General features: G+C 45.3%; 39 protein-coding genes, 1 rRNA gene and 1 riboswitch (1 of these 41 running past the window's edge). Of the genes, 28 read left to right on the top strand and 12 right to left on the bottom strand.

Annotation, left to right across the window (positions count from 1 at the left end; genetic code table 11):
• The 3 genes in view from AC1VOR_RS21485 to AC1VOR_RS21475 are tightly spaced (each overlapping or abutting the next) and all read left to right on the top strand, a layout consistent with a single transcriptional unit that may run on beyond the window.
• A protein-coding gene (locus AC1VOR_RS21485; protein ID WP_482620928.1) for a glycosyltransferase crosses the window boundary here: on the top strand, positions 1-592 show its 3' portion. The gene continues 590 nt to the left of window position 1, outside the view; the window shows 592 of its 1,182 coding nt (coding positions 591-1,182); its start codon lies beyond the left edge, outside the window; its stop codon occupies positions 590-592.
• Positions 589-1,821, top strand: a complete 1,233-nt coding sequence (locus AC1VOR_RS21480) for a glycosyltransferase family 4 protein (RefSeq protein WP_482620926.1) — start codon at positions 589-591, stop codon at positions 1,819-1,821. The genes AC1VOR_RS21485 and AC1VOR_RS21480 overlap by 4 nt, the downstream gene beginning before the upstream one ends.
• Positions 1,799-3,283: a sugar transferase gene (locus AC1VOR_RS21475; protein ID WP_482620924.1), complete on the top strand. Its 1,485-nt coding sequence runs from the start codon at positions 1,799-1,801 to the stop codon at positions 3,281-3,283. Before AC1VOR_RS21480 ends, AC1VOR_RS21475 begins: the two co-directional genes overlap by 23 nt.
• A gap of 14 nt (positions 3,284-3,297) precedes the next feature.
• Here AC1VOR_RS21475 and AC1VOR_RS21470 read toward each other — a convergent pair whose 3' ends face one another.
• Positions 3,298-4,545 carry a right-handed parallel beta-helix repeat-containing protein gene (locus AC1VOR_RS21470; protein WP_482620923.1) on the bottom strand — a complete coding sequence of 416 codons (1,248 nt, stop codon included), beginning with the start codon at positions 4,543-4,545 and terminating at the stop codon, positions 3,298-3,300.
• Positions 4,538-5,614, bottom strand: coding sequence for an LCP family protein (locus AC1VOR_RS21465; RefSeq protein ID WP_482620922.1), 1,077 nt, complete (start codon positions 5,612-5,614; stop codon positions 4,538-4,540). The genes AC1VOR_RS21470 and AC1VOR_RS21465 overlap by 8 nt, the downstream gene beginning before the upstream one ends.
• Positions 5,615-5,800: 186 nt before the next feature.
• Between AC1VOR_RS21465 and AC1VOR_RS21460 the strand changes: the two genes are divergently transcribed.
• Entirely contained in the window at positions 5,801-6,784 is a 984-nt protein-coding gene (locus AC1VOR_RS21460) for an NAD-dependent epimerase/dehydratase family protein (protein WP_482620921.1), read from the top strand.
• Between the two features lie 160 nt (positions 6,785-6,944).
• A complete protein-coding gene (locus AC1VOR_RS21455) occupies positions 6,945-8,450 on the top strand; it encodes a hypothetical protein (RefSeq protein WP_482620920.1) in 1,506 nt (501 codons plus the stop codon).
• An 82-nt stretch (positions 8,451-8,532) separates the two neighbouring features.
• Here AC1VOR_RS21455 and AC1VOR_RS21450 read toward each other — a convergent pair whose 3' ends face one another.
• The gene (locus tag AC1VOR_RS21450) at positions 8,533-9,840 is read right to left on the bottom strand and encodes a hemolysin family protein (protein WP_482620918.1); all 1,308 of its coding nucleotides are present in this window, start codon (positions 9,838-9,840) and stop codon (positions 8,533-8,535) included.
• 259 nt (positions 9,841-10,099) lie between these two features.
• Positions 10,100-10,199, top strand: a riboswitch (purine riboswitch).
• Between the two features lie 236 nt (positions 10,200-10,435).
• Between AC1VOR_RS21450 and AC1VOR_RS21445 the strand changes: the two genes are divergently transcribed.
• The 6 genes from AC1VOR_RS21445 (at position 10,436) to galU (ending at position 21,435) form a co-directional block, all read left to right on the top strand.
• A complete protein-coding gene (locus tag AC1VOR_RS21445; RefSeq protein WP_482620916.1) occupies positions 10,436-11,881 on the top strand; it encodes an NAD(P)/FAD-dependent oxidoreductase in 1,446 nt (481 codons plus the stop codon).
• 714 nt (positions 11,882-12,595) lie between these two features.
• Complete coding sequence (locus tag AC1VOR_RS21440; RefSeq protein WP_482620915.1) at positions 12,596-13,549, top strand: copper amine oxidase N-terminal domain-containing protein; 954 nt, start codon at positions 12,596-12,598, stop codon at positions 13,547-13,549.
• Positions 13,550-13,923: 374 nt separating this feature from the next.
• Positions 13,924-16,848 carry a DUF5704 domain-containing protein gene (locus AC1VOR_RS21435; protein ID WP_482620913.1) on the top strand — a complete coding sequence of 975 codons (2,925 nt, stop codon included), beginning with the start codon at positions 13,924-13,926 and terminating at the stop codon, positions 16,846-16,848.
• Positions 16,849-17,283: 435 nt separating this feature from the next.
• Positions 17,284-19,851 (top strand): U32 family peptidase, encoded by a 2,568-nt coding sequence (locus AC1VOR_RS21430; RefSeq protein WP_482620911.1) that lies wholly within the window; start codon positions 17,284-17,286, stop codon positions 19,849-19,851.
• Between the two features lie 351 nt (positions 19,852-20,202).
• Complete coding sequence (locus AC1VOR_RS21425) at positions 20,203-20,406, top strand: hypothetical protein (protein WP_482620909.1); 204 nt, start codon at positions 20,203-20,205, stop codon at positions 20,404-20,406.
• A 153-nt stretch (positions 20,407-20,559) separates the two neighbouring features.
• Complete coding sequence (galU, locus tag AC1VOR_RS21420) at positions 20,560-21,435, top strand: UTP--glucose-1-phosphate uridylyltransferase GalU (protein ID WP_482620908.1); 876 nt, start codon at positions 20,560-20,562, stop codon at positions 21,433-21,435.
• A 52-nt stretch (positions 21,436-21,487) separates the two neighbouring features.
• Here galU and AC1VOR_RS21415 read toward each other — a convergent pair whose 3' ends face one another.
• The 7 genes from AC1VOR_RS21415 to AC1VOR_RS21385 form a co-directional block, all read right to left on the bottom strand.
• Positions 21,488-23,944 carry an O-antigen ligase family protein gene (locus AC1VOR_RS21415; RefSeq protein WP_482620906.1) on the bottom strand — a complete coding sequence of 819 codons (2,457 nt, stop codon included), beginning with the start codon at positions 23,942-23,944 and terminating at the stop codon, positions 21,488-21,490.
• Between the two features lie 116 nt (positions 23,945-24,060).
• Positions 24,061-24,792, bottom strand: coding sequence for an ABC transporter ATP-binding protein (locus AC1VOR_RS21410; protein WP_482620904.1), 732 nt, complete (start codon positions 24,790-24,792; stop codon positions 24,061-24,063).
• Positions 24,793-24,813: 21 nt separating this feature from the next.
• Complete coding sequence (locus tag AC1VOR_RS21405) at positions 24,814-25,590, bottom strand: ABC transporter permease (protein WP_482620902.1); 777 nt, start codon at positions 25,588-25,590, stop codon at positions 24,814-24,816.
• 219 nt (positions 25,591-25,809) lie between these two features.
• A complete protein-coding gene (locus AC1VOR_RS21400) occupies positions 25,810-27,780 on the bottom strand; it encodes a glycosyltransferase (protein ID WP_482620901.1) in 1,971 nt (656 codons plus the stop codon).
• 24 nt (positions 27,781-27,804) lie between these two features.
• Positions 27,805-29,904 (bottom strand): CgeB family protein, encoded by a 2,100-nt coding sequence (locus AC1VOR_RS21395; protein WP_482620900.1) that lies wholly within the window; start codon positions 29,902-29,904, stop codon positions 27,805-27,807.
• A gap of 12 nt (positions 29,905-29,916) precedes the next feature.
• A complete protein-coding gene (locus AC1VOR_RS21390) occupies positions 29,917-31,158 on the bottom strand; it encodes an FkbM family methyltransferase (RefSeq protein WP_482620898.1) in 1,242 nt (413 codons plus the stop codon).
• A gap of 38 nt (positions 31,159-31,196) precedes the next feature.
• Positions 31,197-32,477 (bottom strand): nucleotide sugar dehydrogenase, encoded by a 1,281-nt coding sequence (locus tag AC1VOR_RS21385; protein ID WP_482620896.1) that lies wholly within the window; start codon positions 32,475-32,477, stop codon positions 31,197-31,199.
• Between the two features lie 198 nt (positions 32,478-32,675).
• On the opposite strand from AC1VOR_RS21385, the gene AC1VOR_RS21380 reads away from it, so the two are divergent.
• The 7 genes from AC1VOR_RS21380 (at position 32,676) to rfbD (ending at position 40,613) form a co-directional block, all read left to right on the top strand.
• Complete coding sequence (locus AC1VOR_RS21380) at positions 32,676-33,299, top strand: hypothetical protein (protein WP_482620894.1); 624 nt, start codon at positions 32,676-32,678, stop codon at positions 33,297-33,299.
• Positions 33,300-33,320: 21 nt separating this feature from the next.
• Positions 33,321-36,239 (top strand): glycosyltransferase family protein, encoded by a 2,919-nt coding sequence (locus tag AC1VOR_RS21375; protein ID WP_482620892.1) that lies wholly within the window; start codon positions 33,321-33,323, stop codon positions 36,237-36,239.
• A 274-nt stretch (positions 36,240-36,513) separates the two neighbouring features.
• Positions 36,514-37,401, top strand: coding sequence for a glycosyltransferase family protein (locus AC1VOR_RS21370; protein WP_482620891.1), 888 nt, complete (start codon positions 36,514-36,516; stop codon positions 37,399-37,401).
• Positions 37,398-38,141: a sugar phosphate nucleotidyltransferase gene (locus AC1VOR_RS21365; RefSeq protein WP_482620890.1), complete on the top strand. Its 744-nt coding sequence runs from the start codon at positions 37,398-37,400 to the stop codon at positions 38,139-38,141. Before AC1VOR_RS21370 ends, AC1VOR_RS21365 begins: the two co-directional genes overlap by 4 nt.
• Before the next feature lie 18 nt (positions 38,142-38,159).
• Entirely contained in the window at positions 38,160-38,708 is a 549-nt protein-coding gene (gene rfbC, locus AC1VOR_RS21360) for a dTDP-4-dehydrorhamnose 3,5-epimerase (protein ID WP_482620888.1), read from the top strand.
• Positions 38,709-38,721: 13 nt separating this feature from the next.
• The gene (gene rfbB / locus AC1VOR_RS21355; RefSeq protein WP_482620887.1) at positions 38,722-39,744 is read left to right on the top strand and encodes a dTDP-glucose 4,6-dehydratase; all 1,023 of its coding nucleotides are present in this window, start codon (positions 38,722-38,724) and stop codon (positions 39,742-39,744) included.
• Positions 39,741-40,613 (top strand): dTDP-4-dehydrorhamnose reductase, encoded by an 873-nt coding sequence (gene rfbD, locus AC1VOR_RS21350; protein WP_482620885.1) that lies wholly within the window; start codon positions 39,741-39,743, stop codon positions 40,611-40,613. Before rfbB ends, rfbD begins: the two co-directional genes overlap by 4 nt.
• Before the next feature lie 34 nt (positions 40,614-40,647).
• Here rfbD and AC1VOR_RS21345 read toward each other — a convergent pair whose 3' ends face one another.
• Positions 40,648-41,595, bottom strand: a complete 948-nt coding sequence (locus AC1VOR_RS21345) for a glycosyltransferase family 2 protein (RefSeq protein ID WP_482620883.1) — start codon at positions 41,593-41,595, stop codon at positions 40,648-40,650.
• 139 nt (positions 41,596-41,734) lie between these two features.
• Positions 41,735-42,865, bottom strand: coding sequence for an acyltransferase (locus tag AC1VOR_RS21340; RefSeq protein WP_482620882.1), 1,131 nt, complete (start codon positions 42,863-42,865; stop codon positions 41,735-41,737).
• A 238-nt stretch (positions 42,866-43,103) separates the two neighbouring features.
• On the opposite strand from AC1VOR_RS21340, the gene AC1VOR_RS21335 reads away from it, so the two are divergent.
• The 10 genes from AC1VOR_RS21335 to AC1VOR_RS21290 form a co-directional block, all read left to right on the top strand.
• Positions 43,104-44,030, top strand: coding sequence for a glycosyltransferase family 2 protein (locus tag AC1VOR_RS21335; RefSeq protein ID WP_482620880.1), 927 nt, complete (start codon positions 43,104-43,106; stop codon positions 44,028-44,030).
• Entirely contained in the window at positions 44,027-45,433 is a 1,407-nt protein-coding gene (locus AC1VOR_RS21330; protein ID WP_482620878.1) for an undecaprenyl-phosphate glucose phosphotransferase, read from the top strand. The genes AC1VOR_RS21335 and AC1VOR_RS21330 overlap by 4 nt, the downstream gene beginning before the upstream one ends.
• A 30-nt stretch (positions 45,434-45,463) precedes the next feature.
• Complete coding sequence (locus AC1VOR_RS21325; RefSeq protein ID WP_482620876.1) at positions 45,464-46,351, top strand: phosphatidylinositol-specific phospholipase C/glycerophosphodiester phosphodiesterase family protein; 888 nt, start codon at positions 45,464-45,466, stop codon at positions 46,349-46,351.
• Positions 46,352-46,676: 325 nt separating this feature from the next.
• Positions 46,677-47,390 (top strand): heptaprenylglyceryl phosphate synthase, encoded by a 714-nt coding sequence (gene pcrB / locus AC1VOR_RS21320; RefSeq protein WP_482620874.1) that lies wholly within the window; start codon positions 46,677-46,679, stop codon positions 47,388-47,390.
• A gap of 338 nt (positions 47,391-47,728) precedes the next feature.
• The gene (gene pcrA / locus AC1VOR_RS21315) at positions 47,729-50,113 is read left to right on the top strand and encodes a DNA helicase PcrA (RefSeq protein WP_482620952.1); all 2,385 of its coding nucleotides are present in this window, start codon (positions 47,729-47,731) and stop codon (positions 50,111-50,113) included.
• Positions 50,114-50,282: 169 nt separating this feature from the next.
• Positions 50,283-52,304 (top strand): NAD-dependent DNA ligase LigA, encoded by a 2,022-nt coding sequence (gene ligA, locus AC1VOR_RS21310; RefSeq protein WP_482620872.1) that lies wholly within the window; start codon positions 50,283-50,285, stop codon positions 52,302-52,304.
• 188 nt (positions 52,305-52,492) lie between these two features.
• Positions 52,493-53,848, top strand: coding sequence for a radical SAM protein (locus tag AC1VOR_RS21305; protein WP_482620871.1), 1,356 nt, complete (start codon positions 52,493-52,495; stop codon positions 53,846-53,848).
• A gap of 297 nt (positions 53,849-54,145) precedes the next feature.
• A complete protein-coding gene (locus AC1VOR_RS21300) occupies positions 54,146-55,630 on the top strand; it encodes an ABC transporter substrate-binding protein (protein ID WP_482620870.1) in 1,485 nt (494 codons plus the stop codon).
• 291 nt (positions 55,631-55,921) lie between these two features.
• Positions 55,922-57,106, top strand: coding sequence for an MFS transporter (locus AC1VOR_RS21295; protein WP_482620868.1), 1,185 nt, complete (start codon positions 55,922-55,924; stop codon positions 57,104-57,106).
• 427 nt (positions 57,107-57,533) lie between these two features.
• Positions 57,534-57,671 (top strand): 16S ribosomal RNA (locus AC1VOR_RS21290); the annotation flags it as partial.

The following is a 57,671-nucleotide window of genomic DNA, read 5'->3' as shown; positions in this document are numbered from 1 at the left end:
CTGGCTGGCGGTAGGCCGTCTGGTTCCAGCGAAGGATTATCCGCTGATGTTGCGGGCCTTCGCGGCTGCCAGGAGCCAAGGCTTCCCGGCAAGCCAGTTGTGGATTGCCGGGATTGGCCCGGAGCGGGAGCGGGTGGAGCAGGAGGTGGCTGCATTGGGGCTGGCAGATAGCGTAGTGTTCCTGGGAATCAGGCAGGATATCCCCAGCCTGATGACTTCCGCCGATGGCTACGTCATGTCCTCCCGCTGGGAGGGGTTGCCGATTGTGCTGCTAGAGGCTTGCGCCGCCCGGCTGCCCATCGTGGCTACGGCGGTGGGCGGCAATGCCGAAGTAGTGCTGGACGGCAAAAACGGCTACGTCGTGCCCCCCATGGAGGAAGCATTGCTTGCGGCAGCCATGGAGCGGCTGATGACAGAGCCTGTAGAGAAGCGGCGGGAACTGGGACAATGCGGACGTGAGCATGTGGAAGCTCATTACGCCATGTCACGGGTGGCTGAGCGATGGGTTGCCCTGTACGAGCAGCTATCTGGCTGTAAGATGGCCGGAGAGAAGGCGAGGTACTACAACGGAAAGGAGGTGTCCGAAGGATGAACCGAAAAGCAGCGTATATCGCCACCGTCTATTCCCATCTGGCGGCGTTCCATCTCCCCTTCATGGCGGATTTACGCCAGGATGGAATTGAGGTCCACGTCTACGCGGCGCCAGATCACTGCCGCGAGGAAGTGGTGGCGGCTGGCTTTGACTGCCGTGACCTTCCCTTCAGCCGCCACCCGCTAGCTCCCGGCAACTGGCGAGCGCTGGGGCAACTCATTCGCTGGCTGCGGCAGGAGCCTTATGAATTTGTTCATGTACATACTCCCAATGCCGCGGTGATTGTGCGCCTGGCCGTCTGGCTGGCCGGTTGGTTCAGACCCGCGGGGGCTAAGCGGATTCAGTTGGTATATACGGCCCATGGGTTCCATTTCTATCGCGGTGCGCCTTGGCGTAACTGGCTGTTCTATCTGCTGGAGCGGGGGCTGGCCCGGTTGACCGATGTATTGATTACGATTAATCGGGAGGATGAACAGCGGGCGCAGTCTTTTCCGGTTCGAGGGCATGTGGCCTATATCTCCGGCGTGGGCGTGGAGATGAAGCGATATGCCTCTCCCCAGGCAGATGAAGCTGACCGCTATCGTCAGGAGCTTAACTTGGCCCCGGAGGATTTTGTGATTTTGTGTATGGCCGAATTCAATGGGAACAAAAATCAGGGCCAGTTGCTGGCGGCGGTCCGCGAGCTTCGACGAAGCGGAGTTCCCGCTCTACTGCTGCTGGCGGGAACCGGCCGTAGTGAAGCGTCCTATCGCAAGCTGGCCGCCGAATATGGCTTAACGCGGGCGGTCCGCTTGCTGGGATTCCGCCGCGATATCCCCCGGCTGCTGCATGCAGCCGACGTAGTGGCCTTGCTGTCGCGGCGCGAGGGACTGCCGAAGGCGCTGCTGGAGGGGATGGCTGCTGGCAAGCCATTGGTAGCGACCGATGTGCGAGGCAGTCGCGATCTGGTAGCTCCTGGACGGAACGGATACCTTGTTCCATTCGGAGATGTGTCTGCTACGGCTGCTGCGTTTGCCCGATTGCATCAAGATCCGCTACTACGGCGCCGGATGGGAGAGTACAGCCGCAAGCTCGCGGCGCTCTATGATCTTAGCGAGATACGTGGGGAGCTCGCCGCTATTTATGCCAGGCTGCTGGACTCAGCGGATCGACCTCAGCAGGACGCGTTAATTCAGGGCATGAATCATCAAGGAGAGGAGGAACAGTATGATCAGGTTATTTCGCAATAAACGAGCCAAGCTGCTGTTGCTGTTGCTCGATGGCCTACTCATTTATGATAGCTATGGCTTGGCGAAGCTGGTATTGGCTCCGAGCGAACAATCGCTATGGGCGGCGGATAGCTCGGGCTACGGACTGATCTGGGGGATGCTCTGGATGACTCTCTTTACGGTGACGACGTACTATTTTTACAACTTATATGATCTGGCAGGGCGCCGGAAGCCGGCACAAATGCTGTGGAATTTGTTGCTGGCCCATTTGTTCATTGGTGCAGAGTTCATTGTGCTCAGCTATCTCATGGGAGGCATGGTGATGCCCTCTTACGTTCTACTGGCGGGTTTTGCCGTTCAGTTGGGATTGTCGTTCAGCCTGCGGCTCCTGGTGTTCCTCATCCAGCGTCAGGGATTTGGCCGCAAAAGAACGATTGCTGTTGTTGGCCGAACACCTGGTGGCCATGGGGAGTTGACACTGAGCAGCCTGATGCGTAAGGGTGAGCCTTGGTTCCTCATTGAACGCATTGTTCGAGAGGATGAACTTCAGGGGACGCTACGCGAGGAGGAATGGAGTGGCATGGAGGCCCTGCTCCTTGGACCGGGATTGTCCGTGCAGAGGAAGGAGCAGTGGTCGGCAATAGCTGGAGAGCGCAATATGGAAGTCGTGATTATTCCAGACTTCTATGAGCTGTACATGGCCGATGCGGAGCCCCAGCAGCTTGATGATCTATTGGTATATTCGCTGTTACCGCCCAGGTTATCGTTGCCGGAACGCTGCTCCAAGCGTTTGTTCGATCTGGTTGTCTCCAGCCTGTTACTGCTGCTGGCATCTCCTGTGCTGCTGGTCCTGTTCCTGGTGATCCCACTGTCGTCGCGAGGCAAGGCGCTGTATGTTCAGGAGCGAATTGGCTTCAAGGAGCAGCCGTTCCGGCTGTTCAAATTCCGTAGTATGGTGGAAGGGGCGGAGGATGCCACGGGACCGGTGCTGGCGGGACGCGGGGATGCGCGGATTACGCCGCTGGGTCAATTCATACGGGCTACGCGTCTGGATGAGCTACCTCAGTTGTTCAATGTGCTGCTTGGACATATGAGCCTGGTAGGCCCTCGGCCGGAGCGGGCTTTCTTCATCTCCCGCTTCAAGGAGGAGCTGCCACACTATGGCTATCGACTTATGGTCAAGCCCGGGCTGACGGGTTACGCTCAAGTCATGGCGGGTTATGCTACCACGCCGTCTGATAAGCTGCGTTATGATTTAATGTACATCAAGCAATATTCGTTGCTGCTAGACATGAAAATTTTGTTCCAAACCGTTAGGGTCATGCTCCAGCGGCAACAAGCCGAAGGTGTAGAGACAGCTAGTCCGGTGGAAGAGAAGGCAGAGAATCTAATCACGGAAAGCAATGCAGGCGTTGCTGGACTTGAGGTGAATGCGGAGACTCTCGAAGCTGTGCCGGAAATGAGAGCGGTGAAGATGATGTGAAGGGGAATTTCCCCTTATGGTTGATCGAGATATCCCTTTGCCCCGGCACGAATAGCTTTACGTGCTTCTTCTGATAGCCGGATGGCGGTTTCGGTTCCGCTAATCCGGTTACCTTCTATGCGAAATTCACGTACCGCGCCAAGTCGAATCCCGCTGGTATTACGCACAGGCTTGGGTTCACTGCCACCGCTATAAATGGTGTTGTCCGTGATAACGATGCCACTCAAATATCCGCTGCTTACGCCAATATCGGCTTCTATCGCGTTATAATAGCTGCCTGCTCCACTGATCAGGTTATCCGTAACTGTTACTTTATCCGCATAGATGGAAATGGCGGCATACATATCCTGTGGTAAAGGCTCATCCTGCGGAGTTATATATCGGTTGTTGCCTTGATACGTATTGTAAATCCGGTTACCCTGCACCTCTACTCCAGGCGTGGCGATTTTGATGCCCCGTTTGGCGACATGGTGAATGATATTCCCGGCAATAACCGATTGCGATAAGGGAGAAGCCACCGGGGCTTTATCGAAAAAGATACCATCGGCATCCTCTCGGGGTGTGATATGGGTAATGCGGTTGTTCAGAATATGGACACGGCGAGCTATCGTCTGTCCTGGCTCACTCCAGACCATAATTCCTCGGGCTACAGGGGTTCCCGAGCGGGCGGAAATCCTCGTAATCTCGGAATTCTGAATGAGGATATCTGTGGTATCGCCATAAATCATAATTCCAGCAACGACGGTGGAATGCAGAGGGTCCCGTTGGTTCGCGGGCTGGCCAAGCTGCCGAATTTGACTGTTCGTGATTCGTACATCCGAGGAACCGGTATGAATGCCTATACCTCGATTGAGGCGATTTCCGCCATCCACGGTAACCCCCTCTACCCGAATCCCCCGCCCATGAATGGACATGCCCTCGAAGCCATGTCCGGCTCCTGCGCTCTCCCGGAATAAGAGGATGGGCTGGCCGTCCCCACGCAGGGTAACACCGCTGGCGAGCGGAAGAGGCTTGCTCACCTCAAGCAGGTAAGTGCCCGGCGGTACGATGATGGTCGCGCCGCGCCGGGTAGTAGCTCGCTCTAACACCCGCTGAAAAGCACGGGTGTCATTAGTGATGCCGTCGCCCTTGGCGCCGGCTTCTTTGACGTTGTAGACGGGCGGGGGGAGCAGGAGAGAAGCGGCTAACAGCAGCAAGCCTGACCCGATCGTCAGAGGGAGCCCCCACCTGATGATTTGACGCAGAGTCGTGAATTTACTCATATGAACTGGCTCCCAGCACTTTTTCGGCTATTTCATCCCAAGCCTCCATATCAGGAAGCCAGTAATACAGCTCGGTCTGGACGAGTGGGTCATAAGCTCTCCCACTACGGCCAGGGAACTGCACATATTCCATCTCATCTGTATCCGTCTGGCTCGCAAGCCAGGCCAGGCTGAGGATGTCGGCATCGGTAAGATTGGTGTCGAGAATATCCTCTTTGACCTGGGCCAGAAGCGTAGGAAGCTGTCGCAGGTTAGCAGGTGTAAGTATTTTTTTGGCCATGGCCTTGAGCACCTGCACTTGATTCTGCTGCCGGGCATGGTCACCGTCCTCCAGTGATTTGCGCTCGCGTACGAATTGGAGCGCAGTCGTCCCATCCCAGTGCTGTGGTCCTTTGGGCAATGTCTTGTGATAGTAGGTTAGCTTGACGGGAGCGTCCAGGTTCATGTCCAACCCCCCGATGGTATTGACGAAATGCTCAAAGCCTTCAAAGTTCGTTTTGACATAGTAGTTAATCGTACACCGGCAGAGATTGCTTACCGCCTGAATGGCCGATTCGCTCCCTGCGTGGCTGTTCTTGTCTTTATTTTCCGCAAGAGCGTGAGCGTGATTGATTTTGGTCCATCCGATATTGGGCAAATGCACCCGGGTATCGCGAGGGATGGAAATCAGCTTAATGCCGTTATGGTCTGTATCGACATGAACGAGAATTAAGACGTCGGTACGCGAGGCTTCCCCCGCTCTGGCATCCGTAGCCAGCAGCAACAGGTTAAAGCTGCCCTTGGCAGAGTCAGGGTCTGTGGACAGCCACGGAGGTCCGTTCTTGGTTTTCTCGGTGCTACTAAGGCTTGCGGAACTTTGAGAGGAAGGCGGAACCCTCTGACCTCCAGCCTGGTCCTGTTGTGAGTCACTGGGCAGCTTGACAGGCTGTGGGGTAGCGAGTACGGGAAGCGCGGTGCTCTGGAAATGTCGCGACGGCTCATATTTCAACCCGGCCCAGAGCAAACCTCCCGCTAGAACGAGCAGTAAACAGACCGGAAGCGCAATCTTTTTAACTGTTTTTATTTTCATAGGTTCATTCGTCTCCATCCTGGAAATAGGAATAGTGCAGCCTAGCTATTTCATAGAATTATATTAAAGTCCGGCCTTTTTTATTCGCCCGATGGGCATTGAAATAGTATATTCTCATCCAAGCTTACATATGGTGTTGAAGCGGCAGTTAACGCCATTATATTGGGGAATGGGAGAGTCGGAAGGATGAAGGTGCTAGTTACAGGGGGAGCCGGGTTCATTGGTGGTGAAACGGTAAAGCGGCTCAGGGAGCAAAATGAGCAGGTGGTCATCGTAGATCATGGGAATGTGCGGGCAGGAAGTCACCAACCGGAAGGGGAGCAGGCAGTAGCCTATTATGCTGTGGATGTTGCCTCCAAAGAGTTGGAGGATGTTTTTGCACAGGAGCGTCCGGATCGGGTCATTCATCTGGCGGCACAGACCAGCGTTCGGCGTTCTATAAATCGCCCGCTTGAGGATGCTCAGACGAATATTATGGGGACAGTAAATGTGCTTGAGCAATGTGTCCGTTACGGAGTGCAAAAGTTTGTATTTGCTTCCTCGGCTGCTGTCTATGGCAATCCGGTGCATCTCCCAATCGCCGAGTCGCATGCAGCGGAGCCATTATCTTTTTATGGAATGTCCAAATGGGTAGGTGAAAAATACATACAGGCATTCGGTGAACGTTATGGGCTGGGCTATACGATTTTGCGATACGCCAATGTCTATGGCATTCGGGAGCGCCGGACGGGGGAAGACGGAGTGCTAACGGCCTTTGTGGAGCGGCTGCTGGCTGGACTGCCTTTGGATATTTTCGGAGATGGCAAACAGACACGTGATTTTATTTATGTAAAAGATGTAGCAGATGCGACGGTACATGCGCTGAGGAAGGATCAGAACCAGGTCATGAATATTGGCAGCGGCAAGGGGACCTCGCTCCTGGAAGTGGTGGAATTGCTCAAGGAGCTTTCGGGGCGTCAGTTGCAGCCACAGTTTCATCCGGTCTCGTCAGGAGATATCGGGCATAGCGTGCTGGATAGCGGCAAAGTCCGTGATGTGCTGTGGTGGGAGCCAAGGTATACGTTGTACGAGGGCCTTCGGGAAATGGTAGAGTTCGAAATGGAGGCTCGCAAAAATCCCCTATTGGTGGAACGCTCGGGTTATAGCGAAGCATCTACTTCGGTAATTTAACCTATATTTATGATCCCTGTGTCCTTAACAAAGGCACGGGGATTTTTTGTGCCAGATACGTGCTTGGCCGGACGATATGGTATGATCGAAGCAGATCATTGATGTACATACGCACAATGTAAATAAGGTTGAATTCACAATAGACGAGGGAGGGGACAAGGTGACGCTCGATCAGGAGAAGGAAACAAGCCGGGAATCGGGGCTTCAAGCGGATCATCATATAAATCAAAAGGGTGTGGCCTATCTGCGGCAGTCCGTTCGCTTATGGCTGTCCTGCCTGATGGAGCATGCTTTGCTCCTTCCGGTTTGGATTTTGTTCGTCGTTTATGCTTGGCCCGAAGCGCTATCCTTCGTCTGGCTGGGAGGGTTGTTGCTCCTGTCACTGGCTGGAACGCTGCTGTCCTTTCGCTTGCGCAAGTTATGGCAGCGAGGGGCTGTGGCTATATGCCTGGGGATGGGATATGCGTCATTGCCGTTAATTCTGCTGCCTCGTCTGGGATTGTCCGGCAGCGATATTATGGCGGAGCCTGCCCGAGTCTTTGTTATAGTTCAAGCCGCTGCCTTCCTTGTGGCTGGCGTTGTGTGTACCCTGCAAGGGCTGACTGCTGTAGCCCGCGAGGGGCAATACCGTCTCTACTGGGCGGCAATTACGATATACTTTATCGCAGGAGTGGTGTTTCCCAGGGTCCCCTTACTTCGTGATAGTGTTTCATTGTTGACTTGGGCCGGGGTTGCTTGCGTGGCAGCAGCATTATTCGTAACGAATCACCAGCATTTGCGCTATAATCTGGATTCCACTGGCTCCCATGAGCGATTGCCTGCTGGATTGAAGCGGCATAACCGGCTGTTCGTGACGGCTATTATAGTAGCTTCGCTCTTGCTGGCTGCTGGAGTGGGGCGCTGGATCGGAGGCGTCTTATGGGGATTGCTTCGTGGTCTGCTGCAATGGCTGACTCGCTCGCCAGCTCCTGAGCCGATTCTACCGGAAGAGCCACCCGCGCTGCCGTCTCCACCGCCGTTGCTGCCAGCAGAGGTGCAGGAGCCTGGTCTGTTAGCCAAATTGCTGAACATCGTTTTTTATATTTTTGGCGGTTTGGTCATTGCGGCTCTGCTGGTTGTGGCTGTATATTGGCTGTACCGTCATGGGGGAAACATCTGGCGTAAGGGTATTGCCAGGCTGTTGTCCTTGCTTCGCCGGGAGTCACCACCTGGCTCACAGGAGGTGTACCGGGACGAGGAGAAAAGTATTTTTAGCTGGGAAGACACGCTGCAAGGCTGGCGTCAGGCGGCTTCGCGTTTGTTTGGTGTCAGGGGTACAGCCACGGAACGTTGGGAAGAGATGCAAGATAGCCGGGAGCGGGCACGTTATTTATATCGCCAGTTCTTGCGCAAAGAACGGGAACAGGGGTATAGCTTGAAAGCGGAGTTGACTCCAAGGGAAACCGTAGAGGATATTCGTAGCGAGCAGGAACGGCAGGTGGGGTCGCGAAAAGCTTCTGGACGTAGAGGAAAAGGAAATGCGGACTCTAAAAGTGGGCCCTTGGACCGCGAACAAGCCAAAGGAGATTCCGTAATTCAGCGGTTGCTTAGGCTTTATTATCCGGCCCGTTATGGTGACAAGCTCATAAGCGAAGAGGAACTGGCAGAACTGCACCGCCGCCTATAAATAGTAAACAAAGCGAGCTTGCCAGAGTGAAAACCTCGGCAAGCTCGCTTTTTCTACAAATTATCATCTATGGAACGGGTCGTTAAACGGACCCTTGCTTCATGATTTCGAGTTTTCTGAAACGGTGAGGTTCTTTCTCCAGCAGCTTGAAAGTCAAATCTTCATGCTCTAAGGTTTCGCCCACATCCATCACGGGGTTCATGCCGTAGAGCCAGCCGCCTATCGTATCTACTTCCTCCGTACTGAGGTCTGTCAACAGCACTTCGTTAATCTGATTAACGGTCACTGTTCCCAGCGCAACGATATGAAGTTCATTCAGTTGTACGAGTGGGTCTTCTTCTTCCTTATCGAACTCGTCCCGAATCTCGCCGACCAGTTCCTCCAGGATATCCTCCAGGGTGACTAGTCCGGCTGTCCCGCCGTACTCGTCGATCAGGATGGCAATATGAGTGCCTTCGGCCTGCATTTTCTTAAGCAGTTCGTTAATTGGAGTAACCTCGGACACCGTCATAGTCGGTTGCAGCAAGGAAGCAAGCTCCAGGTCGGGATTACTATCATAAGATAAGAAAAATTGCTTGGTATTTATGACGCCGATAATATTATCTTTGCTGCCCTCCACGACGGGAAAGCGGGTGTATTGCTGTTCCTTGATGATATCCAGATTCTCTTGCCGCGTCTTGTCCGTATATAAGCATACCATGTCGGTACGCGGAACCATAATTTCCTTGGCAAGCAAGTTATCAAACGCAAAAACACGATTTACATACCCGTATTCGCTTTGATTGATTTTTCCACCTTCAAAGCTTTCGTTGATAATAATTTGCAATTCTTCCTCAGAGTGAGCATCTTCATGCTCGGAAGCTGGCTTGATGCCGATGAGGCGTACAAGCTGGTTGGCCGATCCGTTCAAGGCCCAGATAAACGGGCGCATGATCTTGGTGAACAAGATCAAGGGTCTAGCGGTAAGCAAAGCAATTTCCTCGGATTTGCGAATGGCCATTGTCTTCGGAGCTAGTTCCCCGACAACCACGTGCAAATAGGTAATGACTACAAACGCGATAACAAAAGAAAGCCCACTACTGACTGCTTCAGGTAACTCAAGGCTTTGAAACACCGGATGAAGTATCTTCTCTACGGTTGGTTCCCCTAGCCAGCCAAGTCCCAGCGCGGTAATCGTAATCCCAAGCTGACATGCTGACAAATAACCATCGAGATTCGTGGTTACCAGTTTGACGGCGGGCGCTCCCTTATGGCCTTCCGCAATTAACTGATCAACCCGGCTCCCCCGGACACGTACTATCGCAAACTCTACGGCCACGAAAAATGCGGTGAGCGCAATGAGGATGACGACCAAAACCAAGTACAATACCAAAAGCCTGTCACTGTCCATTCTCTACATCTACTCCTTATTTATGATTAAAGTGATAAAGCATAAGCTCATTATATAATAGGCTGACTAGAGAAAGCGAATTTGAGAAAAGCAATAAAACGTGACTTTAATGATATGAACGTTCGTGTTTGTTGCTATAAATATTAATAAAATATCGAATTTGGAGAGTTTTATAATGTAAATACGAATATTAATCGGTTTTTGAACTTGACTTCATCTATTTTTTTCAATATACTTTGGTTGTTTCATAAGAGATACATCAGATAGATAACTTAACGTTCGTATAACCTCAATAATATGGATTGAGGGTCTCTACAAGGAACCATAAATTCCTGGCTACGAATAGGGTGCTTTGGCATACCTATGAGTAGCCAGGAATTTTTTTTAAAAGAGGTAGTTCAAAAAATCGTCTTCCCAGGACGAAGCTGTTCGAGGAGTGGATTCGGCATCGAATCTTGAATTCAGCCGGGACTTCCGTTGCTCACGTACCCACTACGTACGCTCCGCTACTCAGTCCCTAGCTTCATCCAACCTTCTCGGTCCTGCGAACCCGATTTTTTGAACACGACTGATACTTTACTTGTGGAGGATACAGATGAGTAAATACGATGTGATTGTGGTAGGAGCAGGCCCTGCCGGGATATTTGCCTGTTATGAATTAACCCGGAAGGCTCCGCACTGGAAGGTGCTGCTGGTGGACAAGGGGCATGATATTTACCGCCGGAGATGCCCGATTCTGGAAGAGAAAATTACTCTATGCCCGCCTGCTGCCGGACGTAAGGAGTTTGCAGGCTGTCTGCCAGCTTGCTCTATTACAGCCGGATTTGGTGGTGCCGGGGCTTACAGCGATGGTAAATTTAATATCACTACGGAGTTTGGGGGTTGGCTAAATGATTATATTGCCCCTTCCCGGGTGCTTGATCTGATTAAATATGTGGATTCCATCAATTTGGAGCATGGGGCTACCCCTGCGGTTACAGACCCATTGACCGAAGCGGTGCGGGATATTGAGCAGCGGGGATATGCGGCGGGGTTGAAGCTGCTGCGTGCGCAGGTACGTCATTTGGGCACGGAGCAAAATCTGGAGATTTTGAAATCCATTTATGAATATTTGGCTACACGTATTGATATGCTGTTCAAGGCCGAAGTGGCTGACTTGATCACGGATAAACAGAATGATAGCCACGTGGTACGGGGGATTACGCTGAAAAACGGTGACACGCACGAGGCGGATTTGGTCATGGTTGCTCCCGGCCGGGACGGCTCGGCATGGCTGACGGAGATTTTGAAGAAGCGTCGGCTGAAGATGACGAATAATCAAGTGGACGTTGGAGTGCGCGTAGAGACCTCCGATGTGGTGATGCGGGAGATTAATGAGCATTTGTATGAAGGCAAATTCATCTACAATACCTCGGTGGGCACGCGGGTACGCACGTTCTGTAGCAATCCGTCGGGACATGTGGTCGTGGAAAATCATAGCGGGGTTATGGCGGCAAACGGGCATTCTTTTAAAGATCCGGCGCTGGGTTCCCATAATACGAATTTCGCCTTACTGGTATCCCATAAGTTTACGGAGCCGTTTGACAAGCCCAATGAATACGCGCGCGAAATCTGCCAGCGGGCCAACGACTTGTCTAACGGTGGAGTGATCGTGCAACGGTACGGTGATATCCTGCGAGGCCGTCGATCGACGGCAGGTCGAATTTCCGAAGGCTTCCTGGAGCCCACGCTTAAGGAAGCGGTACCGGGAGATCTGGGACTTGTCCTCCCTTACAACACGATGAAGAGCTTGATTGAAATGGTCGAAGCTCTGGAGAAAGTCACGCCGGGTATTGCCTCGGAGCACACGTTATTTTACGGCGTAGAGGCCAAATTCTATTCGGCCCGGCCCAAGCTAAGCGAATCGCTGGAAACAGAAATCAGCGGCCTGTTCTGCGGCGGTGATGGCGCCGGTATCACCCGGGGCTTGGCTCAAGCCGGAGCCGCCGGGGTTTGGATTGCCCGAGGGATGCTGGAGCGGGCTGGGGCGAGTCGAGGTTAACTGTGGTGGAACCGAGGGAGCATGTGGTAAAGCTAGTTGGGGGAGCAGCGGGTTGGCTGGGAGTGGTGGAGTGGGGCAACGCCAGGTTACGCTACAAGGGAGATGAGTAGCGCCAGGCTACAGAGGTTACTTGGGAGTGGAGTAGCTTGTGTGGCCACCTAGGCGGATTAAGCTCGCGGGGCAAAGGTCTGGTTACACACTAGTGGGAAATCTTCCAGCTATTTTGCGCATATTGGCTGATTTATGTTAATTAGATGGAAAAGCTCCCTATAAATCTGTGGTTTTGGTCCATTTCAGGTGATTTGGGCAAAAATATATGGAGGAATTCCAGTTAACTGTTTTAGAATGGCGAAAAAGGAGTTTTTAGCTGGAGGATTTCCATCTAAATTATTTTAATAGCAAAATATGTATGTACTCTCGTAGATAACTACCTACTTGAAGACTCTACCTCATATGAATTCGGTAAGTATTCGCTGTGGTCTGGAGTAAAAGGTTCTTCCCAAATGGAAGAAATTCACTTATACTAATAACTGGTGAAGCACACCTTGCATCGTAATGGATGGCGAGGTGTGCTTTTTTGTCGTATTTAGATGGATTAAATTCACAAATTAGAGAGAAGGAAGGAGGTTGATGGAGAAAGGGTGGCGAATATTGGGGGAGTTGGATTAATTAAGGTCATGAGGAAATAAGCAAAATGCTATAGGAGTGATGGGGATGAAGAAGCTAGTCATTTTAATGTTATGTGGAGCACTGGGAATGAGCGTAGGAGCTGTGCCACAGATGAAAAACTTTCAGACAGCAGGTGCGAAAGAAGCCATTGTAGGAAGTCCTAAGCTGGCTGTACTTGTTGATGGACGTAAGGTGAAGTTTCAGGGTGGTGATCCAGTATTGGAGAATGGACGAATACAAGTGCCACTTCGGGGAATTGGTGAAGCGCTTGGTGCCAATGTGGAGTACGACGGGGCTGAGAAGAAGGTCACTTACACCAAGGAAAACAAATCGATTGTCCTAACGATGGGAAGCAAGCAGGCCCTTGTGGACGGTCAGTCAGTTGCCATGGATATAGCAGCTAAAGCTGTCAAAGGACGCACTTATGTGCCATTGCGATTTGTTAGTGAGAATTTGGGGGAAGCGGTGGAATGGGATTCGGTTGGGCAATGGGTTTGGATTGGGAGTAAGGAAGTGCCTGACATCACGGAAGTGACAGAACTTGAAGATTTGAGTTCTTACAAGAAATATTTTAAGAATGATGATAATCGTTATGAGTTACTCCAAAATAATGGATTAGCATTAGAAAAAGTAAGGATTCTTAAAAAGGATCAATTCCCTATTCAAATGGGAAATAAGACAATCTATGAAATTTATTTGGCGAAAGACGGTAATAAGACTAGAATACAGGTTCGCTATAAAGGAGGGTATGAATTAGGACTGTTTTTGCTTAGTAAAGAGAATGAACCTAGAGATAGGGCTCCCATAAATGGACTTGGAGAAGTTAAGATGAAAGATGGAACAAAAATCGCTACTTATTATGTTGATTTTATTGGTGACAAAATTTTGTTGCAGGATAACGATTGGGAAAAGTTCACTCTGAAAACTTTCGATTACATTTGCTTTAGATCGGCATCTGGTGAAGACAGTGTGCATTTGCTGGTAAATCCTTTTAAATAAGGTGGAAAATTATGTGTAAGAGAAATAGGTATATGTATAAATTTTTTTTAATCATCTTTACTATTTTAACGTTGCTGGGTGTAAGTAAGTCTTTTGCTGCTAAAGCTGCATTTTCCCTAACAACAACAAGAAGTGAGCAAAATGAAAATGTCTATTATACAGTGGGTATGGGTTATGCCGATATCTGGACAAACTCAGCAGGCCAGTATATTGCCGATCCCTACTCCGGTCTTATTATAGAACCAGGGAAAACGATCGTTTCACATGATGAATGGGCATATCAGTTTAAGTTTCCTGGTCGAATAATAAAACAAATAAATGTATCAACGTACAGTCATTCTGTCAGTGGGGAAAAGCAACAATGGACGGATCAAATGTTTAGAAACGCAAGATACGGTGAAGAGTACAATAATTGGAAGCCACAACTAGCTAGTATTATAGATATTTATGATAAAGGTTTAACAGGCAAAGGTACAGAAACTGCAATCCAAGTTGTGAGCGTAAAAGCGAGACTTGATGCTCCAGGTGCAAGGATTATTGTTCCGGGTCCACCTTTTGCAGATGGTGTAACCTACCAGCGTCAATATTTTCCTTTTTTATTTCGTATCGAACTCGAACCCCTCGAAGGCCAAGCAATCATTAAACACTTCACCACAACAGGTCAAGCTTTAAACGGGATAGATGGCTTTAAGGATCGGACGGAAAAGCTAATTCTAGAACAAGAGTACTTTTATGAGCATGCACCAGATACTAGCAAATATAAGTACCAAGGATATCAGAAGAGTACCATCAAGGAGCCTGAGGGAGGGCCAAATGCGACGGGGGATCCTCCAAAGTTTAAATATGACGGTAAATTTTCAATATATTACGTCTATTTCTACTACGAACCCAAAGGGGGCAATCCCCCAGATATACCTAGTACAGGGCAATGCACCGCACCAGCGCCAAGCGGTAATGTGATCGATGTACCGCTAAATGATCCGGCTGTCAGCGCCGTGATTAAAGCGGATAGCCGGGGGGCGGAGAGGTTCAATGTGCTGGATGGGATTCCGACGACGGAGAGTCTGTATGGGAATGTTCTGACCAAGAGTTATCTCCATCAGAATAGGTTTGTTGAGATGGGCGGAACGTGCACCTTCGATATTACTGTGAATCGGGAGTATACCTTGACTTGGGACCCAGGGAAGACGGTAACGGATGACGAAGGAAACACGCGGACAGAACCTGATCCTCAGTCTGATACTGAGACGGTTACCAAGTCGTATAGCGTTAAGCGTGAGTATTCCTATTGGGTGATCGACAATCTGGAAATTTACCAAATTGACGAAGCAACTTTGCAAAATTATGCTTTTGCAGGGAATGAAATTCGTATTTTGCCCGCAGGGTATACACCCCCCAGTTACTCCACTGCCAAATCAAGTGGCTTTACGGCTCCTAAGCCGGAAAACCCGGTTGAAGCTCCTTCGGGGAGTAAATCAGGAGGCAAAAGCAGGCCTAGTGTTTCGGGAGAAAATTTGAGTTCTTATGCCGAGGGGGCGGTAGAAGAAGTAAAAGTCACAAATGACACGTTAACTTTCAATGGGACCACTATTATGCAGGGGGCTGAAACTACTCGCTCCGGGCCAAAGCCAGGTGCAATTCCTGTTGCCTCGTCCATTGGGGAGAATGTGCTGTACAGCCCGGGACATGAGATTCCGATAAGTAAAACAAACAAGGCTAATCAGCCTAGTACAGGCACCATTTATTACGGGTTGATGAGCGGAAATATCCAGGGCGGTGCCGATAAAAGCTATCCGATTCCGGGCATCAACTCGGTGACGGTGCATACGCCTGTCGTCATGTACCCGGACGTATCGGATGATGCGGCTCATAACCAGAAAACAACCCCTGCTGCAGGAAGGTCGGCGCTCATTTTAGATCGTCCTTTTACCGTAGAGTTACCGAATAGTGGACAGCATACGAACTATATAGGGTATGGCAACCGGAATTATCTCAAGTACATAGGCAGCAAGCAGGTGCGTTTTCCCTTTGATGTGTATGATGGAGCACGGTCAAATTTTTATCCGAAAAATACTTGGATTGAAGTTCGAAAAGAGCAGGAGACATATCCTTTCTTTTTACCCGTTTGGGTGGATGAAGGTTTTTATGAGGTAGAGTTTCGCTCGATTTCACATAATGCACCGGGAGGTGCTACGCAGCAAACGAGTGCAAACCTGAATCTCGTCCACCACGTCGCTTATGATAAGGTGGCGGTAGATGTGATTGGGCGGGTGTATGACTTTCAGGTGACGGATATTGCTGATTACAACTGGGAGTTGGTGTTTCGTGCTGCAAAAGGTAGTCGCATTCCTACCGGGGTTTCGTATTGGGTGGGACGTCAAGGCATTGACGGAGCGCCTCGTGGGAATGTAGAACGATATACCTTGCCTATTCGGCCGGGAAGCCATCCGTTGTATAAAAATGCTGTGGTTAAGACCGGCTATCATTTCAAGTTTGACCTGAAGACGAAGGGGAATATGTTTGGTCTGGAGGATCAGATTGTGATTACCCCGAGCTTCTATTTCGTGGATGGGGACAGTGGCGCCAGACAAGCGGTGGACTTGTATTATCATACCGGGAGCCAGAGTTATGTCCGGATTGGTTCTCCGTCAGACCAGGTGAAGCGTTACGTGATTCTGAATGAGCGGCTGCGAAATGTGCCGGAGGAAGAACTGAGAGATACGGCGCTCTACAAGTATGATCATGAGTATACGTTCAATCAGGTGGCCGGGATTGGGCGAAGCCAGTTCGTGCAAAATTTTATGGAGCGGCAAACCATGCGGGAGACATCTATCGGGAGCTTAAGTCTGCTGCGGTTGCCCGAGGGTGTACGGACGCTGATGGGCCCGAAGACGGAAATTCCGGTCACCGTAGACCTAGCCAGAGCCAATGCAGCCGTTCAGAAATGGTACGGAGAATACAGCCTGCCGGCAGAATTGTTCGCAGTACCCACAGGGACGAATGTAGCAGAGTATGGACGCACGCATGGGGGATTGACGGATCGGTCGGAAATCTTTTTGAGTAATGGCTATATTGTGGTGAACTTCAATGTAGAAACGGTGCGAAACGGGGAGCTTAACCGGCCCTATCTGCAATATATTCATGGTCCTTTGATGAACCAGTGGCATGATATGGAGGGATTTGTACGACAGGTCACGGACCCGTATGGTCGGCAATTCAATTTGCAGGATGGGGATGTCGTGTTCTATCATGCGGACTTGTCGAGCAGGGATGATTTCCGGTCTATGGTGACACATTGAGTGGACGAGAGGCTGGATGCTCCGATATTGCTGCATAACGTAGGCGAAACTTTTTCACTATGATGTCTAATTTCTGCTTTGTAGCCGCACAGGAAGTCCAACATGAATCGTACTGGAAGTTATAAGGATTTCAATTGCATAAAAGTTATGGAAGGCTAGAAAAATAAGACCCGTGTACTGCCCATGAGAGCTGGTAACCATTGCTCTTGTGGGCTTTTTTCGCGTGTAAGGTGTAGGCCTCTTGGTGGAATTAAGTGCGAGTTCAAAAAGTCAAATTTACTCCTTGAACAACTCTTCAAGTATTTTTATGGTGAATGACTGGAAAAGCTAGAGTACGTCGCCAATGTCTGCTAGAATAAATAAGTTAATGGATGATTCAATTTTGAAGCTTTAGGAGAGATAAATGCTGACCAGGGTCAGCTTGGGAGGATATATATGAGTAGCCGTAACACTGGATTAACCAGACAGGATGTAGAGTTGTTGGCACCAGCCGGCGATTGGGACTGCATGCGTGCCGCCGTGGCAAATGGGGCGGACGCGATATTTTTTGGAGTGGAAAAGTTTAATGCCAGAGCCAGAGCAAACAATTTTCGGATGGATGAGCTGCCGGAAATCATGGCCTTTTTGCATAGCTATGGGGTCAAGGGGTTTCTGACGTTTAACATTCTCGTCTTTGAGGATGAGCTACGTGATGCACAGGAATTGATTGAGGTATGTATCAATAGTGGCGTGGATGCGGTCATTGTGCAGGATTTGGGCTTGGTTAAGCTGATTCGCGAGTTGTCGCCGGACTTCCCGATTCATGGTTCGACACAAATGACGATTACGTCGCCGGAGGCCGTTGAATTCGTGAAGCCTTGGAATATGGAGCGAGTGGTGCTGGGCCGGGAAAATAATTTGAAGCAAATTCAGGTGATTGGGGAGCAGGCGAAGCTGCCGATGGAGGTTTTTGTGCACGGGGCGCTTTGTGTTTCTTACTCCGGTCAGTGCCTGACCTCCGAGATGTGGGGTGGGCGTTCGGCGAATCGGGGAGAATGCGCGCAGGCCTGTCGGTTGCCCTATGATCTTATCGTGGATGGTGAGCAAAAGCCGATGGGCGATGTGGCTTATCTGTTGTCACCTAAGGACTTGGCCGCCATTGATATTATGCCGGAGTTAATTGAAGCGGGCGTGACTTCTTTTAAAATCGAAGGTCGGATGAAGACTCCGGAGTATGTGGCCAACGTGGTGAGCAAGTACCGTAAAGCGATTGACCTGTATTTTGATGGTGATGATGCGCGGCCGTCAAAAGAAGAAATTCGTGAGCTGCAGCAGAGCTTTTCACGTGGGTTTACCCATGGCTTCCTGGAGGGTACCAACAACAAGCAACTGGTGGAGGGAACATTTCCGAAAAGCCGCGGTGTTTATCTTGGGCGCGTAGAGAAGGTATTGCGCGATGGCGTGGTCTGCAAGCTTGAGGCTCCGCTTAAGCGGGGGGATGGAATTGTGTTTGATGCCGGGGACCCGACGAAAAAGGAAGAAGGCGGGCGCGTGTACGATTGGCGTCGTCAAGGTGTGAAGCAAGAGGGCGAAGCCGGGGAAGGCTGGATCATCGACATCGTGCCGGGTCGGAATGATGTTGACCTGCGCCGCGTGCATGTAGGCAATCGTATCTGGAAGACAAGCGATCCGGCGCTGGACAAACGGTTGCGTCAGACCTATGAGACGGAGAAGCCGTATCGGGTGTTCCCGGTGCATGTGCGCGTCGTAGGCCATGCCGGGGGGCTACTCTCGACCTTCTGGACGGATGTGCAGAAGGGGACGACGGTGCGTGTGGACTCGGAGCTGGAGCTCGAGATCGCGCAAAAACGGCCGATGGACGTAGCCCTGCTCGAAGAGCAGTTCGGGCGTCTCGGCGGCACGGTGTTCCAGCTTGAGAAGCTGGATGCGGAGCTTCATGGCGACGTGATCCTGCCGATGCGAGAGCTGAACGGCATCCGCCGGCGAGCGGTGGAGCTGCTCGCTGCTGAGCGGCCGAAGCCGCCCGTGTGGACGCGGGCGGCAGGGGCTGCTGCCCCGGCCATGGGCGGGGCGCGCGTAGCTGCTCCGCCGACTGGCGCTAGCGCTGCCGCAGGCACGTGCCGCGCGCCGCATCAGCGCGGTGGAGCGGAGCTCACCGCGCTGTGTCGCAGCCTGCCGCAGGTGCAGGCTGCGCTGGAAGCCGGCGTATCGTGGATTTACGCCGACTTCGAGTTTATCAAGCAGTTCCCGGCAGCGGTAGAGGCCGTTCGGGCCGCAGGCAAACGTATTGCTCTGGCTACGCCGCGCATTCATATGCCAGGTGAGAACGGCTACCACAACAACATCCTGCGCCTCCAGCCGGATGCGGTGCTGGTACGCAATACCGGGGCGCTCTATTATTATTTGCGCCACCGTCAAGAGAACCCGTCTGCGCAGCACCCGCAGTTGATTGGTGATTTCTCGCTTAATATCGCCAATCACAAAGCAGCGGAGCTGTTCCTGGAAGCGGGTTGTGACATGGTGACACCATCCTATGACCTCAACATTCAGCAGATGGTGGATCTGCTTGGTGTCAGCCCTACGGCCGACATGGAAATTGTTATCCACCAGCATTTACCGATGTTTCACACCGAGCATTGCGTGTATTGTACCTTCCTCAGCGAAGGTACAAACTATACGAACTGTGGCCGTCCATGTGAGGAGCAACGGGCTTCGTTGCAGGACCGCATCGGCATGTCCCATCCGGTCCGTGTGGATGAAGGCTGCCGGAATACGGTCTACAATGCGATTGAGCAATCGGGTGCGGAATACCTGAGCCATTTTCTGGAGCTAGGAGTTTCTCGTTACCGGGTAGAGTTCCTGGAGGAAACACTGGAGCAAGTACATGAGGTCATCAATTTGTACAACCGGGCGCTACGTGGTGAAATTAGTGGTACTCAGGTGTGGAAAACACTGAAAGCCACCAATCAGCTTGGCGTTACCCGTGGGCAATTGGTGAAGTAGACGAATATGAAATCAATATAGAGTCTTTATGGCAGAGAAATTTGGCCATAGAGACTCTTTTTCATAGCTCAAATATCAGAAAATACACCCTGCGAAGACACTCGTTTTTCCAATGAGGACAACATGTGGAGGGTTTGTGAAGAGGGTCTGAAAAGGCGCTAAATCAAGTCTGCAAGCTGCATCAAACCATTCTATTATGATATAATGTAAGCGTAAACAAAAAACTTAAGAGCGATCCTGGCAGATTGTTAAGATGGCTGAAGTCATGAAGCCAATTAGGTCATAAGTTAGAAATGAATTGCAAGAGGCAGTCTGGAAGTATCGCTCGACATTCCCAGGAGGGTGATCGTGATGTTTGAAGGATTCCTCGAAATGCAATCGGTTGTAGGTCGGGTGCATGGCCGATTGACCATGGACGGTGAGCAAGAGTATCGGAAGATCGAATTTAGCAATGAGCGTCGTTTGCATACCCCGGATATGGATCGTTCACCAGTGTTGCAGGAAGAGCATCAATCTTGGAGAACGGATTGGCTAGGGAAATGGCGCAGCCACTAAGCAAAAGATACATGACTGTGAATAGATAAGAGTGTGAGCAGATTTGGGGTTATCTCCAGGTCTGCTTTTTCTATTTGCCCAGCATCACAGATGCGCTCCAGCATATGTTATAATGACAGCAACTGGACCATCCTGAAATGAGGAGATCGTTGTATGAAAATCCGTAAGGCCATCATCCCCGCAGCAGGGCTGGGTACGCGCTTCCTGCCAGCGACCAAAGCGATGCCTAAAGAAATGCTGCCGATTGTGGACAAGCCCACCATTCAATATATTGTGGAGGAGGCTGTAGCTTCGGGGATCGAGGATATTATTATCGTTACTGGCAAAAGCAAACGTTCCATTGAGGATCACTTTGATACCTCTTTTGAATTGGAGTTTAACTTGAATGAAAAAGGTAAATTTCAACTGCTGGAAGAGGTTCGTAAATCTTCAGATATGGCAGACATTCATTATATTCGGCAAAAGGAACCCAAGGGGCTTGGACATGCGATCTGGTGTGCACGCAAATTTATTGGCAATGAGCCGTTTGCGGTATTACTAGGGGATGACATTGTTGAGTCTGATGTACCGTGCCTGAAGCAAATGATTGAGGTATATAACCAGCATAAATCCTCTATTGTAGGTGTTCAACCTGTGGATTGGAATGAAGTATCACGTTATGGCATTGTAGATCCTACAGCTATCAATGATCATGTCTATGTTGCCAATCAGTTGATCGAGAAACCAAAGGTGGGGACGTCACCCTCCAATTTGGCCATTATGGGCCGGTACATTTTAACTCCCGCTATCTTTGATATTTTAGAAAATCAACGAGTAGGAGTAAATGGAGAAATTCAGTTGACGGATGCTATTTCTACGCTTGGTGAAATGGAGCGTGTGCTGGCCTATCATTTTGATGGGGAACGGCATGATGTTGGGGAGAAATTAGGCTTTATCAAAACAACCATTCACTACGCGTTAGAAAATCCAGAGCTGCGGGATGAATTGATTCGTTATATGACGGATATTTTGAAGCCGGTAGCTAAATAATCCGTTACAACTAAAAAAACGGTCTCTCCTATGAGGAGGGACCGTTTTTTAGTTAGAAATTTAAGCTTGCCAATTCATCTATGGAAGCCTGTTCAGATGGGTCTACCTGCAAGAGCAAGTCGAGTACGGCTTGATCGGTGGAGCCTGTTTTTTGCAAGGAGGCCAGATACCAACGAGCAATTTCCCGATTGGTGCTGTCGCCCAAATCTTCACGGATTCCTGTCTTGAAAACCTCCGCTGCTTTGGCGGGTTCATTGAGCATGAACTCCATTTTCCCGGCATGAAGGATCATAGGCTGGGTAACCTCAAAAGCATTCCCCTGCATTTGACCTTCAGGAAGTGTCTTCAAATGCTCTACTCCGTCAACCACATGCTGATAAGCAGTGACTCCGAGGTGGAAGTATTCATCCTTCTGCACCACATCCTGCTCACCCAGCTTCTGATAACCAAGCTCGAAGGACTGTACAATCAAGTCCTCGTACCAGTTCATGTCCCAAGCATAACGCTTGGCGTTATCACTAAGGACCGCATGGGCTTGTTCCAATTCTCCCTTAGATTGATAGAGCTTAATAAGCTGTTTGTACATATTTTTATTATAAGGTTCTTTTTTCAAAGCATCGGTAAGCAACAATTTCTCTTGATTGTAAAAGGCATCGTCCTGGGTTTGCTCAAACCCGGCCAGCAGAAGAGAACTCATGTACAATATCGCATCTGGCTGTCCACTACGTTTCTTGAGCGCTTCACTGAGTGGAGCTTGAATCTCTTGAAAGTCAGAGCTTGTAGAGATCAGCATTTTACCTTGGACCGTAGCTTGGTTCGCTTGGATGTAACTGATGGATACGAAAATCAAAATTAGCGAAGCCACAACCATAACAGAACTGAACAATCCGCGCATAGTCCTCGGTTTCAGTACAAGCTTGCCAGCAGGGTGATGCTCCATTCCCGCAGCCATACCCCCAAGTCCCAGGAACACAAGTACTCCTAAGAATACATAACTCATGTTAAAATCCATCAAGCTGTGCATGAGAATGGAAAGTACGATGATGAAGTAAGCAAAATTACCTTCACGCTTTTGCTCGTCAGCCTTCATGTAGTCACGGATATATTTATAGAAAATAAAGCCCATAAAAGCAAGCAAAACGATAAATCCTAAAACACCAACCTCAACCAGGTATTGCATGACAAAGCTATGTGCTTGACGACTGAGGTATGGGTTGTTCTGGTATTGCTCATAAATTGAAGCCCAAGCCCCACCACCTGCCCCAATCACCGGATAGTCTTTGACAACTTTTGCGGCATCCTTGTAGAAGGTCATCCGTTCCAGAAAACTGTGCTGCTGGAGATTGAGGTTCTCCAGACGTTCTCCGATGTTGCCAGGCAGGATGTGCTTGAGATTTGTGCCCAAGAACAAGAAAGCCAAGACCACAACTGCTATGACAGAGACAAGCGGTAGCCACAAATTGGAGAACTTCTTCCCGGACCAATGGCTAGTGGCCTTCTCCAAACGCGGTGCCACAAAGCGTTGTATAAGCCAAGCCAACAATGCAAGTATAATCGAGGCAGCGAGAACGTAGAACCAGCCTTTAGCCGGATCTCCGATTTGCCCCAGATGGAACTGTTGGCCCAGCTCTGTCACCGGTTTGGCAATAAGCAGAGTAGCAACTCCAGCAATCAGTGAATAGAGAATCCATAAAATTTGTTTGGCTGGCTTCAGAAACAGTAGCAATATCACAAACACGACCGGCAGGAACACCAAGCCCCCACGTGATAAGGTTAAGAGAAGAGACAGGACAATTGGAACTAACATGAAGGCGTGAACGGCTTGTCCATATCCTTTTTTAGAACGTGTAATAGCAAATACGGCCACGAAAAAGAAAGCCATTAGAAAAGCGGCATACGTATTCGGGTATTGGAACACTGAAGCTAGCCGTGGACCATTGGAATCAACCCAAACTGCCTGGTTGAACTGGCCATTAACCACAGTGCTCGTGAACCAGCCGACAATAGCCGACACTGTTCTACCTTGTCCCAACCAGTTAAACAAGCCGAACAGAACAATGCCATAGCCTACGGTAATCACAGTCGTTTCTATGATTTGATTCGCCTTTTTCTGTTGCAATAGATAAAGCCCAATGATGAATATAAAGGCGTAAAGGGACTGAATCAACACCATATTGGCAGCAAAATACTGGCTAGCCGCGTTAATCAATGCGATAATATAGGTTATGGGGATGAACAGAACGAGTAGAGCCGTCCAATCCCGTTGATCTTCAAGCTTAATGCTTTTGAAGAAAGCGGCGACCCAGGCTAGCATTAGCAAGCTGCCGATTAGCACCGCCCAATAGATAGGCTTCTCAAAGTCTAGCACAAGTCCGTTGAACAACCCGGCCTGGAACGGCGCCCAAACCAAGAATAAAATGAGTCCGATCATCAATACCCACAGAGCCGCAGGAAACTTTTCCCCATTTCTCGACGCTGTGGCCTTTTTCCCGTATACTGGATTCGACACGTATTTATCTCCTTTGCGAATAGGTACGACAATTATTTTAGCATAGTTTAGTTATAGTAGACCACTTTACCAATCAAGGCTGTTCTAATCCTGAAAGGATCGGAACAGCCTTGTTATTAATTGGCTTTATACTTATCACATATAATATCTGCCGGTCCTATGTCTTTAACTGAGCCCTGTTCAAGCCATAACACACGGTTACACATGTTCTTCATTTGATCAATGGAATGCGAAACGAACAAAACAGTAGTACCCGACCCCATTAACTCCTTCATCTTTGCTTCAGATTTTTCTTTAAATTTATGATCTCCTACGGATAAGACTTCGTCAACAATTAGAATATCAGGTTTAACAAGAGTGGCAATTGAAAATCCTAACCTGGCTCTCATACCTGATGAGTAATTTTTTATAGGGGTATGGATGAACTTTTCTAACTCAGCAAAGTCAACAATTTCATCTAGTTTTTCTTTGATGAATTTTTTTGAGTAACCAAGTAGCATACCATTTAAATATATGTTTTCAATACCAGTAAGCTCTGAGTTAAAGCCACCGCCCAACTCAATTAATGGAACTAGTGAGCCATATCTTTCCACAGATCCGGATGTTGGCTTTAAAATGCCAGCTACAACCTTTAATAACGTGCTTTTCCCAGCTCCATTTAAACCAACAACTCCAAAAACTTCTCCTTTCTGAATCTCAAAACTAACATCTTTCAAGGCAGAGAATTCTTCATAAGTAATTTTCTGAGTCATAGCATTGATGAACACCTGTTTCAACGAATTGACTTTCCCACTCATTAACTTGTATTTCATGGAGACCTGGTTGACTTTTACGGCTATATTATTCATTTATTCATCTCCAATTTTTGCTTACAAGTAAAAGATAAATTTGTCCTGTTTCTTGTGAAAAATGACGAGTCCAACTAACATAGTTGTTACTCCATATATCAGGCAAAACAAATGACTAACAAAAGAAGGAGTTACATTATAAATTAAATAATCTCTAAACATTTCTACAATAGAAAATATAGGGTTGAACTGAATTATCGGTAAAAGTTTTTCTGGAATTATATCTGCTGGATAAAAAATTGCTGAAGTATACATAACAATTACTAGAACAATTGAATAAAGGTGTTGTAAATCTCGAAAGAAAACATAAATAGTAGATAATATTAAACCAATCCCAATAGAAATGAGAAGCAAATAAAATAAAGGGAATATTACACCGAAATTCATCCAAGAAAAACTAGGCCCATTAAGTAACATCACTGGGATAATTGAAATCATTGCTAAAAGAGAATTAATAAATGAAGAGCATACCCTGGATAAGGGAAAAAAATATTTCGGTAGATATATTTTCTTCAAAAGAGAAGAATTGTTGACTACTGACTGCATCGCAAAGTTTGTCGTCTCCGAAAAGCAAGAATATATCAGCCTTCCGGATAGGACATAAATTGCAAAATACTCGATAGAAGTAGAAAATAACTCAGAAAAAATTAATGTTAGTACCATCATAAATAATAATGGATTAAGAACGCTCCATAGAATTCCTAGTATAGAATTTCTATACTTTAATTGAATATCATTTTTTATTAATTCAAAGAACAAGTCTTTAAATTTACTGAAGTTTCTTAGATATATTAGCATGTTTTATTCTCCTTAAATACAAGACCACTATTTAACTTTAAATATAACCTAAATTTAATGCAAGCTTCCTGTTATATATTGAGAGAGGGGATATCTTTGTTAGTAAGTTTTTGATATCAATATAATTGACTACTTAAATATTCGTTCTACTGAGAATCATTGAATTAATCATATTTGACTTTGCATTAATTGCTAATATGTGAAATATAAAAGTTTTTCTTAAGTTTTTTTAAGATAAGCAGTTTCAATTAAACCAGAAAAATATCCTGATACTTTTTCTATATCATAATAAGTTGTTACAAAATTTGTCCCTTGAATACTGAAATTTTCGAACAAGCCATTCTTGTTTATAGTTTGTATTCTATTAGCCATATCTGTAATGTTGCTTACAATAAATTCTTTCGGATAGATATACTCCACCCCTGGCCAATTCAATAGTAAACCTACAGAACCTGAGGCCATTCCTTCAGCAGGAGCTAAATGAAAACTTTCAGGTTTCTCGTCTTCGCTTACTGATAAAACATATCCAATTGATTTAAGATACTCGGAACTATCTTGCCAACCTGAAAATATAACAGCATTTTTTAATTTACTATTTTCCCTAATTTTTTTATAAAGATCTTCATAGTATTTTCTTTCATTATCTAGTCTCCATAACCATTCTACTTCTTCAGGTTTTGAACCAATTATGTGGAGTTTATATTTGTCGTCATGTTCCAAAAGTAACGAGAGTACATCAATAGCCAAATCGATTCTTTTTCGCGAAGGAAGCCCGCCTATAACTGCAAGGTTATATTGTGTATTAGTTGAACTCGACTTGTTTTTGTTAAATTTCTCGACATCAACATAGTTAGGAAGTAACCTCATCTTTTCGTGCGGGAAATTAAATGTTTTTGAAAATTGCTCGTAATAGTACATACCGACAGTAATAAAAGCATCCACATTTTCAATGTTGATACTACTACCGAAGTTTTGAAATAACTCAAATCTATGCATTCTTATAAAAAGGACCTGGTCAGAACGTTTATTAGCTGTATACCAAACAGCATTCCCTAATAACCACTCACAAAAAACAATATCTGCCCACTCTAAAAGTTTAAGACTATTTTCTTTGTTATGAGCATCATGACCTTGCCACTCATCAATTTCAACTAAGTAATTTTGTTTCAACCAAGGAACTAATGGCTTGATGAATTTCAAATCATATCCATTTATTACAATGCGTTTTTTAGTACAATTGATAAATAAATTAAAGTCTTTCTTTAAAATAGCATCTACAATTTCTTGTAGTCTGGGGGTTAAATTCATGCTAGAAACAATATTAGAGTTTTTTGTAAGAAAATGATGTAGTTTTATAAAGTCGTTTTCTGGTATTTTTCCGTTTGAATAATAAAGAATACTTTGCAGAGCTGAGCGGAAGCCAACAGGTAGTCTCAGTGTAAAGTAATCTAAACCGACCAGTTCCATATTCTTCTTAGCTTGTTCCCAAACGTATAAATGGTCATTTAATTCCCGAGAACTATAGGATTGAGTCGAAGATAAGTTTTTCAAATCATTTCCTTTATAATAATTATAAATACATTCATGTATATAGCCTATTTTTGAAGCTTTAGAATAGCATGAAGTTAAAAATATTGTATCTTCTCCCATTCTAATTTGTTCATCAAAGGAAATATTATTTTTCATTAAGAAAAATTTATTATAAATTCCATCTATAGTAGTGCTTTGTTTTGTAATAAGAGCTCTTTTGAGTATTTTTTGCGTTAAAAGGTCTTCTTCATTGAGTACATTACTAAAGTTTGTTTTAGATCCATTTATTACACGAAGATATCCTCGAACAATATCATATTTTCCAGTGTTTATAGTAGTATATAGCAAATTGCATGTGTTTTCTGGAAGTGTATCATCGCTATCCAAGAAAATAATATAATCAGCATTTGCCATTTTTATTCCGTAATTCCTAGGTTTAGAGGGACTTCCAGAATTATCATTAAGTTTATAAAGTTTTATATTACTGTAGAAACTTGAATAAGCTTCAATAACCTCTAATGATTTATCTGTGGACTTATCATCAATGAATATAACCTCAATGTTTTTAAAATCCATAGTTTGATTTATTAAAGAGGAAATAGTATTTTGAATCCTTTTTTCTGCATTATAAACTGGGACAATTATACTTATTTTGTACAAATCAACACCAACTTATTAGTATTATTATATAGTTATCTTCAATTGATTAGGAATTGTATTATTCTCGGGAGTTAGAATGTTAAATTCATCCACATTAAATATTCTATATCCTATACGGTGTAGTCTATTAATAAAGTTCAGTTCATTCTCATCAAATTTATTGGCATCATAATATTGTAATACTTCAGAAGGAAGAACCGACGCAAATACAGTGCCATCGCTTACAAATTGATATTGTGACTGTAATGGATCCTTAATAGTTACTACATTCCAATCTAAATACTTGTAAGACATCATCATGTCTGCAAGATATTGTGGTCCATAATAATAACTCAAATTCATAAATGCAACAAAATCTGATTGAATTAGTAATTCTAAGTTGGTATATTTTGATATCATATTAAGATCTGTGATGACTATCGAGTCATTTCCATATTTTGTTGTCCAAAATGATGTTAAAATACTGTCATTTGTTGAGTTTATGATTAATATTTTTTTATTCGAATAGGTTTGATTAGAATAAAAAATTAATACTTCGTTGAGTTCTTGTTCATTCTTTACAGAAATAATAACTGTTACACTTAAAGAAAACTTACTTGTTCTATAGCCTATAGATTGCAGCAAAAAAGAAAATCTCTCTTCATAAGTATGGTTTAGTAAAACATATCGATTAGCTTTTAATCTGTGCTTTCGATAATCAAATGAGATAAAGAATTCTAATTTTTCTGGGTCTGATTCATCTCCTGACAGTAGGCATAGTAAATCACCAAAATTATTATATAGTCCCTTAGAGTAATTACTAATAATTAAAGTATTTGATGCCATCAACTCAAAAACTCTTCTAGCAAACATTGTATTGGAATGAGTTTCTGTATTAATATTAATAGCATATTTGGATCCCTTATAAGCTTTATCTAATTTGGTGTAAGGAAGTCTAGGTAATATATATTTATTATATTTCTCAGGAAATTTATGATTTTCATCAGTATTATAATATTGTCTGTCATAAATTAATAAACCAATATTTTTTTGAAGAATCAGATCAAAAATACCATCCATTTCAATACATCTATTAGCATGTTGACGATAGTAGCTCCCGGCGAAAATAGCATCATTTGTTCTTTCAATGGTTTCAATTGGGTTAAAATGTTTCGGTTGCACAGCAAACATTAGTGGAAAGACATTTTTATGATTAAATTCTTTTTTGTATTTATCAACACATTCCTCAGCAGTAGTAAAAATATAGTCAAATTTTAAGGCAGTATCTACAAAGTTGTGAATTTTATCTTCATAATGAGACGGATCTTCTTTGTTCCAGAACACAGTTTTTATTCCATTTTCTTTACAATATTGAAGTATTTCCAATAGTTCTTTCCGGTTTTCCCCTTCAAAATTTATGCTACTGTAAATTTTTCCTCTCCATTCTCTGGCATCAGGATCAATCCCAGTCCATACAGATTCACAGAAAAAAAAATCAGGATTGGTGTTTTCCAAAGTTTCTTTCCATGTACCAGGGCTTAAGTATAAAGCGTTACATTCTGGTTTTAAACTCTCAAATGTGAATTCATCGACAACCATAGCAACTGTAATATCCTTAGGATTAACTTCGCTATTTAAGTGATTCTTTCTTTGATTAACAGTCTTCTGATAAGAGAACTTTGGTTTAATCTCAAGCTTAGATAGTTTTAAAGAACCTTTTCCGCTGATTCTTAAACTTAGTCTTAATCCATCAATATCTTCAACTAAAAGTGTGGTTGAAGTGTTAAGAGAAATAGAATGGATATTTTGTTGATTATGTTGCTTGTAAGTGAAAATATAAAGAGCAGCCTCACAATTACCATCAATTAGTCCATGGAAATTGATATCAATCTCTTTGTAACTCTTTAAAAATTGTAAAACTTGATATTTTGGTGGAATGGTGAAGCTATTATTCACCTCTTTATAAGAAATATACAATACCTGGTCAGTATGATTTTCAACCTTACTTTCTCCAAAAATCACATCATGTGACGGGAACCAGTCATTTTCATTAAGGTATATTTCTATTTGATCTTGTCTTGTTTTTATATTTTCTTCTTCAAGATTTAATTCACGAATACGCTGCATTATTTGATTATTATCCAAACCAATAGCTACCTACCTTTTTCTGATTTTTTTAAAAATTCTCCAAAATTTTATACCGATTTTCCCAACTAAGGAGTTTTTCAATTTCATGTAGCGATGTTCTATTAATAGATAATGATCTTGTATCCTTTTAATTTCAAACAATAATTTTTTTTGTTCTTGAATGTAGTTTAATATTTGATTATTAAGATTATATTTTTCGGATGTAAGTTTATCTAATTGAATCTTTTGAACCTCTATTTGATTCTTTAGTTTATTCATTTCATTGTTGATTTCTGTAAATTTATTATGAATTTCGTGCAATCCAGTTATAATGTTGAAAGATAAAACATTATTTGATTCAGTTGTACTGGCACTCTCAGTGATCTGCAGAGTATTTGAAAAAATAGGATGAGATGCAATAGTTTCTAAAGATTTCACATAGTATTGTTCACTTTGTTTCCCGCTAGTACGTTCTGAAGAAATTTCTGTTTCCAATTTTTCAATAGTTTCCTTGGAACTATTAAGCCATTTATTCAAATTCCATTTTTCGCTTACAAGCTTATTACTTTCTTTAATGATATTCTTCTTAAACCTATCTAAAGTGGCGATCCTATTTTCTATTGAGGAACTTTGAATATAAATATGGTTGAAGTTTAGTTTGTCAACGATCTCATAATTTAGTTTAGATAAATAATTATCAACTTCGCTGAAATTATTATTTATCTCTATCCAAATAACAGGTTTACATTTAATAAGAGTATCGAACAAGCCTTTTAAAACATTTAACTCATCGCCCTCAACATCTATTTTAATAAAGTCTGGAGCGTCGAAGTTATGTCCATCTATGGGTATAACTTCAATATTCCCAGAAGGGCTATCTACCAGTCTACATTCTCCCATATTGGACATATTAGTTATTACCGAGGTTTTTCTGTAAGTATCGCCTATGCCCACATTAAAGAGCTCGATGTTTGAAAGACTGTTTTCTGTAATGTTTTTTCTGAGTAAATCAAAATTTACAGGCGACGGTTCAAATGAGTAAATTTTAGTTGCATTACAATATTTTTTAAAAAAAACTGTGTGATTCCCAATGTTTGCACCAATATCATAAATGATAGCATTATTCGGTATATACTCTGTAAACCTATCTAAATCATTCTTCTCATAATAGTCCTTGTTTGAATTTAAATTTGAAAAAATATATTCATTCTGTATACCCCAAAATATACTTCCATCAAAAAGTGTAACATTAGAAATATCAGGTGTTGTCAATACTATCCCTCCAATAAGGATTATTCTCCTTCAGTTAATTAATATATTGGAATTTTATTGGGCTTAGTAGAACTTCCTAAAAGATGAACATCGTAACCATATTCTTTCCAATGTTGATGATCTAACGAATTTCTTGTATCAAATAAAATTTTATGTCTCATAAGTTTTGATGAATGAAGCGGAGAAAGTGTTTTATAATCGTCATGATCAGTTAATAAAAGCAAAACATCTGCATTAAAGAGACACTCATCGTAAGTATTCACCTTAAAATTCCAATCTTCTTTTACGTGTGGATCATAGATGCTAACTGATGCAAATTCAGCAATTTTTTTAATTGCTAATACAGCTGGACTTTCTCTCATATCATCAACATTTCCTTTGAATGCAAGTCCCAAAACGGCTACCTTAGGATTAGTTATATCTTTCAGAAAAGATTTTGTTTTTTCTACTACAAAATCAGGCATACAATTATTCGTCGATCTAGCAGTATGAACTAGTTTTGCAAGTTCCGGAGCTTGTTCATAGATAAACCAAGGGTCCACAGCAATACAATGTCCCCCTACGCCAGGTCCAGGTCGATGGATGTTAACTCGCGGATGAAAGTTAGCCAGTTTAATTGCTTCCCAAACATTAAAACCAACTTTTTCTGCCACTAGGGCCATCTCATTTGCGAATGCAATATTTATATCTCTGTAAGTGTTTTCCATTAGTTTTACCATTTCGGCTGTGGTGGCATCTGTAGAATGCATATTTCCTTTTACAAAGCGACTATAAAGTTTTTTTGTTAATTCTACAGATTTATCATTAATACCGCCAATTACTCGATCATTATTTATGAGCTCATCTAATAACCGCCCTGGAATTACTCTTTCAGGCGAGTGTGAGACAAACAACTCATCACCAATTCTCAAGAGGCTTTTCGTCAAAATCGGAATAAGATGATCCTCAACTGTACGCGGTGGAACAGTAGACTCTAATACCACAAGAGCCCCTGGCTTCAAATAAGTTATAATAGAATTTGCAGCCGAACACACATAATCAATATTAGCTTTATTGTTATTATTAATAGGGGTAGGTACAGATATAATATAGGCGTCTGCTGTATTGGGAATAGTACCAAAAGTTAAGTTACCTGCAGTAAGTACCTCTTCAAAGATAGCCTGTAGTCCTGGCTCTTCAATGTGGAGTTCTCCTGACTGAAGTTTTTTTATTATATTGGGGTTAATATCAACTCCATGAACCTTCAATCCATTTTTTGCAAACGTAATTGCTGTTGGAAGCCCGATATAACCCATACCTAAAACACACAATGATTTCATTTGTATTACTCCTTTTAAATTAATCTTCTAATCTTTTATTAAGAACCTATAATTAGTATTCTAAGAGTGGATAAGATTAAATAATAATGTGAACTATAGTAATTCTAGGATAACATAAATCTCTATTTGTAATTCGAAGTTTATTGACTTTTCAATGATTTTCTAAATTCAGAAAAAGAAGGAGCTGAAATAAATAGCATGATGGAAACAAAACATGTCGTTTTTATTATAGAAGGTAACTTATTAATTTGTAATGACCTTAATAATTATAACTCGTATAGACTGGAGGAGGGTATAACTAAATCCTTAATGGATAAAATCCTTGAGGAGGGTTCTCATATCATCCTGTTTATAAAATTAAGGGAAGTTTTATTATATGATAAAATTGAAAAATATTTAGAGATACTAGAGTATGTATTATTAAATAGTTATAAAATAATTAACGGTTGGATGTTTTTAATTGGTAGGGTAAGAAAACGGACAGAGCAGAATAATGAAATATTCAGTGGGATTAATAATGAACTGAAAAATTTAATTGAGGAGTGTAGCTTAGATAATTTGAAATCATATAATGAGCAAGAATCTAATGTAGTAACTTTACTAGAAAAAAGTATTATTGATAAAAATTTGGAGATTTTGAATAGAATTAACAGCGAAAAGGAAATTCTGACCAAGTACAAGAATGATATACATAAATACAACGAATTAGAAGCTAAATTCTCTAATTTAAGCAAAAAGTATGAACTTCTAAGAAATTCTAAATTAGGAAAAATTACCTTAAAATACTGGAAATATAGGAAAAGAATACCAAAAGATTTTTGAAAATAGATGGAGGATTATGAGATGGATTTGGGTTTTATTGAAAAAAAATTTAAAGAGCTTAATGTATTGAGAGCAGATATCCTTTCTGAGATGGGTATTTCCGTATCAGCAACTGATCTTGAATATAAATTATTTAGTAGTAATTTTAAAGATATTCATGCTATGAAAGTTGCTTGTATTATGGACGAGTTTACTTTTAATTCATTTTCTCCAGAGTGTAATCTACAACAGCTTACCCCTGATAACTGGAAGGATGAACTTCAGGAATTCCAGCCACATCTATTTTTTTTAGAATCTGCTTGGGAAGGTTTGGGGGGATTGTGGAAAACAAAAGTAGCGTTTTTTAGCAATGAATTAATTGAGATTTTAAGTTATTGTAAAATGAGTGGCATACCTATTTTATTCTGGAACAAGGAAGATCCGGTGCATTTTAATACCTTTGTTTCAGTAGCTCGTTATGCCGATTTTGTTTTTACTACAGATATTGACTGCATAGGGAGATATAAAGGAATCCTAGGACATTCACGTGTTTTTTTGCTACCATTTGCAGCGCAGCCGAAAATTAATAATCCTGTTGAAATTTATCCTCGGGATAATAAATTCAGCTTTGCTGGAGCCTATTATAAACATTTTCCTGAAAGAGTCAGAGATTTAGAAAAAATATTGAATTTAGTCAGTGATGGAAATCAACTTAATTCTATCGTTATTTATGATAGAAATTTTAAAACTAAGGTGTCGGCCTATAAATTCCCCAAGAAGTATCAGAAATATATTTTAGGAAGACTAGAACCCAAAGATATTGATAAAGCATATAAAGGCTATCGGTTCAACATTAATATGAATTCAGTTAAGCAATCACAGAGTATGTTTGCAAGGCGAGTATTTGAGGTTCTTGGATCTAACACTGTGTTAGTTAGCAATTATTCTAGAGCCCTTAGAAATTTTTTTGGAGATTTGGTATTATGTACCGATGATATGATTTATTTAAAGAAAAAATTAGAACTTCTCTCAGAAGAAATATACTATGAAAAATTCAGATTGGCAGGTTTGCGGAAAATTTTATCTGAGCACACCTATAGACATAGAATGGAGTTTATTTCAGAAAAGATATTCGGTACAAAATCTAGTAATAACGAATGTAGAATTGCAATATTGACAGTAGCAATGTCTAAAAAAGATATAGAGCATGCCATTGCTAACTATATGAGGCAAACATACCCGCACACTCGACTATTGGTTTTGTCAGAAGTAAATTATCAAATCCAATCGGACAAAGTAATACTTATGAATGAATTATCAGATGCTTATAATTATATTAGAGAACACTATGACTTTATGGCCTTTTTTTCAAGCAATGATTATTATGGTAAAAACTATATACATGATATGGTTCTTGCAGTGGGAAATGCTTCTGCAGCCCAAGATGTTATCTGCAAAAATGAATATTATATATACAGCAATAATGAATTTTTAAAAATAAATCAAAATCAAAAATATAAAGCATTCCAAAATTCAGTAATCAGATCATCATTAATTAGAATTAGCACTTTTAATAATGAAGAACTTTTAGAATTTAGTAGAAATATCGATACGGGGGAGGTCAAAAGACAATGTTTTTCTATTGATGAATTTAATTATTGTATGGATTTTATTGGAGATAGATGTGATATTGTAGACGATCTCCCCCAAATAGATATTGGCTTGAAAATGAAGGATATTCTAGAAATAGTAACGCACATTCCAGTAAGAGAAAGTTTAAGTGATAATCCAATAAATAGCTATAATAGTGGTTGCTTTCTGAATAAGTCGAGAGTATTGCTAATAACAGATAACTACCCTGACTATAATGATTTATATAGATATGCATTTGTTCATGCTCGGTTAATAGAATATAAAAAAAACGGGTATTTCGTAGATGTTTTCAAGTTCAATGAAAAATACCCAAAAGGTTATTCTGAATTTTATGGTATTGATATTATGAGCGGTTATTTTGAGGAAGTATCTAATTTGCTAACAAGTTCAAACTACCAGACAATTTTAATCCATTTTCTTTCTGAAACGATCTGGAATGGAATAAAAAACCTTGTAAAGGGAAAAAAAATTGTAGTTTGGCTGCATGGCTCTGAAATACAAGCTTGGTGGAGAAGGGAATTTAACTATAATAATCAAAAAGAGATGGAGGAAGCCAAAAAATTCTCTGAGGAAAGAATGAATTTTTGGAAAAGTATTTTTGAATTAGCTCTTAACAAAACAGAATATAATTTCCATTTTATTTTTGTGTCAAATTACTTTGCAGAAAGCGTATTTGTTGACTTGGGTTTCAGACTACCTAAGAATATGTACAGTGTTATACACAATTATATTAATAGTGATCTTTTTAGATATGATCAAAAACATGCAGAGTTGCGTAATAATATCTTGTCGATTCGACCTTTCACTAGTAAAACATATGCTAATGATCTTACTGTCAAAACTATTCTAGAATTATCCCATAAATCTTTCTTTAATGAACTTAATTTTAGAATAATTGGTCAAGGTGAACTATTCAGAAGTACTACAAAATCAATTAAAAAATTTAAAAATGTGATACTAGAGGAAAAATTCTTGAGACAGGAAGAAATATCAAGTCTTCACAAGAAATATGGTGTTTTTTTAGTGCCTACGAGGATGGATTCTCAAGGAGTTTCTAGAGATGAAGCGATGTCCTCAGGTCTTGTTCCTGTTACAAATAGAGTAGCTGCTATCCCAGAATTTGTAGATAATAGTTGTGGGATGATAGTTGATTCAGATGATTACTTAGCTTTGGCTGACAGTATTGAAAGCCTGTATTGTAACCCTAAGTTATTTTTGTCATTGTCTCAAAATGCTGCTGAACGTGTTAGAAAGCAAAGTGGTTTTCTAAATACTATAAAAAGAGAGATAGAATTAATAGATTGGTAATTTATTTTTGGAGTTTAGTTTAGGGAGTGATCTTTTGCCAACCAAGTCAAAAATAGCCTACTTAATGCATGTCGACTGGGATTGGATCAAACAGAGACCACATTTTTTGTATGAGGGGCTGACCAGGTATTATTCCGTAGATTTAATCTATATTAACAAGGTGTACGACAAACATACCGGTAGCAACCGGAATTTCCGGAGTGTATATTCGGATTCCACTGTGCAGAAGTTGAAGAAGCTTCCACTGTCCGGACGAATTCAGGTTCTGAGACAAGTGGAGCGACTATTAAACCGGAGGGTATTTCAGTCATTAAATCAGTATGATTATATCTGGATTACATCTCCTATATTGTTGAATTTTATCTCTTTAAAATCTATAGAGCAAAAGATAGTGATTTATGACTGTATGGATGATTTTCTAGGATTTCATCCAGAAGTACGTGGGATAAATCTACGGCTTCAAGAGATAGAAATTCATTTGGTTAAACGGGCTGACCTAGTAATTACCTCATCTGAATTCTTAAAGAACAAGATGTTGAATTCATATGGAAAGTATATTAAATCCCCCCCCGTTGTCGTAAATAATGCAGTCAGTACCTCGTTATTAAAAGAAGTGACTGATTTTTCTTATGTTAAACAAGAAGAGAATAACACGTCTTTAAATTTGTTAAATCTCATGTACATAGGTACGATCGGGAAATGGATGGATTTTGACTTGATTTTGCGGGTTTTAGATGTAATTCCAGAGTGTATGTTTACTTTCGTAGGCCCAGTTGAAGCAAAAGTTCCTTCGCATCCTAGAATTCAATACGCAGGTACGGTGAAGCATGAGCAATTGTCTGGAGTTGCTCAAACAGCCGATGCCCTGGTTATGCCTTTTGTGCTAAATGAACTTGTACAGGCTGTAGATCCTGTTAAAATGTATGAATATATTTACTTTAATAAGCCCATTCTGGCAATTGATTACGCTGAAATGCAAAAGTTCAAGCCGTTCGTTCATCTTTATTCAGAAGAAAGAGATTTAGTTAATCTTGTAAAGAAAGTACGGGATAACAACATAGAACGGTACTCGCATATGGATGCGATAAATTTCTTGCAAAACAACACGTGGGAAAATAGATGCCAGGATATTGTTCGGATTCTGGAAGGAGCGTCTCAATGAAAGCCATCATCCTAGCCGGCGGGACAGGTTCCCGCCTCTATCCATTAACCAAAGTCACCAATAAGCACCTTCTCCCTGTGGGCAAATATCCCATGATTTTTCATGCTGTGCATAAGCTAAAGCAATCAGGTCTCACTGATATCCTTATTGTTACGGGCAAAGAACACATGGGGGATGTGGTCAGCTTATTAGGTAGTGGGAATGAGATCGGAGTTTCTTTCACTTACAAGGTGCAGGACGAAGCCGGAGGTATTGCCCAGGCTCTTGGATTGGCCGAGCAATTTGTAGGCACTGATCAGATGGTAGTTATCTTGGGTGACAACGTTTTTGATGATAATATAATGCAATATGTGGAAAATTTTAAGAAGCAGCCCGCCGGAGCTAAGATTCTCATACAGAAGGTTCCCGATCCGGCTCGCTTTGGTGTTCCCGAGCTTAAAGGAGAACGCATCATCTCTATTGAAGAAAAGCCTAAAGAACCCAAGTCGAGCTATGCCGTGACTGGCATTTATATGTTTGATCATCATGTTTTTGAAATTATTCGTAGTTTAAAGCCATCCGCACGAGGTGAATTGGAAATCACCGATGTAAATAATGCATATATTGAACGAGGAGAACTTACTTTTGACGTGCTGCGAGGCTGGTGGACGGATGCAGGGACTCATGCTTCGTTAGCCAGAGCTAATGAATTGGCCAAGGATTTGACCCTTGGTGAAGAATTTGGCAAACTCAAGCTATAGTTAAGGAGGAGTTTAGTGATGAAACTGACCTCGTTGAAGCTGCAAGACGCAGCTTTACTTGAACCGGTGGTACATGGCGATCACCGGGGTTTTTTTATGGAAAGCTATAATGAGCAGGTGATGCAGGAACTCGGAGTCACCTATACCTTTATTCAAGATAATCAGTCTTTATCTACAGAACCGGGTGTACTCCGGGGACTGCACTACCAGCTAAATCCTAAAGCGCAAACAAAGCTGATTCGTGTGCTCTCTGGGGCTATTTATGATGTGATTCTGGACATCCGTCATAGCTCGCCAACGTTCGGCCAATGGGTTGCAGTCACGCTTAGCGAGCACAATAAGCGACAATTGCTGATTCCTAAGGGTTTTGCTCATGGCTTCTGTACTCTTGTGCCTAATACCCAAGTTTTATATAAGGTGGACGAATACTATTCCCCGGAGCATGATCGTGGCATATTATGGAACGATCCAGCGCTGGCGATTGATTGGCCGGTAAGTGAGCCGCTGCTTTCTGATAAAGACCGGCATCATCCGACTTTGGCAGAAGCAGAAATGAATTTCGATTAGGAGGACTTTTCTCATGAAACTGCTTGTCACAGGCGGTGCCGGCTTTATTGGCAGCAACTTTGTATTATATATGTTGAATCAGCATCCCGAGTACCAGATTATTAACGTGGATGCTCTTACCTATGCCGGAAATCTGGAAAATTTGAAGTCTGCGGAAGGCAATGCGAATCATACTTTCCACAAGGCGGATATTACCGATGCTGAGGCTATGAATGAACTGGTCAGCCAAGGTGTGGATGTAATCGTCAATTTTGCGGCAGAGTCGCATGTGGATCGCAGCATCCTGGAGCCGGAAGTTTTTGTGAGAACAAACGTACTTGGTACACAGGTGCTTCTGGAAGCAGCGCGCCAGCATGGTGTTCAGAAATTCGTTCAGGTCTCCACTGACGAGGTATATGGAACACTAGGAGAGACCGGACTTTTCACGGAGGAAACTCCGCTAACGCCTAACAGCCCCTATTCAGCTAGTAAAGCAGGCGGAGATTTACTAGTTCGAGCGTACCATGAAACTTTTGGCCTTTCCGTAAATATAACGCGCTGCTCCAATAACTACGGACCTTATCAATTTCCAGAGAAGCTTATTCCATTGATGATCTCCAAGGCGTTAGCGGACGAAGCCCTGCCTGTATACGGAGATGGCTTGAACATTCGTGACTGGCTTTATGTAGAAGACCATTGCAGTGCTATTGATTTGGTCATTCATCAGGGGCGCGATGGGGAAGTGTACAACATTGGTGGGAACAATGAACGGACTAATTTGCATATTGTAAAAACCATTCTGGAGCAGTTAGGTAAGTCAGAATCACTGATTAAGTGTGTTCAGGATCGGCCTGGCCATGATCGTCGTTATGGCATTGATCCGACCAAGACGATGACAGAACTGGGCTGGAAGCCAAAGCACTCTTTTGAGACGGGGATTCAAGAAACCATTCGTTGGTACCTGGACAATCGGGAATGGTGGACTCGCATCCAATCGGGAGCGTACCAGGAGTATTTCGTTAAGCAATATGGTGAACGGCTGGGCGAGCGCTCATGAGAGTTTTGGTGACTGGCGCCGAAGGACAGTTAGGTAAGGACGTTGTAAAAGTTTTTGAGCAAGCGGGGCACAAATTATTGCCCACTGACCGTAATACGCTGGATATCATCGATCAGGAGATGTGTTTGAAGCTCGTCAAGCAGTTTCAGCCTGATATTGTTATTCATTGTGCAGCTTATACAGCAGTAGATCAGGCCGAGCAAGATGTTGACATGGCGTACGCTGTGAACGTGACCGGAACCCGTAATATGGTGCTTGCGGCTGAACAGGTTAAGGCTAAATTTTGCTATATTAGTACGGACTATGTATTCGATGGTACGTCTGATACGCCTTACCGGGAATACGACAACACGAATCCGCAAAGTATTTATGGCAAGTCCAAACGTGCTGGAGAACAGTTAGTTCAAAGTTTGTCCTCGTCCTTCTTTATAGTGCGAACCTCTTGGGTGTATGGACAATATGGACATAATTTTGTAAAAACCATGTTACGGCTGGGGGAAGAGAAGCCAGTCCTTCAGGTGGTGAATGATCAAAAAGGTTCACCTACCTACACGGTGGATTTAGCAGTTTTCCTACTTGAACTGGTTGCTACGCAGAAATTTGGCATTTATCATGCCTCTAACTTAGGAGAATGCACATGGTATGAGTTTGCCCAAGCGATTTTTGCAGAAGCGGCTGATATTCGTGGAAAGGGGTATCCAGTCAAGGTGGAGCCTTGCTCGACCGAAGAGTTTCCCCGCCCTGCACCACGTCCGAGCAATTCGGTCATGGATCACTTAAGCATCCGTACGAACGGACTACAGGATTTACGGCCATGGCGTGAGGGGTTGAAGGTATTTTTACATGAATACTTTTTAGATACAAATTAAAAGGAGCACTAAATATTGAGTGCTCCTTTTAATTTTATATTTTTCCAAGCGATATAATCACTTTTAGTATGAATTGGTCGGCAACGGTCTGTCTATAGAAAGGAGTACGAATCGCATACATAAGCCTTGCTAGTCTATTTCTTTTTGTAGTTTGAATGAAATCCTGTAAGGATAGTCTTAGCTGCTCATTTAAGATGGGATTAAAGCAATTGTAAAACTCTTTGGCTTGGTTACTAATAATATAGTGATTTTGTGCTTTAAAGTAGCGTATAAATCGTTTTTTCCACTTTGTGACTAGGTTGTCAGTTTGCCCGCCTAGTACATTGTTTGAATGCTGCCGATATAAAATACAAGGCTCTGAATCAAAAATGACCTTGCCAAATGTAGATACACATAGATAAGCCCACCAATCGTGCATGATTGGGTAGTTTATGTTGATGGGTGGTGAAGAGGTTATTAGTTTGAGTGCTTTTTTGTTCAGTATAGAAGTACAACCTACGGCGACATTTTCAACCAGAGCATTGTACATAGCTAACGTTTTTTTTGGAGCAGGTGGCCATATATTAATGTAAGATAAATCAGAGTTTACCATTTGAGTTGAGGAACAGTACATTAAAGGTAGGCTATGATTTTCATTGTTGAGCATTTGTATGGCTCTTATAAGTTTGTTTGGTTTCCATATATCATCCTGATCACAGAAAGCAAAAAAATCGTACTCAAAATAATCTTCGGCTGCTATTCTCATTAGCTCAAAGAAACTAGCTTTAGCTCCTACATTGTTAGCCTGAAGCAATTTTATATTAGTTGTCGAGTCCTTTATAAATTGGTGGATGATTGATAACGTGCGATCCTTTGATCCATCATCTCGAATAAGAAGGGCTAATTCTACGCCCTCTTGTTTTTGTAAGCTATATAATTGCTCTTTAAGAAATTTTTCACCATTATAAGTAGAAAGAAGAACTAGGCATTTTGGTTTTTTCATTGTTTTGGGTGCCTCCAGAAGTTTAGTGCTCAAATATTAGACTTTTTTTCTCCAGTAAAAACTAAGGTTAATGAAAAACAATGGTATCTTTATAATTTATATGGTTAATAATCAGATCTGTAGCTATACTAAATTTTTTCTACACCCGCCCCACCAAAACCTCCCCAACGCCCTTCACCTTACTCAACCCCACGCACACACCCAAACTCACCACAGCGCACAACACAAACGACACTACCGTCTGTCCATACACACCGATTCCCCCCAGATAAGAAATCGCTAGGTAGTTGGTTGAACTGAGCACCATAGCGTGGATCAAATAAGCTCCGAAGGAGTAACGCCCAAAGGTTGTCAACAGCGAGGTGAACCAACTGTTGTGCTGGGCAAGCCTTTCGGCTGCAGCAAACACCAACACCATCGACACCAATATCGTCCCCATCATCAACAGGTTCAAGGGCGCCGTGACATAGGAGCTGTAGATATAGAGATCGCTGGTCAAGCTTTGCGTAAGTGCCTCGATCCGGGTGAAAATGATGTACATGAACACCCCAAGTCCGATCAGGCATAACCACCAAATGCGTTTGACGATCATTTTCCACTGCTTATAGTACAATCCGACCAGACCACCCATCACAAAATAAAACATCCAGAACAGAAAGTTTCGATCCAGATAACGAATTACCGTAGCGTTGAAGAAGGCATTTTCGGAGGTGATCCAGCCTTTGGATAAGGCATACACCAGGCCTATGCCTAGACCAAGAAACACCACGCCTACGGCCAAGTTGACCCACAGCTTTTTATCCTTGCCCAACATAAGCCGGAATAGGGGGAACAGCAGATAGAACGGAATAATCATGACCATAAACCATAAATGATAAGAGGCCTGTCCCGTGAAGGCCAATTTCACCAAATGGACCAGTTCCCCCCAAACACTCGACAAAGATAACCCGCCACTGCGGATACTCATCCAAATATAATAAATAACCGTCCACGCCAGATAGGGCACGACAATTTGCCGGAACCTTTTCCATAGGAAGCTCCCGTAATTCAGCTTGCCATCATAATTGTAGAACAACACCACCCCGGTGATGAACACAAACAAAGGTACCGCAAACCGAATCAATCCGAGAAAAGTCGTCCCGGCCAGAACGGTTTGTCCACTCAAGCCTGGCTGATAAAACACCCCGGCAATCACATGCTGCAGCACCACCGCTAAAAAAGCCATCCCCCGCAGCAACTCTATCTCAGGTAATCTTTCTTTTCTCATCATTTGTCTCTCCTTAGCCTAGCAACATCGACTAGAAACACCATAAAGAAAATCCCCTCATCCGTCAACGGGCGTATACGCTACAAAGCCAATATCATTTCATATACGATCACCGCAGCACGAAATTATACTATTTCATCCATCTAAGCTAGAAAGATGCTCATTTGCTGCCATTCTCCCCCGAGAGGGTTGTGCTATAATACCCAATAGATACTATATTCTTTGGGAGCGGAGCGTAATCATGGATTTGAGCATCTTGATCGTCAACTATAATACCTGCCGTTTGACACTGGACTGTTTGCAGTCGGTCTACGACTCCAAGACAGTTTATTCGTACGAGGTGATTGTGGTGGACAACGCTTCGTCCGACGACTCGGTCGAAGCAATCCGCAGGGAGTATCCCGGTGCGCGATTGATTGCGAATACCGATAATACCGGCTTTGCCAAAGCAAACAACCAGGCCATGGCGATAGCCAAGGGCCGTTATGTGCTGCTACTGAATTCAGACACCATCGTTCAGCCGGATACGCTGCAAACGATGGTTGCCTATATGGATGAAAATCCTCAGGTTGGGGCTTCAGGCTGCAAAATTATTCTACCCGATGGCTCACTGGATAAAGCATGTAAGCGCGGGTTCCCTACACCGTCTGCATCGTTCTACTATGCTTTTGGCTTCTCCAGGATGTTTCCTGATCAGCCGAAGTTCAATCAGTACCAGCTTGGTTACCTCGATCCGAACGAGACGTATCCGATTGACTGCCTGGTTGGGGCGTTCATGCTGGTGCGTCGCGAGACGATTCAGCAGGTGGGTGGACTGGACGAGACCTTCTTCATGTATGGGGAGGATATTGACTGGTGTTATCGCATCAAGCAAGCGGGCTGGGACATTCACTACCATCCGGCGACATACATTGTTCACTATAAGGGTGCCAGCAGCAGGCGCAAGCCGTTTAAAATTATATATGAATTCCATCGCGCCATGTGGGTATTCCACCGCAAACATTACTTGAAGCAATATTCATGGGTGACGAATACAGCGGTGGCTTGCGGAATTGCCCTTAAATTTACCTTATCCTTATTGAAAAATAGACTCTTCACCCCAGGAACGGCCTTGCCTGCCCTTACACAGCAACAGCCAAGCGAAACGAACATGGAGGCGAAACCATGATACGCAAGAACCAGCGATTTCTCACTCAACTGTATATTCTGGTCGATTTTGCGGCCATTCAGCTAGCCTTCCTGCTCGCCTGGTGGCTCAAATTTGCCAGTGGTTGGATTACCTACGAGCAACCCTTGCCCATTGAAATCTACGCCTACTGGAGTGTAATCTACGGCGCGATTGCCGTGCTGATGGGCGTCATGATCACGCTATACATGCCGAAGCGCAAGAAGCGCTTTGCCGATGAAGTCTGGAAGATTATCCAGGTCCACGGCATGAGCTTGTTCATCCTGCTTGGCCTGATGTTCTTCTTCAGACAGGTGGACATTTCTCGCCACTACTTGGCCTTCTACATGATGTTCAACGTGGTGCTTATTACGTTATACCGCTATCTATTGAAGAACGCTTTGAAGCAACTGCGGAAGAAGGGCTTTAACAAGCAGTTCGTGCTTATTCTCGGCGCAGGCTCTCTGGGACGCCGTTTTCACGCTAACCTCAAACAATACCCGGAGCTTGGCTATGAGGTGATTGGCTTCCTCGACGATCAAAAAGAGTGGGACGGCATTGAGGCTGCCCGCTACAAGCCTATCCTGGGGACGATTGATGAGCTTGAGCGTATACTCGAATCCAAGCTGATCGATGAAGTTGTGTTGGCACTTCCTTTGGAAGCTCATCACAGATATGCACGAATTATTGCCATCTGCGAAAAAACAGGCGTACGCACCCTGATCATTCCGGACTTTTTCGATTACTTACCAGCACGGCCCTATTTTGATAACTTTGCGGGAATGCCGATGATTAACGTACGTGACATTCCACTGGATCTGACGGGCAACCGAATTGCCAAGCGGGTTTTTGATATTTTATTTTCCCTCGTGGCAATCATCATTACCTCCCCGGTGCTGCTGTTCGTTGCCATCGGCGTCAAGCTGACCTCGAAGGGACCGATTATCTTCAAGCAGGAGCGGGTGGGTTTGAACCGGCGGACGTTCCAGATGTATAAGTTTCGCTCCATGCAGCTACTTCCTGAAGGAACCGAAGACACAGGCTGGACCACGGCCAATGATCCAAGGCGGACCCGCTTCGGGACCTTTATCCGCAAGACGAGTCTGGACGAACTGCCGCAATTTTTCAATGTCCTGGCTGGGCATATGAGTGTGGTGGGACCACGGCCGGAGCGTCCTTATTACGTGGATCAATTTAAGGAAGAGGTGCCTAAATACATGGTGAAGCACCATGTACGGCCGGGTATTACCGGTTGGGCGCAAAGCCATGGCCTGCGTGGAGATACCTCAATTGAAGAGCGCATTAAATACGATATTTTCTATATTGAGAACTGGTCGATTCTATTGGATATCAAGATCGTGCTCAAGACGGTCATTAACGGTTTTGTAAATAAAAATGCCTACTAGTAGATAGCTCTTGGAGATAGGATACTTATAATGAAAAACAAACTAACCTACAGCCTGCTGCTGCTTGCCGGAGTGGGCCTGCTACTATGGATGATTTTACCGAGATTTCTTGTGCCCGAGCCTACTAAACAGGGCTTCACAGCGTACCGAATGGTAGCGCACGCGATGGGGGGCATTGATGAACTGACCTATACCAACAGCTACGAGGCTTTTGTTGTCAACTACGAGAAGGGCCTGCGCGTATTTGAAGTCGATTTACTTCTCAGCAGCGACAATAAGCTGGTTGCCCGTCATGAGTGGGGGCAAGGCTTTACCCAAATGCTGGGTCAGCAAGAGACTATCGAGGAGGAGCGTCAGGAGGCAGTCTGGTCCCATAATGAGTTTAAGGAAGCAAAAATCAAAGGGGAATATGAACCCCTGGATTGGGCCGATATCGTAGAACTGATGGAGCTTTATCCTGATGTCTATATCGTGACTGATACGAAGCAAACCACGCCTGAGGAGATTCAAGAGATTTTCACGCAAATCGTAGACCAGACCAAGGAGCGGCAGCCTGAACTACTTAAGCGCGTGGTACCGCAAATCTACAACCGTGATATGTGGGAGCCGGTTCAGGCAATATACCCGTTTGATTCAGTGATCTTCACGCTCTACCAAACTCATGAGACAGATAAAGAAGTAGTACAGTTTGCCAAGGAGAAGCAGATCGCTGCCATCACCATGTCCGAGACCCGAGCCAACGCGGGCCTGATTGCTGATTTGAAGCGGGTGGGAGTCGTGTCCTATGTTCATACCATTAACGATCCGGAACTTATAGCCAAATTCCAGCGTATGGGAGCCTATGGCTTCTATACCGACTTTTTGGCGGAGGAAGACATTGCGGAGAATGCTGGCTGGTTCGCTAACTGGCTCCCTTAGAAGTGTGAAACAACCTCATACTACAAGATGAAGATGCGTTTTGGCTTATGGGAACGCATCTTTTTCTGTTCGTATGGAAGGCGAACATTGACAGGGTATACGAGGTAACATAGACTAGAAACTGAGCTGTAAAGGTTGGCGAAATCAGTCGCTGCACATACAGGGAAGACCGGGAGCGAGGCCGCGCAGTAGAGCCTCGTTTTTTAAAATATGGTGGCCAACAAATGGCCCGAGTTCCCCTATGATTTACTAGGCTTTTAAGGGGCCGGAAATAAGTCTTTTTTAGATGCGTATCTGCTAGAACCCTAGCTTGGAGGAATGAATTTTGAAGCAAATGATAGCATCCTGGCGCCATGTCTTTAAGCTGGACCCGGATCGGGAACTGGGTGATCAGGCCCTTGAAGCGGTTTGTCTGTCCGGGACGGACGCCATCATGATTGGAGGCTCAAGTGGAGTCACCTATGATAACACCGTGGATTTGCTTGCACGGGTGCGCCGTTTTGAGGTGCCGTGTGTACTTGAGGTATCGGAGCTCACGGCGGTAGTGCCCGGCTTTGACCTCTATCTTATCCCCATGGTGCTTAACGCGGGACATCCGGATTGGATCATCGGGCAGCAGGCCCGGGCTGTAGAGCAATATGGCTACCTGATCCCTTGGGATCAACTTATACCGGAAGGGTACATCGTGCTAAATCCGGAGGCTACAGTGGCCAGGTTGACCGGAGCTACCGTATTAGAATCATCCGAAGCAAGGGCCTACGCGCAGGTGGCGGATCGCTTACTCCAGTTACCCATTGTGTATCTCGAATATAGCGGAAAATTGGGTGATCTGGAGTTAGTGAGAGATGTGCGGCGAACGCTGGAGCAATCCCGTTTATTCTACGGCGGTGGTATCGTAGATAGCCAGACTGCGCGCCGTGCTGCGGCCGTTGCCGATACGGTGATCGTGGGCAATGCACTCTACAACGATCTGAAGCGTGCCTTGGACACGGTGACTGCCATGCACGATGTCAAGACGGTTCCCGCGGTAGAGAGATAACAGGGCAAGCACCAGGTAGCAGATCCCGAATTGTGCGGATGATTAACCTTAAGCCTCCTAATGTTCACTACCCTACATTAAATAGTTGGTTCCGATGATATTAACTGGAAAAAATCCTGTTAATCAGCCGTTTTTACCGAAATAGCGCAGATTATATGGAATTTGTCCTGCTAATTACGGCAAAATGCTGAGTTTATAGTGAAAACGACCGAAATAGATGGAGGATTTCCAGCTAAGTAAGGAAATGCGGACAAGTTGTAAATATAGCAGGAGAATTTCCCGCTAATTCAGTAGATAAAGAGCGCAAGGACAAGGAAGGAGCATGTTTGATGCAACCTATGCAACCTGTGAACATACAAGAGGCGGTCAGCCGCCTCAATCCTGAGCAACGACAAGCCGTGGAGGCGACCGAAGGACCGCTGTTGATTATGGCCGGGGCAGGCAGTGGCAAGACGCGCGTGCTGACGCACCGCATTGCTTATCTGATTGCTACGCGCAAGGCGCCGCCTTGGGCGATTCTCGCGATTACCTTTACGAACAAAGCGGCCCGTGAAATGCAGGACCGGGTATCCAGACTGGTAGGTGGACACGAAGGCCGTGATATTTGGGTATCCACCTTTCACTCTATGTGCGTGCGCATTTTACGGCGGGATATTGAGCGAATCGGGTTTACCTCTAACTTTTCCATATTGGATTCGACCGATCAACTCTCCGTCATTCGTAACTGTATGAAAGAAATGAATATCGATACCAAGAAGTTTGAACCCAAAGCCGTTCAGTCCATGATCAGCACGGCCAAGAATGAACTCGTCACCCCGCAGCAATATGAGCAGAAGGTAGGCGACTACTTTGAAGGAATCGTAGCCAGGGTCTATACCATGTACCAAAGACGGCTGCGTAGCAACAATTCCCTGGATTTTGACGACCTGATTATGAAGACCATCGAACTGTTCAAGGAACAGCCGGAAGTTCTCGATTTCTATCAGAAGAAATTCCAGTATATTCATGTAGATGAATATCAGGATACCAACCGGGCGCAATACATGCTCTGCCGCATGCTGGCGGACAAGCACCATCGTATCTGTGTGGTCGGGGATAGTGACCAGTCCATCTACCGCTGGCGCGGGGCGGATATCAGCAATATCCTGAACTTTGAGAAGGATTACCCGGAAGCGAAGACCATTTTGCTGGAGCAAAATTATCGTTCCACCTCTACCATTCTGAACGCGGCCAATGAGGTCATTGGGCAGAACACCGGCCGCAAACCGAAGAAGCTGTGGACCGATAAGGGTGACGGGGACAAGATTAAGGTGTATCGCGCCGATTCCGAGCATGATGAAGGGTACTTTGTAACCACGGAAATTCATAATAATATAAAAAAAGACCGCCATTATCGCGATCATGCCATTTTGTACCGGACGAACGCGCAATCGCGGGTCATCGAGGAAATTTTGATCAAGTCGGACATTCCTTATCAAATCGTGGGCGGCATCAAGTTCTACGATCGTAAAGAAATCAAGGACTTGCTCGCCTACTTACGCTTGCTGTCTAATCCGGATGATGATATCAGCTTGACGCGGGTTATCAACGTGCCGAAGCGAGGCATTGGGGATACTACGGTAGGCAAGCTGGCGGATGCTGCGGCACAGCGGGGAGTTTCAATCTTCCGGGTGCTGCAGGTGGTTGATGATTTGGGCTTTGCCGGACGTACCCGTAATGCCTTGGTTGATTTTTTTGACATGATCGATGGTCTGCACCGGATGGTGGAATACCTGTCCGTCACGGAACTGACCGAGAAGCTGCTGGAAATGACTCAGTACCGGCTCGAATTGCAAAATGAAAACACCCTCGAATCCCGTTCCCGGCTGGAGAACATCGATGAGTTCCTATCCGTGACTATGGAATTCGAGAATAATAATGAAGATAAATCGTTGGTTTCTTTCCTGACCGATTTAGCTTTGATAGCCGATATTGATAGCATGAACGACAACAGCGACGCCGAGAAGCCAAACGACGATGCGGTTGTGCTCATGACGATGCATAGCGCCAAGGGGCTGGAGTTTCCGGTTGTGTTCATCGTGGGTATGGAGGAGGGCGTCTTCCCGCATAGCCGGGCCTTCCTCGACAACGAAGAACTGGAGGAGGAACGTCGTTTGGCGTATGTGGGCATCACCCGCGCCGAGGAGAAGCTGTTCCTCTCCTGCGCCCAGATGCGCACGCTGTTTGGGCGCACGACTGCCAACCCGCCGTCCCGCTTCCTCGATGAAATCCCCGAGGAGCTGAAGGAAGACGGCGGACGTACACCGCGCGACCGCTACGGCCGGGGGGCCGGCGCGGGCGGTGCATACAGCGGCCGCGGCTTCAGCAGCGCCAGCGGCGGGGGCAACTTCGGCCACCGCGCAGCAGCGGCCGAAGGCCCTGGGGCCCGGTCCGCCGCTTCGCCTGGCGGACCTGCCGGGCGCGGTAGCGCCGCTCCCCGCCGGAGCGGCGTCACCGTGACTACCGGCGGGCCGGGGGCACCGGCTGCCGGCAAGTCCGCGAACCCCGGCGACTTCAGTGCCGGGGACAAAGTCTCCCATGCCAAGTGGGGCATTGGCACGGTCGTCTCCATCAAAGGCTCCGGCAATGATACGGAGCTGCAAATCGCCTTCCCGGCCCCGACGGGCGTCAAACGCCTCTTGGCCGGCTTTGCTCCGATCACCAAGGTGACCGAAGCCGAATAAACGCTGCTTCATGGCGCATATACGCGTATATTTGCGTGCACCGAAGGGCATCGTGTAACCAGAACTTGTACAGATTGCTTGCTTTCATCAGTTTTCCAAACGGAGTGGCCTCCCAGGTCTTCTCCGTTTCATTACATATCTACATGAATTGAAGGAGGGTTGTCCCTGCATGGACGTGATGCAAAGAATGGAACAGCTTGTCGAACTGCTCGGGCAGTACAACTATCACTACTATACGTTGGATCAGCCGCTGGTGAGCGACAAGGAATATGATGTGCTGTACGACGAGTTGGTAGCCTTGGAGGCGCAGGCGGGGATCACCTTGCCGGACTCGCCGACGTTAAGAGTAGGGGGCGAGCTGCTGGAAGGTTTCAAACCCCATCGTCATCTGGCCCCGTTGTGGAGTCTGGATAAGGCGCAAAATGAAGACCAGTTGCAGAACTGGAACGCTCGCGTCCTACGGCTGATTGCCGACTATAATGTGAAAAATCCCGAGACCCCGCTTCCAGACCCTAGCTATGTAGTGGAACTTAAGTTTGACGGCTTGACTCTTAACCTTACCTATACGGATGGCAAGCTGGCGCAGGCCTCCACTCGGGGCAATGGCGTTGTTGGCGAAGGCATTCTGGCCCAGGTGAAAACGATCAAATCCGTTCCGCTGAGTATTCCTTATAACGAAGGGACGATCGAGGTGCAGGGCGAAGGAATCATGAACCTTTCCGTACTGGCCAAATATAACGAGACCGCTACAGAGCCGCTTAAGAACGCTCGTAATGCAGCAGCGGGCGCCTTGCGTAACCTTAACCCCCGAACAACAGCTAGTCGGAAGCTTAGCGCCTTCTTCTATAATGTAGGGTATACAGATGGACTCCAGTTCCCGGATCACCGCGAAATGATGGAGTTCCTTAAGAACAATCGCTTCAAAGTCAATCCTTACGTGACCTATCACGACAACTTTGCAGGAGTGATGGAGGAACTGCGGCTGATCGTAGAGCGACGCTCGGAGCTGGACTATCTGATCGACGGAGCTGTCATTAAGCTAACGGATATGCGGACCCGTGAAGTGCTGGGGTACACGGATAAATTCCCTCGCTGGGCGGTCGCCTTCAAGTTCGAAGCCGAAGAGACGACGACCATTCTTGAATCGGTCACCTGGAATGTGGGACGTACCGGAAAGATCACCCCGCTCGCCAAAGTTGAAGCGGTAGAACTGGCGGGGGTGACCGTCCAGAATTGTACCCTGAATAATGTGGGCGATATCGAACGTAAAAATTTGAAATTCGCCTTGGGGACCCGGGTGTTCATCCGCCGCTCAAATGATGTCATTCCGGAGATCCTTGGCAAGGTGACTGACGAACAGGATGGCGGGGAGATTCTCTATCCTGTGGTTTGCCCAGCCTGCGGCACCGCGCTGGAACAGCGGGGTGCGCATCTGTTCTGCAACAATCGGCTGGGCTGCAAGCCGCAGATCGTGGCCCGCATCACTCATTTTGCTTCTCGGGATGCCATGGATATCGAGACATTCAGCGAGAAGACGGCTGAGCAATTGCATGATGAACTGAACGTGCGCGAACCGGCCGATCTATACACGCTACAATTTGAGGATTTAATCAAGCTGGAGCGCTTTGGAGAGAAGAAGGCGAACAACTTGCTTGCGGCCATCCGGGAGAGCAAGGAACGTGATCTGGCATCCTTCCTGTTCGCCCTCGGAATTCCGAATACCGGCAAATCGACGACCAAGGCTTTGGCTGATCATTTCGGCAACCTGGCTGCGGTGATGGCGACGACGGCGGAAGAACTTATTACCTTGCCGGATATCGGGGGTATTGTGGCCGAGAGTATCGTGTCCTTCTTCGCAGATCCCTTCCAGCAGGAAGGGATTCGGCGGATGCTGGAGCAAGGAGTGGCTCCGCGAGCCTCCGAACCAGCAGCTCCGCCCGTCACGGATTCCTTCTTCTCCGGCAAGACGGTCGTCCTTACGGGTACATTGCATCAGCTTGGCCGGGATGAGGCGACGAAGCGCTTGGAGGCGCTGGGCGCCAAGGTAACGGGGAGCGTCTCGAAGAAGACGGATCTGCTCATTGCTGGCGAGAAGGCAGGCAGCAAGCTGACCAAAGCCCAGGAGCTAGGCATTCCTGTCATTGAAGACGAGAATGAATTGATTCGACTTCTGGAAGGCGGTCTTGCCTAAGCGTTCATCGCTTTGATTCAGAATGGATACACGAAATCCGGGTTCTCGGAGCATAACCTTGCTCCCGGGAGCCCGGATTTTTCGATGTGGAGTGATGCGAATCACGGAAAATTCCCGGCTTTTTCTTCATCATATGGCAGTGGACTGATCCACGCGGTGAAATTTATGAGAAAAAGGTGGAAGTAAAAATGAATCACGAGGTGTCTCAGTGGAAGCCTTCGCGCTTCAATGCGCAAAGCGAGACGGATGACGGTGGCCTGATGCTGTATAACAGCTATACCGGCGCCATTGTCAGTTGCTCGGCGGCAGAACGTCATCAAATTTTGGAATGGTTAGCTCCATCTGTTCCCGTTCCCGAGCCTGCCCCTCCGCTGTACCATTCGCTGATTGAGCATGGCTTTCTGGTCTCTGGCGAGACGGATGAAATGCGCCGGGCTTTATTTCTGCACCAATCCATGCATGCTCAGGATGCGATGCACCTGGTATTGCTGGTTACGGAAGCCTGCAACTTTCGTTGTACTTACTGCTACGAATCCTTTCCGCGTGGATCCATGCGCGAAGAGGTCATGCAAGGGCTGGAAGCTTATATGGAAGACCGTGCCCGTAGCTTGAAGCAGCTTACCATTAGCTGGCATGGCGGAGAACCTCTGCTTGTGCCTCACATTATAGAACGTTTGTCCCGTTCTTTTATGGCGGCTTGTGAACGTAATCATGCGATATATGCTGCAGAGATGTCTACCAACGGCTACTATCTAACTCGGGAGCGCTTTGAGCAGATGCTGGACCTTCAGGTAGCGCGATTTATGGTCACCCTGGATGGAGAAGGTAAGCTCCATGATGCCCGTCGTGGTTTGCATGGAGGCGGAGGTACTTACGCAACGATCGTGCAGAATCTGTTATCTCTAAAAGAAGTCGACCGTCCCTTCGAGATTAATTTGCGTGTTAATTTTGACAATAGCAATCTCAAGGAGGTCTCCGAATTTATACCGAAGCTCCAAGAGTTGTTTGGAGACGATCCCCGGTTTAAGGTATATTTTCGTCCCGTAGGTTGCATGGGTGGGGAGAATGATCTTAACCTGCCGGTATGCGATGAGCGGACCAAGGATCAATATATTTGGGACTTCAACGAAGAGGCAATTAAGCAAGGACTGCCGGTCAGCTCCTTCATTTCGGACACCTTGCTTCCGACGGGTGCCATTTGCTATGCGGCCAAGCCCAATTCGTTGATTGTTGGATCGGACGGCATGCTGTACAAATGCTCAGTCGCCATCGAGCAGGACAACAATCGATTAGGGCGCATCCATGCCGATGGTACGCTTGAACTGGATTACGACAAGCTGGCATTATGGACAACCTCAGGCGAGGAGACAGATGAGAAATGTCAGGCTTGCTTCTTCCGTCCTGCTTGTCAAGGGAACCATTGCCCGCTGTACCGAATGCGCACGGGACGCCGCCCTTGCTCTTACGAGAAACGCCAAATCAAGAAGACGCTTCGCACCATCTGGCTGCAATCGCAGCAGGAAGAAGAATTTGCCGAGCTATAGGCTGGTAGAAGGTCGTATGAATCCAGGTACACGCTTGAGCTTGATAAGGAGGTGATCAGCATGAAAGTAATTCGTTCCGCAGCCCAAGCGGCTCTTGTCAAAACTGGACGTCTGACTAAGTCGGTCCCAGGGAATCTGAGCTAATTTTCCCCCGATAAATGGTTACCTTAATCCGATCTATGCAGTTCTTAAGAACTGTTTTAGGTCGGATTTTTTCTAGAAAAGGAAACTATTTCTTCTTTCATTCGTTCTACCTATAGAGAACTCTATTAAAATATCAATATTTTGGAGGTAAAGATGAAGGGATCATGGTTACATAAGGGGCTTATGGTGTTATTGGCTTCCGTCGTGCTTGCGGGCTGTACCAGCCGTACGGCACCAGAAGCAGAGCAGACATCCAGCTTGAAGGTTATGTTTATGGATGAAGGGTATTTCTTCCAGCAATACGGCGATTTATTTGCGATGGAGAAGCCAAATATCGAGATCGAGGTTGTCAGTACGAATAGTATTTATCGCGACAACCCGGACGGCGTTACAGACTATAATAAAGCTCTTGAAGAATTTATAGAGAAAGAACAGCCGGATGTTGTGATGTTAAATACAGAGACTTATGAGAAGATGGCTTCCGAAGGCAAGCTGGCAGAACTGGACACCATGATCGAACGGGATAAATATGATACCGAATCGATTTACCCTGCTCTGATGGAAATCCTCAAGGACAAGGGGGGCGGCAAGCTGTACGGTTTGTCCCCAACTTTTTATGGCAATGCCATTTTCTACAATGCTGATTTGTTTGCCAAATATGGTATCGAAGTACCGCATGACGGGATGACTTGGCAGGAGATTCTGGATACAGCTCGGCGTTTTCCTACCGATGGAGATAAGGACACTAGGGTGTATGGCTTTGGTACGAACTATGGCATGACGATGGATCAACTGGCATCCAACATTGCGAGTACACAAGGCTTGAAGTTTATCAACACGGATACCATGAAGGTTACGCTGAACACGGATTCCTGGAAGCAAGCTTACAAGCTGGCAATGGATGCGATGGACTCTCAGGCCATCTATAATCCGGGGGACGACATGTTCCAGGGCGGATCGATGGAGGATTACTATAAGAGCCAACTGTTCATGATGGGGCGTATGGCGATGACCGTAGACGGTTCTTATATGCTGCAAAACCTTAAGGAGGCGCAGAATCAAGTCAAGGACTACCAGCCGTTCCAACTTGGGGCTGTAGCAGGACCCGTGGATCCGGCGGACCCTGAAACATCGCGGAATATTTTCTTTAACGATATCTTTGGTATTCGGGCCAACTCTCCTAATGCGGATGCGGCTTGGGAATTTATCAAATTCATCAACGGTGAGAAGTTTGCCAAGGTGAAATCCAGAACGATGAACGGCGGCTTGTTGTCTCGGATGAATGTCACCAAGGAATTTAATGGGATGAACCTGGACGTATTTTATAAGTTGAAGCCAAGTCTCAGTAATGATCGAAGTGAGGATTATACCAAGATTCCAGAGGCATTTAGTATGGAATACTACGGCATTCTGACCCGGGAGATTCAACTGGCTCAGGACAAGAAGAAATCCATTGATGAAGCACTCCAGACTGTTGAGAGTGAAGCTCAAGCTCTTTTGGATAAAGCTATCAAGGACGAGGCCGCGGGAAAAACCTCGAATGACGGCAGCACAGCCGGAGAAGAGGGCGGTGCAGCCACCTCTGGCGAGAGCGGCGCTGAAACAGGCGAGGCAACTGAGGTCATTGTAGTAGAGTAGCTCTTACCATTTACAAATGGATAATGCGATCACATAGGCCCTTATGCGCGGTTCCGTGCACAGGACAGCATGCAATAGCAGATTTAAAAGAGGTTAGCCAAAGTCAACTCGACTGGGGCTAACCTCTTTTTTTGAACTGTCTTTTAAATGGAAAAGTTACCGAATCGCCATAATTATCGTTCAGTGTTGTATCCGCAAGAACTGATTTTACCTTATAATCTTCGGGAGGTTCTAACGAGCGGTATGAAATTGCATATTACATATATCGTCAAGTGAAGGGGGCAGCACAACGTGCAGAGGACAAGATGGTTGTTACATGGAATTGTTATGATTTGCTTTATGGATTTATTTGTCCAGTTGCCAGTGATGGGGCCCTTTGCGCAAAGCCTGGGGGCGGGCTCATTCCAGATTGGACTTGCAGTGGGGTTATACTCGCTAACCAACATGCTGGGTAATATGGTTGCGGGAATATGGATTGACCGATTCGGCGGCAAGCCGATCCTGATTGTGGGGCTTTTGCTGACAGCAGGTATTATTGTGCTGTATGCTCTCGTCCAGCAACCAGCACAATTGCTGATGGTTCGGGTATTGCATGGTTTGTCCGGCGGATTACTGGTTCCAAGTGCATTCACATTGGTATCCCGTTATGCTTCCGATCGGCAACAAGGGCGATCGATGGCTCTTTCCGGTGCGGCTGTGGGGGTTGCAGCTATTGTAGGTCCGGCATCGGCGGGGATCTTGAAGGCGACTGTAGGACTGGATAGGCTATTCATCAGTCTCTCGGGTCTGCTTGTGTTGGGAGCAATTCTGGTATGGGCAGGTGCCCCTAAGCCGGCAAAGGGAAAAGAAGAGGAAGCCGATTCAGTCAGTGTGAACGAATCCAAATCGGCGTTTTTGGCTGCTATTCGTCAAAAGTCGGTCATTCAATCTTATTTTGGAGCCTTCTCTTTAATGTTTGCTATGGGGGCATTAACGTTCAGCCTGCCCTTGAAGGTGGAAGCTTTGGGCTTTCCTGCGCAGACAGCGGGTATGATGCTTAGTGTGTTTGGTGTGGTTGCCATCTGCATGTTCCTACTGCCGACCAACCGTATGTTTGATCAAGGCTCACCTATAAAGCTGAGCTTGGTAGGTGGGCTATTGGTGATCATCTCTCTACTTGTCCTCTCATTTATTCAGCATCAGGTAGCGATGTTCGGCGTCATGGCCCTATATGGACTTGGATTTTCGTTATTGTTTCCTTCCTTGAACGCTATGCTGGTCAACCATATTGCTTCTGAGCACAAGGGCAAAGCGTTCGGGATATTTTACGCCTTCTTTTCTCTGGGGGTAGTCGCGGGTTCCTCGGGCGTAGGTGCATTTACGGAGGATTATGATATTGCTCTGCGACTTGCTGCTATATTCTTGGTGTTATCTTGCGGGGTATTGGTTATTTGGCAGCTTGTTCGTGGCGGGCGCCGGATAACGGCAAAATCCTGATCCTTATTGCCCGCTCTCTGAATGTCATTGAGAATCGATAGAGGGCGGGGAATAGGGGTGACAGCCAGAATGCCATTCATTTTGGAGCGCGGATTAGGTAGCTCGAAAATTCATGTTGCAAAAAGAATCCTGGCGTGATACATTATTACTTGTCGCTTCGGACGGCATCTTGCCGAAAGGCTGGTGAAGATGTCAAAAAAGAAGTTGACATGATACAAGCAAGTGAGTATAATAAATAACTGTTCGACAAAAACTGAGAGACAATGGAAGATGTCGAATAGTGCAAGCAAGTTCTTTGAAAACTGAACAAATGGAACACGTCATTGAAATAAACGATTTTAACAAATCGTCAGCAAGTTTTAAATGAGCAAGTCAAACACTTGGGTTGTAAGTCCTTATCTCGTAGAGGATGAGATGACTTCCAACCTTATTGGAGAGTTTGATCCTGGCTCAGGACGAACGCTGGCGGCGTGCCTAATACATGCAAGTCGAGCGGAGTTACTTAGGAGCTTGCTCCTGAATAACTTAGCGGCGGACGGGTGAGTAACACGTAGGTAACCTGCCT

This window comes from Paenibacillus sp. 1SOY10, from assembly GCF_056836745.1.
This window is presented reverse-complemented; position numbering and strand designations above follow the sequence as displayed.

Coding starts and splice junctions, on each gene's coding strand:
- AC1VOR_RS21480 (WP_482620926.1), top strand. CDS start 589: ATGAACCGAAAAGCAGCGTATATCGCCACCGTCTATTCCCATCTGGCG.
- AC1VOR_RS21475 (WP_482620924.1), top strand. CDS start 1,799: ATGATCAGGTTATTTCGCAATAAACGAGCCAAGCTGCTGTTGCTGTTG.
- AC1VOR_RS21470 (WP_482620923.1), bottom strand. CDS start 4,545: ATGAGTAAATTCACGACTCTGCGTCAAATCATCAGGTGGGGGCTCCCT.
- AC1VOR_RS21465 (WP_482620922.1), bottom strand. CDS start 5,614: ATGAAAATAAAAACAGTTAAAAAGATTGCGCTTCCGGTCTGTTTACTG.
- AC1VOR_RS21460 (WP_482620921.1), top strand. CDS start 5,801: ATGAAGGTGCTAGTTACAGGGGGAGCCGGGTTCATTGGTGGTGAAACG.
- AC1VOR_RS21450 (WP_482620918.1), bottom strand. CDS start 9,840: ATGGACAGTGACAGGCTTTTGGTATTGTACTTGGTTTTGGTCGTCATC.
- AC1VOR_RS21445 (WP_482620916.1), top strand. CDS start 10,436: ATGAGTAAATACGATGTGATTGTGGTAGGAGCAGGCCCTGCCGGGATA.
- AC1VOR_RS21440 (WP_482620915.1), top strand. CDS start 12,596: ATGAAGAAGCTAGTCATTTTAATGTTATGTGGAGCACTGGGAATGAGC.
- AC1VOR_RS21435 (WP_482620913.1), top strand. CDS start 13,924: ATGTTTAGAAACGCAAGATACGGTGAAGAGTACAATAATTGGAAGCCA.
- AC1VOR_RS21430 (WP_482620911.1), top strand. CDS start 17,284: ATGAGTAGCCGTAACACTGGATTAACCAGACAGGATGTAGAGTTGTTG.
- AC1VOR_RS21425 (WP_482620909.1), top strand. CDS start 20,203: ATGTTTGAAGGATTCCTCGAAATGCAATCGGTTGTAGGTCGGGTGCAT.
- galU (WP_482620908.1), top strand. CDS start 20,560: ATGAAAATCCGTAAGGCCATCATCCCCGCAGCAGGGCTGGGTACGCGC.
- AC1VOR_RS21410 (WP_482620904.1), bottom strand. CDS start 24,792: ATGAATAATATAGCCGTAAAAGTCAACCAGGTCTCCATGAAATACAAG.
- AC1VOR_RS21405 (WP_482620902.1), bottom strand. CDS start 25,590: ATGCTAATATATCTAAGAAACTTCAGTAAATTTAAAGACTTGTTCTTT.
- AC1VOR_RS21385 (WP_482620896.1), bottom strand. CDS start 32,477: ATGAAATCATTGTGTGTTTTAGGTATGGGTTATATCGGGCTTCCAACA.
- AC1VOR_RS21380 (WP_482620894.1), top strand. CDS start 32,676: ATGATGGAAACAAAACATGTCGTTTTTATTATAGAAGGTAACTTATTA.
- AC1VOR_RS21375 (WP_482620892.1), top strand. CDS start 33,321: ATGGATTTGGGTTTTATTGAAAAAAAATTTAAAGAGCTTAATGTATTG.
- AC1VOR_RS21365 (WP_482620890.1), top strand. CDS start 37,398: ATGAAAGCCATCATCCTAGCCGGCGGGACAGGTTCCCGCCTCTATCCA.
- rfbC (WP_482620888.1), top strand. CDS start 38,160: ATGAAACTGACCTCGTTGAAGCTGCAAGACGCAGCTTTACTTGAACCG.
- rfbB (WP_482620887.1), top strand. CDS start 38,722: ATGAAACTGCTTGTCACAGGCGGTGCCGGCTTTATTGGCAGCAACTTT.
- rfbD (WP_482620885.1), top strand. CDS start 39,741: ATGAGAGTTTTGGTGACTGGCGCCGAAGGACAGTTAGGTAAGGACGTT.
- AC1VOR_RS21345 (WP_482620883.1), bottom strand. CDS start 41,595: ATGAAAAAACCAAAATGCCTAGTTCTTCTTTCTACTTATAATGGTGAA.
- AC1VOR_RS21340 (WP_482620882.1), bottom strand. CDS start 42,865: ATGATGAGAAAAGAAAGATTACCTGAGATAGAGTTGCTGCGGGGGATG.
- AC1VOR_RS21335 (WP_482620880.1), top strand. CDS start 43,104: ATGGATTTGAGCATCTTGATCGTCAACTATAATACCTGCCGTTTGACA.
- AC1VOR_RS21330 (WP_482620878.1), top strand. CDS start 44,027: ATGATACGCAAGAACCAGCGATTTCTCACTCAACTGTATATTCTGGTC.
- AC1VOR_RS21325 (WP_482620876.1), top strand. CDS start 45,464: ATGAAAAACAAACTAACCTACAGCCTGCTGCTGCTTGCCGGAGTGGGC.
- pcrA (WP_482620952.1), top strand. CDS start 47,729: ATGCAACCTGTGAACATACAAGAGGCGGTCAGCCGCCTCAATCCTGAG.
- ligA (WP_482620872.1), top strand. CDS start 50,283: ATGGACGTGATGCAAAGAATGGAACAGCTTGTCGAACTGCTCGGGCAG.
- AC1VOR_RS21305 (WP_482620871.1), top strand. CDS start 52,493: ATGAATCACGAGGTGTCTCAGTGGAAGCCTTCGCGCTTCAATGCGCAA.
- AC1VOR_RS21300 (WP_482620870.1), top strand. CDS start 54,146: ATGAAGGGATCATGGTTACATAAGGGGCTTATGGTGTTATTGGCTTCC.